Genomic DNA, 57,671 nt, shown 5'->3' with positions numbered 1-57,671 from the left:
CTTAGTAACAGGCGCTTCAGGACACCTAGGCAAACTGGTCTTAGATACTTTATTAAAAGGCCCAAAAAGAAACATTATTGCGACAACCCGCAATCCAGAAAAACTAAATGAATACGCAAAACGCGGAGTCACTATCCGCGCCGCTGATTTCAATGACGCCTCTTCTCTCGCGGAAGCATTTAAGGGAGCTGACCGCCTTTTGCTCATCAGTACCGATGCAATTGGTTCACGCATTGCTCAACATAAAAACGCAGTTGAGGCTGCAAAAAAAGCCGGAGTGAAACACATTATTTACACGTCTTATCCTCATCCGGACAAAGCTCCTGCTGCGGTCGCTCCAGAGCATTTTGAAACAGAAAAAATGATTCAATCAAGCGGACTCAGTTATACATTTTTAAGAAATAATCTTTATGCAGATAATTTACTTCCGGCCCTCGCCACAGCCTTGAGCATGGGAGCTTTTGCAGGGACCGCAGGAAAAGGAAAAACAGCTTACGTGACCAGAGAAGACTGCGCTAATGCGGCGGCTGGTGCGCTCTCTGCTTCTTATACACAAAACACCGTGACTGATGTCACAGGACCTCGCGCCGTCAGTTACGAAGACATTGCAGGTATTGTCAGTGAAATCGCGGGCCGATCCCTTCCTTACATCGACATGCCAGAGTCTGAGTTCAAACAAGCTTTGATGAAGTCAGGACTTCCTGAAACGTGGGCGGATCTTTTCGTATCCTTTGATGTGACAGCCAAACAAGGCTATGCGAATCAAGTCACTAGTGCTGTTCTGGAACTTTCAGGACGTGCTCCTAAAGATATTAAAGACTTCCTACAAGAAAATCGTCAGAACATTTTAAAATAAAAAAAGCCCGGTGCAGACCGGGCTTTTTTGTTTCAATTAAAATTACAGAACTATTTAAACTTCACCGTAACAACTTCACAGATCGAACCTTGCAACAAAGAAGCACCACGGTAGATTGTAGCGTCTAACACGTTTTTGTCTTGAAGAGCTTCATCACGAGCCGCTTCACACTCACTTACGTAATGAGCACAGATGCCAGCGCTGTCTTTTGATTCACAAACCCAGAAAAATTTCTTAACAATTCTTGAGTCAAATTTAACCTCAGGCACTTCAGAATGAAGCTCTACGCTGCATATGATCTTTGCGCGGCCGTCTTCTTGGATGTCCTGAGAGTAACCGTAAGTGAAGTTCTTATACTTCAACTCAACTCGTTGAGATTTGGCGATTTCATTTTTACGAGCTTCGATATTGTTGATGAACTTTTCACAACGTTCGCCCAACTCTTGAACCGTACCTTTTTTACTCCAGTTCAAAACACGGCCAGACGGCTTTCCGAAAGTACAACGCGTACCTTCTTCGTTACAGCCCACTCCCGTATAATAAGGAGCTGCCGAAGCTACACTGCTCAGAGCCAACAAGGAAAAAAGAGCCGCTAGAGTCTTCTTCATAAAATTACCTTCCAATTTAGGAGTTGTTAAATCACTCGCATTCCTAGCTAAAAACGAGCCATCTGGAAAGTTCTTTAGGAGCGCTCTGAGAGCAGGAAGACTGACGAAAGATTAGACAGGCAACGAAAAAGGCTCCAGGAGGAGCCTTTTATTACTATTCAGAAAGTTCAGCGGATTTCGCTTTTTTCTTTTGCGCCGCCAGTTCCAACTGGCACATTTTTACTTTTGTTTCATACTCATCCTGACGCTTTTCCAGGGTATTTCTGTAACCTCTAAAGCGCGCCAATCGATCTTTTAAGAATTCTTCAGAAACCCCGACGATGCGTTTTTTATCCTCGATACCCATCGATGAAAAATCATCGTCCGGCGTGACATATTCACGTGCTTCAGTCCAACGGACTTTGCCATCGCCACTGTTATTGACATCGCCCAGCTGAACGCGACAGTCACGTAACACACCATAAAGGCCGCGGTTGTCTAAATAACGAGGTCCGCCCATCACTTTCGCTTCAAGATCATAGACATCTAATTCTAAACGGCGCAATTCTTCATTCATTGCCACTTTACGTTGATAAACCATGTCGCCGTCTTTAACGCCAACAACAGAATCAGACCGCACTGGTGCTGACATATCCACATTTGTATCGATATCTTTTGCTTTGTGTTTTGAAGCACAAGACACAATAAAAAGCCCCATCAATACAACTAAAACCTTACGCATAAAATGCCTCCACAATGTCATTTAAAAACTCTAGAAGGAGGACTGAGTAAGGTCAAATTGTATGCACCGAGTTTAGCGTCTCTTGTTTCAAATTTGAAAACAGACGTTGGCAAGTCTCGGTTTGACATGCCACATCTTTTTAAGTGGACAAATTTCTTTGCAGTAATGTGCAAACTATTTATCTCAACAAAGCTCCATTCTTTAGGCTCGCAAAAATTTGACCCTCTCTATACAAGGTCGATACTGAAGATGTTAAAAAAGGAGATGGCTATGAAAACACTCATCCTCGTCGCTTTAATCAGTGTTGGGTCCTTAGCTAACGCAAATCAACAAACACCGACGACAAGTGCTCTTGAATTTTCTCGCGAAGAAGCTGAACGTGCTCCAGAAGGCCTTGTTCCGTTCATCGCACTTGGTGGTGGTTACACAGGATATGAAAATGTCAGCGCAGCAGAAGGCACCCCTGCTACCTTAAAACTCTTAGGATCTTACTACTTCCCTGCATCCCATTTTGTTATGGATCTAGGTTACGGTGTGAACAACCAACAATTCACACAAAGTCGGGATACCACACTCGATACCTCGAGAACAGGTGGAGCGTTGGAATTAGCAGCCCGTTATCGCTGGGATAGTAAATGGCAAGCAGGTATAGTTGCGGATCAACTATACGAACAAGGTAAAGCTCTTTCTGCAGATCAGGGAGACGCGCACTTTGTCGGCTTGCAGGTACTTCGTGAATTCAACATGACACCAAGCTGGCTGGCTCGTCTGGGCGTGCGTGCAATGTCACTCACAAACAACACGGACGGATTAGTTCCTATGTATCTCGTTGATTTGCAAATCGGTTGGAATCCAGGAGCTTACAGAACTTCGGTCCGTCAAACAGCAGCGAACGAAAATCCTGTTCAACGTGAACCGCAAAACGTAACGAATTTAGATGAAGAGTCTGCTACATCTGAAGAAATGGCCAATGAAGAAGTTTCAACACCACCTTCTCGTCCTGTCGCTGAGGTTCAGCCACAGTCCGCCCTTCGTAATGTCGCACTTTCCAGCGTTTTAGGTTCAGGCAGTGAAATTCAGTTCAATACAGCAAAAGCTTCTGTTTCCACTGAGGATCAGGAAAAACTATCTAAAGTGGCCAAAGCTTTAGCTGATAATAGAGATCTCTTTGAAAAAGTGGAGATCCACGGGTATGCCGATGCCTCTGGAAGCCCTGCTATCAATCAAAGAATTTCACAACAACGAGCTGATTCCGTTCGCAATATCATGCGCCAAAACGGACTTCGCTCTTCGGATGTTATAGCTAAAGGCATGGGCTCTGAGGATTCTACAGGAGTTCAGGCTTCAGATCGTCGCGCAGAACTTGTGTTCACGGGAGTTAAAGACGAAGCAAAACTTCGTGAAGTACTTTCGCAAATTGAATAACAAGGAAGCGGGCAAACAAAGCGTCGCCTGAAAAACGACGCTTTGTTATTTTTCAAAGACAGAAACAAATTCCTGATCAACGTCCGTATCAACGTCGCTCACCATTTCATTCCATTCTTGATAAAGATACGCTTCCTCTTCCCCCATGACAGGAGCGGGCTTTTCTAAACGCATAACAATAGCTAGCAGACAGCTCGTTGCCATCACCGGAAGTACGATCCACCACATACGCTTGCGTTCGGACTTGTCATTGATCTTACGCCAGATACGCGAAGATTCTCCCAGCGGAGCTGACGGAACTTCTGCTGTATTTTCTTTTAAGAACTTTTTTAAAAGGTCGTCACTCATAACTTCACTCCTTTCTTTGTTAAGACTTCGCTCATTTTATTACGTGCATGATTCAATCTCGACTTCACCGTTCCTTCGGGAAGTTCTAATATCACAGCAATATCTTTGATCGGTTGATCTTCAATATAAAATAAAACAGCAACGGCCCTGTGCTCGATATCAAGACTCTTTAAAGCCAGATTTGCGATTTCTTTGTCAGAAATATTTTTTTCCAATGTGTCCGTAACTAGATCTATCTGTAAATTCTCACGGGCCTTTCCCGACCGGCGCAGGAAATCAACGGCACAGTTATAGGCAATTCGATAAAGCCACGTAGAGGCTTCACTTTCACCACGAAACCGTTCTCGATATTCCCAGGCTTTCATAAAGGTTTCTTGCGTGAGATCGCTCAAAGAAGCTTCACCGACCAAACGGAAAAGAAGGCCCCGCACTTTGGAAGCGTGGGACTCGTAGAACAATTTAAAAGCTTCTTCGGAGTTTAAACTCACTTTGTCTGCCTTATTGTCCTTTGTTGAAAAGCTTCGCGCGTTGCTCATCTGTTAACACGTCTCTTGCCGCCAACAAGTTCTCAAGTCGGGCTTTGCCAAGCTGAATCTTTTTATCCATCATCGCTTGATAAGCTTGTGAAATAGCATCCTTGGAAGCATTGGTTCTTACGGCCTCTTTAAAAGCCATCTTTGCCTGTTTCATTTCCTCACGAAGTTTTTTAACCTCTTCTTTTTTAGCTTCACGCAAAGCTTTGAGTTTAGAAATCTGTTCTGAGCTCAGCCCCAGATCTTTCATCTTCTCAGGACTGAATTGACGCTCCATAGGAGCAAATTCGTCCTTATGATGATCCCGCTCTCCGCGAGCCATAGCGATTCCAGAAAGCATCGTGATTGCTAAAATCGTTATAAGAGACTTAGAGAACTTCATAGTTCCTCCTATTTACAGCTTTAGACGCTGTTCCCAGGGGTCAGGTTCAAAAATATTTTTCTCAATTTAAGGCGATTTGAAGAATTTCTTCCAAGACTTTCTTCATGGTTTCTAAATCCATGGAAGGCATATCTGGCTTATCTAAAACTTGCTCTGGCAAAAAAGGCACATGAATAAAGCAAGCTTGGCTTTTTCTTTTATTTTCCCGAAGCCACAAAAGAGTTTTGTAATAAACGTAGTTGCAGACATATCCGCCCGCACTAAGGGAGACCGCAATAGGGAGCTGCTTTTCTTGCAACTGGTCTTTAAATTTAGATACAAGCAAGGTAGAAAACAAAGCACTTTCTTTTCCAGAGACAATAGGCCCCTGCAAAGGAGTCACACCATCTTCATCTGGCTTTTCGGTTTCGATCCAATTGAGAGCCACACGTTCAAGATTGATTTTTGAACGCCCTCCAGCTTGTCCCAACATGAAAATATAATCATAGGACGTCTGCGCAATGCGAGACTCTAACAAAGACGCAGCAGCCGCAAAAGAAACTGGCAAAAGCAATGTTTCAACTTTGCTTTGAAAGGCAAAATCCTTCTTGAGCCATTCAAGAAGGATTTCACTTGGATTGATTTTCTCCCCAAGAAAAGGAGAAAAACCGGTAACAAGAATTCGAGGCGTCTTCATCATTCGAAGTGACTTCTCCAAATCATATAGAATTCATTACTATTTGTACCATTAAGCGGATGGCCTTTGATACGGAATTCCACTTTCGTGTTAAATTCGCGAGTCAATGCCTGAGCTTCCGCCTCCGTACGAGGAATACGCGCACCCAATGCTGTCAAAGAAGACACTGGCACCCAAATCTCTTTCGTAGTTGTGCACGAACGGTTCGCCAACCATGGACCTTTGTCAGCACACTCTCTGCCGCCATTCCAATTAAAGATGCGGAAAGAAACTTTCACTTGGTCTGACTGAGAAGAAAAGTTCCAGCTTTGACCGATATGCTCATATTGAGGACCCAGTTTTTTGAAACCAAATGTCCAAGGCATTTCTTGTTTCTTATTGTATTCATCTACGAACTCGGGACTGTGAGTTAATACGAAAGTTCTCAACACTGCCGCAGAAGCTTGTGCTCCGTACGCTGATGAAAAGCCGCAGTGATTTCCGTATTTCAGATTAAGCACGCCTACGTTCGCAGACTTTTCATAGAAATCATCATGCTCTACAACTTGGGCGTTGATTTCGTTGTTCACAACCATATCGTCTTTGGAAGCCCACACCATTAAAGGTGTCTTTACTTCCTCTTTCCAGTTCCAGAAGTTATTGGATTTGAAATAAGACTGCGGAGTGCTTGCAATTCCACGTCTTTGTAAAGATGTCGACGCCAGCTCACCGATATAATCAGCCATACCCAAACGACTGGATGGAATTTTTCCGTCTGTGATCAAATCAGGAACATCCGTGATGTATTGACGAGCTTCTCTAAAATGATCTTTCGACATTTTAGCAAAGATACGACCTACAATTTGACCGCCGAACAGATGATCCAACGTCGGACGAAGGCTTACCACCGGACAAATCGCCGTCACTGAATTAAACACTTTTTTCCCATCAGGAAGAAGATATTTATCATTGAAAGCCGCGCCCATCACGGCCGCATTACCGCCAAGACTGATACCCATTAAGTGAACACTGGAAATACGATCTTTGTATTCCCACTTATCACGCATCCACTTACCGACCTCAATCGCTTCATAACCTTCAGACCAACCGCCCAAAGTTACTTTTTTATTGTAGTAGATATAGTCCATGCCGGTTTGATTCGCTAAAAGCAAAACGTTAAACGGGCTTTGATCGAATAAGTGCATCAAGTAACTTTTCATCGACGCTGTCTGCGCCGCTGAGCAGAAAACGCCGCACTTCACAATTACGAGTGGACGAGGACGAGGATCTTGTTTCATTGCCAAAATTCCCGGAATTTTTGTTCCATCCGGAAGTTTCACCATGAATTCTTTCACTTGCGGATGAGTGAGGAACGGATATTGAAACTTCGAAAATTTAAGAAGTCCCAAAATCCCCGTTGTAGAGTTGCTTGTTAGCTCATTCGCACATCTTGCGAAATAATCTTTGGCAACTTTGTAGTATTGCGCGGTGGAAAGTTTTTTACCGACAATGCTATCTTCGAAACGTCGAGGATCACATTGAGGACTCATGTCCTTTGTGCTCAAACCATCTGGAACTTCTTCGAGAAATCCTTTCGCGGTTGGAACATCTTGACCCGACTCTTTTGCTAACTCTTGATAGAATTGTGACTCTAGGTCGAGCTGTGGAACAGACAAAGATTGAGCTTGCGCTGAAACAGACACGACCAAAAGCGACCCAACAAACATGCTGAACATCTGCGATGACATTTTTACCTCACGTACTAATTTGACGTCCTATGTCTGGCATATCGACTGAGGGTTGGGCTGGGTTTAGAGAAAACTCAGTTTGTCAAAAGACTCGACAAAATGTGGGGATTTGTTGTTTCGATTTGAAACACAGATGTCTTCAGATGAAATCCGGAAAAGAAAAAGCGCTGACAGAACACCAGCGCCTTTTGTCTGAAAGAATAAATTTAAGCGATCTTTTTAATCTGAGTGAGCTTGTCTTTTAAGACAGAGTTTTCGTGCTTTAGAGCATTCACTTCAGAGGCAAGTTGATTGAGTTTTCTTTTTAAGAAATCCACTTCTTGCTGCGCGCCCGGATCTGTCGTCTCACCAACGGCAGCCGGTTTCGCCTCTTTCTTCGTGGTATCGTAATCATATGTCAGAGGCACCGTGAAACCACCTGCACTGAGCACCTCTTCGATGTTCTCAGGAACATGCAGATCCGGATCAATCTTTTCTAGCTTCAAGATCCCTTGCGAAATAAACCCGCGCACCTCAGAAAGCATTCTTGAAATACACGTCGACTTCTCTGCGGGGGTCGGATTTGACTCTGCCAAAAGATCTGTGATCTTGCGTTTAGAAATCGGCGGCAGGCAGCCTAGAAGCTGATCCACTTGCTCTTGTGGAGAGCCATGAAGTGCATTCGCCAACGTGAGTGGCTGCACTCGCGAAAAGATTTCTACGAGATATTGCCCATCCCAACTATACACCTTATCGATCGTCAGGATTCGCTTACGAAGCGCATCCTCCCACGCGGGACTTTCCCCTGCGATAAGACCTAAAAACTGCTCTCGCTTCGCCATAGGAGAAGTCTCAAGAAGTTGAAGAAGTTGATTGAAGCCGCCCTTTTTTTTGTATCTGTCTAACATGCCCATGGTTAGATGTATCGGAAACCACTTTCAGGACTAAAGCCTTAGGTTCAGAAAAAGTAACAAACAAGAAAGATTCATGGCGATGATTAGAAGTTCTACATTTTATAAAACATTTTGTCTCAATTTGAATAAATCAAAATCAGATTAAGCACTTTTTAATACAAATGGCGCGGGAGAAATAAAAAAGGCAAGGTGTGGACCTTGCCTTAGTCCAAAGAGCTGCACTTGTATGACAAGCTCACGCTCGTGCCTGGAGCCAAGTATTGATTGAACTTCAACGTCTTGCCTTCCAAGTGATGAGAAACAGGGCTTCCTGAAACCGTCACAACAAGGTCTGTTGGATTTGAACAGTTCAACACGATGTCCTTAATACGCTCTGAAATTTTCGAGCGAATTTGACCCAACTGAGTCGTATAATCATTCGAACAAATATCCGCTGAGCTTCCCCAGCCGGCATTTGTGAATGAAAGGTAAACGTTTCCGTAACTGCCCGTCACCAATCCCACTGTCGGACTGTAGTTGTCCAACGCTTGGCTATTTTGTTGGTTTAAGCAGTTTTGATCTTTCACAACAATCGCATGCACACTCAAAGAATTGAATTTATCTTCACCCAATTTCGCTTTGACGTTGCTGACGAAGTAACCAGGTTGATCCATTTGCTCAAGAGCATAACCTTGATTTTGATAAAGACCGCTTCTTTCATCCTCGTCCGCCAAGAAGATCACAGCCAAGTGAGCATCACTACGGATAAAGCTTGAAGGATTGTTATTCACAACTAAGTTCGCAGCGTAAACGCCACGCTCATCACCTGATGGGCAATTTCTTGCGTACTCTTGAGAATAAGCTGATGAATTGATGGAGTCTCTGTTACCACCGTTGTTACGGATCCAGTTTGCAATGAACTTTTCGCAAGCCAAAGTCTCCGGTCTTTGAATCGTTTGATTAAACAAATTGAATCTGTCTGAATGATTTCCGGTAATATAAGGATTTCCGCCAAAAGAAATTAAACTTCCCGCATCGGACCTTGCGACATCTGTTGTTGTCATTGCGATACGATAGTCGATCTTTTGATTATCTAATTCAGAAATAAAGTTATTAAAGCGAGGAGCCAAGCGCGCTTGTTCAAACGACATCGAAGCTGAGTTGTCGTTCACAATCAGAATGTCGACTTTTCCACGACCCGCCGTCGCCGTATAGTTGAACGAGTATTTCCCGTTTTCAACGATACAACCGCTTTCTTTACATTTGCTGTCGTCCAACGCGAACTTCACAGGGGAACATCCCACGTAAAGTCCTACTAAAAAGGACAATGCTGCCATTCTGGTGAGCGCATTCATAGACACCTCTCTCACCCATTTACTTCCAAGCTCGATGCCAAAATCTTAAGACTTTTCTAAGTTATTGTTTTTAAAGGCATTCTATTGACACACCTGGGCCCCCTTGCAAGGGGCCCTTCTGTCGATCTCTTTGACAAGAGCCCCTCAAAGACACTTTTTTGTGTGAAATTTCAGAGGTTTAGGAGTTTTAGGAGACCTAGGCCGAAGAAGCGATTTTGGGCTCTGAGGGGAAAGACTTTGAGGCTCTTCAAAATCTTTCCAATAATATCAGTGATGGAGGATTCATGCTTTATAAGCTCATCGGTGCGTTGATTATTGTTGTTGCTGGTACAATCGCTTTTCTGGCTTTGCAAGAAGAAGGAAATCCCCTTCATGCTCTTAAGAAGGACAAGAAAGCCGCTGAAGCTTGTGTGCAGCTCACTCCGGCCCAACAGCTTGCGAAGATGATCAATGATGATTTTCAATCATTAGCACAAAACGGAGAACTTCCTGCCCAGTGGGGATCAATCGCAACTGTGGAGTTTCGTATGAACTCAGAATTGGCTCGCGCGATTCTTGGTAAACAGCGACCACATATTCAACGCGTGAAAGATGGAAAAAGTTATTTGGAACTTGAAGTGATGGATCTGCCTGATGAGGAAAATCCTGGCATCATTATTCAAGCAAGTCTTTTTGATATTAAGTCGAAGAATAAAATTTTCGAGATCGGCCGCACTTACACGATGAATGATTTAAATAAGGTAGCTCCGCCAGAGAAAAAAGTTCCAGCAAAAGCAGGAACTCCTACTCAGGGACAACAACCGCAATCACAAACTGCTGGTGCTAGCTCAAATCAACAACAACCGACGGCGGCGAATTCAAACAATCAAAATTCGCAGCAGCAAGCTACACAACAATCTGCTCCAAAAAATAACGTTCCTACTTCTGGAGCGGCTCCATCTGCGACAGCTCAAGGAGCCGTGACAAAATAAGGAGAATCCGATGAAAATTCTTTCTCTGTTATTTATGATGTCTTTGATTGCGGCTTGCGCGACAACGGGTAAGTCTTCTTCTAAAGCGAAAGAATCTGTGGGTACGAAAGAAGCAAAAGGCTTCGATGCCGACCTCACTCAGTATAAATATCCTTTCGAAGTAAAATATTTTTCTTTCAAATCTCAAGAGCAAGATTTGAAGATGGCTTACATGGATATTCCTGCAGGTAAGCCCAGTGATAAGATCATTGTTCTTTTGCACGGAAAAAACTTTCCCGGTGCTTACTTTGAACATGTGATCCTGGGACTGAATCAAGAAGGCTACCGTGTGATTGTTCCGGATCAAATTGGGTTTGGAAAATCCTCAAAGCCTAAGAACTATCAATACAGCTTCCAAACCCTCTCACAGAATACAAAAAATCTTTTACATAGCCTGGGAGTCGAAAAGTTTTATCTTTTAGGTCACTCGATGGGTGGAATGGTCGCGACAAGATTTACACTGATGTATCCTGAGAGTGTGACAAAATTATTTTTGGTGAATCCGATTGGTTTAGAAGATTGGAAAACGATGACAGGCTATCGCAATATCGACGAAGCCTATAAGGCCGAGCTTGCAAGCACTCCTGAAAAGATAAAACAGTACCAGCTAGATAGTTATTACGATGGAAAATGGAAATCTGAATACGATAAATGGCTTGAAGTTCCGACAGGATGGTTAGAAGGTCCCGACTATCCTGTGATTGCCTGGAATGCCGCTTTAACTTCTGACATGATTTTTACTCAGCCGGTTTTTTATGAATTTAAAAATATCAAAGCGCCAACTGTTTTGATTATTGGAGATCGCGATCGCACGGCTATTGGAAAGGCATGGGCTACGGAAGAAATGAAAAAGAAAATGGGAAATTATCCCGTTATCAGCAAACAAGTTTCACACATGATTCCCAAGAGTAAACTTGTGATGCTGAAGGGTTTAGGACACATGCCTTTCATCGAAGATTTCGAAGCATTTTGGAAAGTCTTTAAGAAAAATCTCGATAGAAAATAAGGTCTTCGTTAGTGGAGTGGAATCCATCATTAGTCAAAAAAAAACCCGGATTACGTTAGTAACCCGGGTTCAAGTAAAATAGAGCTGGCGTCGTGCTACTCTCCCACACGGTCGCCCGTGCAATACCATCGCCGCAAGAGGACTTAACTTCTGAGTTCGGAATGGGATCAGGTGTGGCCCCTCTGCTATAAACACCAGCAAAGCGTTTATTAATCAAAGTGGTTAGCTTCTTACACTAACCTTTTCGTTCTTTGCAACTTACTTCCAATCCAAATGGAGAAGTTACTTCTTTTATCATTACAACTGAATGATTGATTTAGCTGATTTTTAGCGACTTACTCTGATCGTGTCAGAGTAAGGTTGGTTAGTCCCAAATTAATCACTCTCTTACTTATTCAGAGAGCTAGTTTCTCGCTCTTAAAAAGAGGTCTTAGAAACGAAATCTTCGTTAACTATGTTAAGAAGAAAAATTTAAAAAAGCCTCACGACCTATTAGTACGGATCAGCTGAACACGTTACCGTGCTTACACCTTCCGCCTATCAACCTCGTAGTCTCCAAGGAGTCTTTAGGGGGCCGAAGCCCCAGTGAGATCTAATCTCGCAGTCTGCTTCCCGCTTAGATGCTTTCAGCGGTTATCAGTTCCGAACATAGCTACCCTGCATTGCCGCTGGCGCGACAACAGGAACACCAGAGGTTCGTCCATCCCGGTCCTCTCGTACTAAGGACAGGTCTGCTCAAATCTCATACGCCCACAGAAGATAAGGACCAAACTGTCTCACGACGTTCTGAACCCAGCTCGCGTACCACTTTAATTAGCGAACAGCTAAACCCTTGGGACCTGCTCCAGCCCCAGGATGTGATGAGCCGACATCGAGGTGCCAAACTCCATCGTCGATATGGACTCTTGGATGGAATAAGCCTGTTATCCCCGGAGTACCTTTTATCCGTTGAGCGATGGCCCTTCCACGCGGGACCACCGGATCACTTTGGCCTGCTTTCGCACCTGCTCGACTTGTAGGTCTCGCAGTCAAGCCCCCTTATGCCAATGCACTCGACGCCTGGTTTCCAATCAGGCTGAGGGGACCATCGCGCGCCTCCGTTACTTTTTGGGAGGCGACCGCCCCAGTCAAACTGCCCACCAGACAGTGTCCCTCTCCTCGTATAGAGGAGCAGGTTAGATTTCAAAGTTGCCAAGGGTGGTATTTCAAGGTTGACTCCACAAGGGCTAGCGCCCCTGCTTCAAAGTCTCCCACCTATCCTACACATGCCAACTCTAAAATCACTGCCAAGCTACAGTAAAGGTTCACGGGGTCTTTCCGTCTTTCTGCGGGTACTCGGCATTTTCACCGAGAATTCAATTTCGCGAGGCATTTGGTCGAGACACCGGAGAAGTCGTTACGCCATTCGTGCAGGTCGGAACTTACCCGACAAGGAATTTCGCTACCTTAGGACCGTTATAGTTACGGCCGCCGTTTACTGGGGCTTCGATTCTCTGCTTCGCTTGCGCTAACAAATCCTCTTAACCTTCCAGCACCGGGCAGGCGTCAGTATGTATACTTCGTCTTGTGACTTTGCACATACCTGTGTTTTTGATAAACAGTCGCTACTCCCATTTCTCTGCGACCTGAAAAAGCTTGGGGAGTAAATCCTTACACTCTCTCAGGCACACCTTTTCCCGAAGTTACGGTGTTAAGTTGCCGAGTTCCTTGACCAAAATTCACCCCATCGCCTTAGGATATTCACCCCACTCACCTGAGTCGGTTTACGGTACGAGCTAACAAATCTAAAATTACGAAACTTTTCTTGGATGCATGGCTTTTCACACTTCCGGGACGAGTCCCTCGCATTCACACCTCAGAGTTACGACCAGCGGATTTGCCTACTGATCCTCCTACATGCTTACACCCAAATCCAATAATGGGCTGTGATATCCTACACCGTCATTCCTTAATCACAATCTGTTAGGTAACGGAATATTAACCGTTTTGCCATCGATTACGCCAATTGGCCTCATCTTAGGTCTCGACTAACCCTGGGAAGATTATCTTTACCCAGGAATCCTTGAGTTTTCGGCGCCCGGGTTTTTCACCCGAGTTCAACGCTACTTATGTCAGCATGATCACTTCTAGTTCGTCCAGCTGTCCTACCGGTCAACCTTCATCCTACACTAGAACGCTCCCCTACCACTAAAATATAAAATACTTTAATCCAAAGCTTCGGTAACACGCTTAGCCCCGTTGTATCTTCCGCGCAGAGTCACTAGACTAGTGAGCTATTACGCTTTCTTTAAAGGATTGCTGCTTCTAAGCCAACCTCCTAGTTGTCAAAGTAACTCCACAACGTTCTCCACTGAGCGTGCATTTAGGGACCTTAGCTGTTGGTCTGGGCTCTTTCCCTCTCGACTCATGACCTTATCACCCTGAGTCTGCCTGCCGAGGAACATATCTGTGGCATTCGGAGTTTATTTGGGTTTGGTAATCCGGTAAAGACCCCTAGCCCATTCAGTGCTCTACCTCCACGATATTTTTTACTCGACGCTATACCTAAATATATTTCGGGGAGAACCAGCTATCACCCAGTTTGATTGGCCTTTCACCCCTAATCACAGATCATCCAAAGAGTTTTCAACCTCAACTAGTTCGGTCCTCCACGGAGTGTTACCTCCGCTTCAACCTGTCCATGATTAGATCACCGGGTTTCGGGTCTATGCCTGCATACTAAATCGCCCTATTCAGACTCGCTTTCGCTACGGCTCCACCTGCAACGGCTTAACCTCGCATGCAAACATAACTCGCTGACTCATTATGCAAAAGGTACGCTATCGCCCATATAAAGGGCTCTAACTGCTTGTAGACTTACGGTTTCAGGTTCTATTTCACTCCCCTCTCGGGGTTCTTTTCACCTTTCCCTCACGGTACTTGTTCTCTATCGGTCACTAAGGAATATTTAGCCTTATGAGGTGGTCCTCACAGATTCCCACAAGATTTCACGTGTCTTGTGGTACTCGGGATGCCGCTAGGGCCTTTGAAGTTTTCGAGTACGGGGCTATCACCCTATCTTGCCAGACTTTCCAGACTGTTACTCTAACTTCTCCGGTCCCACATCGCGGTCCCACGACCCCTCTTTCAAATAAATGAAAAAGGTTTAGGCTGTTACCCGTTCGCTCGCCACTACTGGGGTAATCTCGGAATTGATTTCTCTTCCTGAGGGTACTGAGATGTTTCACTTCCCCTCGTTAGCTTCAGACACCTATGTATTCAGTGAATGATATCATAAAATGATGAGTTTCCTCATTCGGACATCTCCGGATCAAAGTGTGTGTGCCACTCCCCGAAGCTTATCGCAGCTTACCACGTCCTTCATCGCTTCTTAGTGCCAAGGCATCCACCGTAAGCCCTTTGTAGCTTAAAAAAAATGGAACTAACCTCGCTAAAAATCAACTAAATCAATCTATTCAATTGTCAAAGAACGAAAATCGTTCGCGTGTCATCTCTCTTCTATCACTCACACTTAACAGTCCAACTCATTAGTTGGTGGGCCAGGGAAGACTCGAACTTCCGACCCCACGCTTATCAAGCGTGTGCTCTAACCAACTGAGCTACTGGCCCTTGTTAGATGCGAGAAATAAAGAGAAATTCACTCTTTCAAAACTAAACAGCTAGATGAGATTTTTGGGACTCACTTACTCGGGAAGAGTAAGTTGACCTAAGATTGGGTCATTTTAACTTACTAAGAACATGTCTTAGTGAAGATTGACCGGATAATCCTTAGAAAGGAGGTGATCCAGCCGCAGGTTCCCCTACGGCTACCTTGTTACGACTTCACCCCAATCATCGACCATACCTTGGGCGCCTGCCCCCTTGCGGTTAGCGCAGCGACTTCTGGTACAGCCGACTTTCATGGTGTGACGGGCGGTGTGTACAAGGCCCGGGAACGTATTCACCGCGGCATTCTGATCCGCGATTACTAGCGATTCCAACTTCATGATCTCGAGTTGCAGAGATCAATCTGAACTTAGATGGCTTTTCTCCGATTTGCTCCACCTTGCGGCTTCGCTTCAGTTTGTGACCACCATTGTAGCACGTGTGTAGCCCTAGGCATAAGGGCCATGAGGACTTGACGTCATCCCCACCTTCCTCCGGTTTAACACCGGCAGTCCATTTAGAGTGCCCAACTGAATGCTGGCAACTAAATGCAGGGGTTGCGCTCGTTGCGGGACTTAACCCAACATCTCACGACACGAGCTGACGACAGCCATGCAGCACCTGTGTACAGACCCTTGCGGGCGACGGCGTTTCCGCCAATCTTCCTGTACATGTCAAGCCTAGGTAAGGTTCTTCGCGTTGCATCGAATTAAACCACATGCTCCACCGCTTGTGCGGGCCCCCGTCAATTTCTTTGAGTTTTAATCTTGCGACCGTACTCCCCAGGCGGGATACTTAACGCGTTAGCTTCGTCACTGAAGGGGTCAATACCTCCAACAACAAGTATCCATCGTTTACGGCGTGGACTACCAGGGTATCTAATCCTGTTTGATCCCCACGCTTTCGGGTCTGAGTGTCAGTGTCTAGCCAGTTACCCGCCTTCGCCACCGGTATTCCTGTTGATATCTACGTATTTCACCACTACACCAACAATTCTAGTAACCTCTCTAGCACTCAAGCTTCGCAGTATCAAATGCACTTCTAGGGTTGAGCCCTAGGCTTTCACACCTGACTTACAAAGCCACCTACACCCGCTTTACGCCCAATGATTCCGAACAACGCTAGGATCCCTCGTCTTACCGCGGCTGCTGGCACGAAGTTAGCCGATCCTTTCTTACAGGGTACATTCATTGTGTTATTCCCCTGCGACAGAGCTTTACGACCCGAAGGCCTTCATCACTCACGCGGCGTCGCTGCATCAGAGTTTCCTCCATTGTGCAATATTCCCTACTGCTGCCTCCCGTAGGAGTCTGGACCGTGTCTCAGTTCCAGTGTGACTGATCATCCTCTCAGACCAGTTAAAGATCGTTGCCTTGGTGAGCCATTACCTCACCAACTAGCTAATCTTACGCGGACTCATCTTGAAGCGAAAAACCTTTGACCCCTTGAACCTCAGTTCTTGTGGTCTTATGCGGTATTAGCTAATCTTTCGACTAGTTATCCCCCTCTTCAAGGCAGATTATCCACGCGTTACTCACCCGTGCGCCACTAGTACTCACCCGAAAGCTTTCCCCGTTCGACTTGCATGTATTAGGCACGCCGCCAGCGTTTGTTCTGAGCCAGAATCAAACTCTCCAGTTATAATTCTGTTCTCAACCAAACAACTAGCTTACGCTGTGTTTGTTCGAATTTATTTTTTGAAATTGCGAATGATAATTACTCATCATTCAAAGAGCCCAAAAATCTTTTCTATCTAGCTATTCAGTTTTCAAAGAGCGAAATTTTTAAATCGCATTTGCTTCGTTACCGAAGCGCGAGGAACCAATCTTAATGATTTTTTTGTCCCCGTCAATGTTCTTCTTTTATTTTTTTCGTTACGAGACGAACGTCTAAAATAAAAAATTGGTGGAGGCAACAGGGATCGAACCTGCGACCTTCTGAATGCAAATCAGATGCTCTCCCAGCTGAGCTATGCCCCCGAACAAAGTGGAGCTGTTTTCTCGTAACGGCCCAAAAAGGTCAATAGCTTTTTTTCGAAAATTTAATGACCGTACTAAAGTTGCTTAATAAATAATCGAGGCTTGCGCCTCGATTATTAGAAAACTTAGTTTAAGTCGTTGGATTTACAAAAGATTAAGCGCTGGCTTTAAATTTTGACGCAAGAAGTCTGTTCAACCACTTTCTTTCAACGGCTAAGTCGAATCCGACTTTTTCTCCGCCTGAAATAATGGCCAAATACACTTTTTTAAGGATTTCGACCTCGTGATCAAGGCCGTTATCAGCACCTAAAGACTCTTCAATAGCTTCAAACACACTTACTAGGTCCGGAGTTGTCACTACTTTTGGAATACGGCCCATGTCTAAACCTAAAGTTTCAATCGGCTTGAAACCCACAAGAGTTTCCGTCAATAAAACTTTCGTTCCATTCTTGAAATTCACTTGAATGAAAGGTTTTCCTTCAGAATCCGCGCGATGAAGAACTTCATTCACGTCTTGAGTGATAAAGGAGAATACTTTTCCATCTAGATCTTGGCGAATTTGCACTCGGCCTGACTCGTTGATCTTCGCACGAAGACCTTTCGAGGCATCGACAAAATTCAAGATGTGATCTAATTCCGCATGTGTCGACTTCGATTTACTGCTCAAAATACCCTCCCCTAAACATATAGGGTCCTTCCTACACATTAGGTATCGACAATCCACAAAAGGACTTAACACAAAAACAAAAAAAGATGAGAATCCGGCCTCTTATCCTGTCGCAATTTGAATAGATTATCGCGATAATGTTTCAAGGCGAGATTCATGGCGGCGTGACTTGAAGTCACCGTTCCGATTTGAGATAACCATGAATCGAAAGAGGCACTCACTATGATCATCACTCGTTGGCAAGCACCGATCGTTCCAAGCAAACAACAGGTTCACATGATTTTGGAATCTGAAGGTTTGGAACCTTATGACGAAATCTATGAACCGCAAATGAAGGTTCAAGATCACCGTCATCCGTTCGCCGAAGTGCGCGTGATTGTTTCGGGAGAGATGATCTTTAATATTTCTGGTAACCAGTTTGTGTTGCGCCCGGGAGATCGCTTAGAGATTCCTGCGAATACAAAACACTCGCACGTTGCTCAAGGCACGCAGACTTGCGTGTGTGTTTGCGCTCAAAGAGCTATTTAAAGTTCCGGAGCAGCAGCCTAAAGGGCGCGTCCGCGAGGATGTGTTCGAAGGGTTTAGGGTTTGTTTGTTCCCTTCATCCAAGATAAGTATTCGCGGATTGTTTTTTCGAAACCGCGAGTTGTTGGCTCATACAATTGAGCTTCGCTGACTTCAGGTGGAAGATAACTTTGGTCGACCCATCCTGTCGGATAGTTGTGCGGATACTTATAATCTCGGCCGTATCCTAAATCTTTTGCGAGAGCGGTTTTTGCCGAACGCAAATGCAATGGGACTGGCAATGTTCTGGTTTTTTCTACAAGTTCGCGGGCTTTATTCAACGCCATATAGGAGGCGTTTGATTTCGGGCATGAGGCTAAATACGTCGTTACTTGTGAAAGAGTGATGGCTCCTTCGGGAAGACCGATCGCTTCGACAGCTTGAAGACCTGCGATGGCGACAGAGATTGCTCTTGGGTCGGCGTTGCCGATATCTTCAGACGCTAAGACAATCAAACGGCGGGCGATGAAAATAGGATCTTCTCCTCCGTCGATCATGCGTGCGAGATAGTAGACGGCCGCATCGGGATCGCTTCCGCGCACGCTTTTGATGAATGCCGATATAAGATCATAGTGCATCTCGGAGCTTTTGTCGTAACCCAGCGGATTTTGCTGAAGAAGCTCGCGCATGTCGTTCACATCAAGACGCTCGCCATCCTCTTGATCTTTTGTGAAATTGTAGAGAATTTCGAGACTGTTGATGAGTCTGCGCGCATCTCCGTCAGAATATTCAAGTAGATTGTTGATCGCCTCTTTGGTGAGGATCATATCGAGCTGTTTTTTGTAGTGAGTTTCCGCTCGACTGACGATCTTGCTAAGGTCTTCTTCAGAAAGTCGTTCAAAAATAACGACACGGCAGCGACTGAGCAAAGCTCGATTTAATTCATAGCTTGGATTTTCCGTGGTGGCGCCGATGAGAACGAGATCGCCTTTTTCCACGAACGGCAGAAGGACGTCTTGTTGGGCTTTATTAAAACGATGAATTTCGTCGACGAAAAGCACGGTTTTTTGCTGGAGCTGTAGACGGCGGTCTTTGCCCTCTTCACCGATTTCTCTTAAGGCTTTGGCTCCCGAGTCCACGGCGTTGATATTTACGAAATGAGCGTTGAAATGCTGAGATAAAGCCAGCGCAAAGGTGGTTTTTCCCGTTCCTGGAGGCCCCCAGATAATGAGGCTTGGCAAATAACCTTTGCGCAACATCTGGCCGAGCTTTGATTTTGGTCCCAAGGTTTTATCTTGGCCAATGATCTCATCTAAATTCTTCGGGCGAAGAATTTCTGAAAGTGGAGATGAGCTTGAGGCTGCGGCAGAGGCGGAAAATAGGTCCATGGATGGCTTATAAAACGGGTCTTTGCGGAGGTCACTGATTATTCACATCGTTGGTAAAGAGTCATGGCGATAACTCGGGGCGTTTTTCAAAAAACAAAAGGCTCCTTTTAGGAGCCTTTCTTAAATCTTATTTGAACTTAAAACTAGAAACTTTCGACTGTGATCGTTGTCGATGTTTTTACTGGAGTTTCGTTTCCGGCAGCGTCGCGCTCTAGACCGAAGACCTCCATGGTTCCGCTGGCTGTTGTGCCACTATTCATTGTGATGCCGCCGCAATAGAGAGCGCAGTCTGTGGAAAATGTTTTATTCGCATCTCCACTTGGAATCAATGCTTCTTTCGTTCCACTGCTAAACCAAGTCCCCTTCAGGGCCGCGAGACCATCGCCACCGACCTCACAGTTGATCGGTGTTGAACTGCCTGGAACTGGAATATTGATGCGAATAAAAGCGATGATAAGGTTCTTAGTTGTATCTTTGCGAGTAAACGTGATTGTTGGGACACGGAAATAGCTTGGTGAGATATCCGCTGTTGGCGTATCAGTTCCAGCATTTTCACGCGCTAAACAACTAACCGCCGTTGCCGGGATCAAAGGCAAAGAAGAGCCACTGATTGAGACTTCAACGTTGCCTGCTTCTTGGGAACAGGAACCGAGAACTACTGATAAAACTAGTAACGAGACGTACAAAAGTTTTTTCATTGTTCCCTCCCTTTAAAAATCTTGAGTTGTCGGAGCTACTGGACCTGCGTCAACCGGACCGATGATTCTTGGTGTAAGGAAAACTAGCAGCTCCGATTTGTTTCTTGTGACGTTCTTTGTTTTAAACAAGTAACTCACAACTGGAAGCTCACGGAACCAAGGTACACCGTTTTCATTCTCAACAGCGTCGCTTTGGTAGATACCACCGATGACCGCTGTTTGACCGTTTTTCACAAGTACGCGAGTGTTGGCTTCACGGCTGTTGACCGCAAACGCACCTTGACCCGCACTACTCACGTCCGCACCACGGAATTGTCTATTCACAGTGACTTTCATTATAACAGATCCGTCGGCTGTCACCTGTGGAGTCACCTCAAGTTTCAACGTCAATGGCTTAAACTGGAACGTCTCTTGAGTTGCTGTCCCGTTTTGAGTCACCTGACGAACTGGTTCTTCCGTCGTCTGATTGATATCTGCTTTTTCATTCGTCATTGTCATGATTCGTGGAGCAGAGAGGATTTTCACCTGCCCTTCACTTTCAGACAAAGACAACGCCGCTTGCAGAGTTCCGAAGACATCCAGAGTTCCCACGCTCACGTTGAAATTCAAGTTGCCCGGAGTCGCCGCTGTCGGGTTGATGTTAAAGCTTGGATTCATGTTCACAGGACCACGCGCTGTCGAACCCAATTTAATTGGCGCACCAGAAGCACCCCAATTAATACCGATATTACGAGTGAAGCTTTCTTGCGCTTCCACGATTTTCGATTCGATCAAAACTTGCGGAGGTTGCGTATCAAGACTTGCAATTAGTTTCGCTGCACGCTCTAGATTTTCTTCGATATCCGTCACAACAAGGGCGTTGGTACGAACATCGCCAACCACCTTACCGCGATCACCCAAGAAATCTTTGATTTTCTTTTCAAGCTCGTCCACTTTCGCGTAGCTTACTGGGAACATGCGAACTTTCAAAGGCTCCACGTTCTTGCGAGCCTGCGCCAATTTCGTTGCATCATCTTCTTCCGCTTTCAAGTCTTGAAGAGGAGCGATACGAAGCACGTTGCCTTGACGAGTGTAACCGAGTTTTTTCGCTTTCATGATCACAACCAAAGCTTGGTCCCAAGGAACTTGGCGAAGTTTCAAACTCACCGCTCCTTTGACATCTTCAGAGATCACCATGTTCACGCCACTCTCTTCAGTGATGAAGTTCAAAGCGTCGCGGATATCCATGTTATTTGTTTCGATAGAGATCTTTTTACCGTAAAACTTTGTGTTCCCAGAGAGGAATTCCGTCAAGTTCTGGCTTGGCAAAATTTTCGCGTCAGACAACTCCACATTGGTTCCGTCTGCTTGAGCAACCTCGTGTGCCTCCGCAGAAGTTCCAGCGCCGTTAGCTACGATCAAAAGACTGTTGCCTTCGGCTTGAACTGCGGGCTCTGTTACACCTTCACGCAATTGAATAACAAAGCGTGCCGTTGTTGAACCTGGATTTTGATAAGCATCGATCGCACCGATGCTGCCTTTGATGTCCTTTGTATTCAAAGAACGCTTCAAACGGTCCGGCAAGTTCGCATTGTCGACTTCGATAATATACTGGTGCAAATCAGGATTTGTGCGTGTCGTGTAGGTCAACGGCTTGTCCGCTTGAACGACAACAGTTCCACCTGTTTCATTGGCTTTAAACTTCAAATCCGTGATGTTCGCAGGAGATCCAGATGGAATAGACACTGTAGGCGCTGTCTCTTGCACTGGAGTTGGAATCGTCTCTGTCACAGTCGGAGCTGGAGTTTCCGGTGCCGGAGTTTCTGGAGCTGGCGCTGGAACGTCTGCCACTGAGCTGTCAGCAAATGGATCTTCTGTTGGCGAAGCTTCTTCAGCCGGAGCAGGAACTGTCTCTGCAGGTGGTGTTGCCGCCTGCTCTTGAGGTTGTCCTTCCGCTTGATTGACTTCATCTTCAATCGCTAAATCTTGATCGTTTTGCGCAGGAGCCGCTTCGGCTTGTTTAGTTTCGCCGCCGCCGTCTTCAAAGTCTGCAAAATCATCTTGATTGCCTGAAGACTCCGCGGGAGCCACTTCAGATGAGGATTCTCCACCATCTAATGACAAATCGTCCTCAACAGGACGGCTGGCACAAGAGGTGATAGAAGCAATCAACGCACTTAGGATAAATAATCGAATGAGTCCTTTCATTCGTTCCTCCTCTGATAAATAAACTTACTTTTTCAATTCCAAGACGCGAGTTTCTTTAACCGATTTTCCATCGTCGTATTTTGTTTCTACGACAACGACTTCACCCTCGCGGATGGCCGCTACAAATCCTTCGCTTCGGCCGATCTTTGAATTTTTTGTTACAGTAAATACAGCGCCATCCGGATCGCGAATCATCGCGCGCGGTGTACGCACATCCCACAAAATACCGACAACCTGCAAACGCTCGATTTCCCAACGCTGCAATGGCTCTAGGATTTCATTCGGTTTTGCGATGTCGGAACCGCCGTTATCTTTAGGACGAACCGTTCTGAAAACTTTGAACGGATCTCTTTTTCCTGTCGGATCGTAACGGTAACCATCACTCGGCAAAATACTTGCTGGTGGAGGTGTTTGCGCTGTGGCTCCATCACCCACTGGCATTTCGTTTTCCATAGGTGGCGGCGGCACATTGGGTTGCTGCGGAGGTTGTTGAGGTTGAGCTGCGGCTCCCGGCTGCGCATGCTGTTGTTGCGCTGGCGGTGGAGTCGCTTGCTTTCCACCACCAGGAGGAGTTGCGCCCGCCGGAGGAACTTGTGTCGATTCCACTTCTTTTAAGAAGTCCGCAGGCAAATCTCCGTTAGACGGAGTTTCCTGAGAATGCGCAGGAGCCATGAACTTCACACTCACTGCAAAAGCAAGCCAAAGTCCCAGAGAGGCTACTAGAATGTAAGATACAATCCATCTTACAGATTTCACTGCGGAGTCTCCGTTCCTGCCGTTCCATCGGCAGGTTTTTTCTTTTCTTCAGGAGCCAGTTTGTAACCAACCACCTGACCTTCAAATTTCAACTTCTTACTTCCGGGTTCAGACTCTGTGATCACGACGTTTTTCACACGAGCCATACGTTCTGCTGTCGATACCAAGAAAGAAAATTGCGCGAGTTCCGCGTAACTTCCTTCCAACGTCACATCCACAGGAACTTCTTCAACGACTTCTTTTTTAACGTTGTCGCCTGGTTTTTTCGATTTCACACTCACGCCGGCATTGCGAGCGAAGTCGTCGATCGCTTTATTGATATCAATAGAGAAAAGCACTGACGGAAGACGACGAGAGATTTCTTGATATTTTTGACTGAGTTGTCCGACCTTCTCTTGCATCTCTTGCACTTGTTTTAAAGTCGCGTCCGTGTCTTTTTTCTTATTTTCTTCTTCTTGAAGCTGTTGGCTGATTTGCACGATTTGCGCGTCAACAGCAGAGCCGTCGTCGTAAAGTGCATACCAATAAAATGCCGTCAGCCCTAATCCGATGATCAGAACCTTACTGATTTGTTGTGCTGCGAGAGTTTCAAAGAACTTATTCATTCGGGTCTCTCCAACAAACAGCTAATTTCAAACTTTTTTAACATCACGCCATCTTGATTGATCTCGCTTGAACTTACTAAGTTCACGTCCATTAGGAATGCGCTCTTTGTTAACGCTTCCAAAAAAGAGGATACTTCAAAATCACTCAAAGCCAAACCTTGCACATTTACTTTATCCGGATTGATTTGCACGCGTGTGAGCCATGCCTTTTCAGGAATCACAGTTTGCAATAAATCCAAAACGCGGATCTCTCTTTGACGGTCCTTGGCGATTTTTTCAAGCGCAGAAATACGCGCCTCAATCAATGCTTCGTCTTCTTTAAACTTTTTGATCTCCGCAACAGAGGCCGCTTGTTTTGAGTTGTAGTTTTGCAACTCTGTCAAAACTTGCGTTTTTGCATTGAGATCAGCAACCTTGCCCGGCACGTTTTGATTTTGATAAATGTATAAAGCCAAAGGTCCCACAAGAATCAAAACCAAACGCTTCAGGGCTTCTTTTCTCATCTCATCGGGAGCTAAGAAACTGTCTGACGAAATTCCCAGTGAAGCTCCAAGAGGAGACCCTGCACTGATAGAAGCTCCGGATGCCAGATTGATTTTAATCATGATGCATCCCCCACTTCACGCAAAGCGAGACCTGTCACAACGCCAGCAAAAGAGCTGATTTGATCCAAGTATTCGGGAGAGAATTTTTTTGGATTCGCTTTCACGCGCAAGAATGGATTAAATGGCTCCATCAAGATGCCAGTCACACGAGACACTGTCTCTGTCAGGCCTGATGTTGCAGAACTTCCGCCCGTGAAAAAGCAACGGTTCAAGACAAGACCATTTGTTGTCGCACTTAAGAAGTCCAAGCTGCTGCGAATCTCTTCTGTCACCGCTTCGTTGGTTGCGCTGATGATACTGTGAACTTCGTCGGGAACTTCACGGCGAGAGATCGCGCTGAGTTTGAGGGCTTCGGCTTCAGCCACTGTCACGCCCATCGCTTTGTGGATTTCATTCGTGTAGTTCGCACCACCCACAGGAATATCACGGCAGAAAATCACTTCGCCATTTTGCACGACCACGAAATTTGTAATCGATGCGCCGAAGTTGAGAATTCCGACAACTTCTCCAGGGATTTTTCCGTAATTCAATTCGAAGGCATTTGCGAGAGCGAAACCACTCACATCCAAAACGCCGCAAGAAAGTCCGCTCACTTCAATCACCTGCGTGTACTGAGTGACGAGTTCGTTTTGAGCGGCGATCAATAAAATATCCATCGTGTCTGGAGAACTGCTGCCCGCCAAAATATGATGGGCCAAGCTGATATTGTTGATATCAAACGGGATGTATTGCTCGGCCTCGAAACGGATTTGATCTTTGATAAGTTTTTTATCCATTTTGGGAATCGTGATTTTCTTCACGATCACGGCTGTGCCCCACATCGCCGTAGAGATGCTCTTGCGTTTGGATTTTACTTCATTGATCAAAGATTGAATGGCGATACCAACCGAAGCGATATCAACAATCTCACCACCAGAAACAGAATTCGGCGGAGTTGGCGCGAAACCAAAAGAAAGCAACTGGGCTCCTTTGCCACTGAAGTCCATTTCAGCCAGTTTGATGGAACTCGTTCCGATATCGAGTCCGATAACTTTCTTCGATTTAAAAAACATGCTTTCGCTGCTTCCCCAGTTGTATCACTCAGATGTCATTTCAAAGACTTACGTCCTTGGGACACAAGTCCTAAATAATAAAATTATTTCTGCTTGGACAGGGAATGTCAAATATGGCTCTCGCGAACTTCTAAAAAGGTCCAGATATCAAAACGTTATATCTGAGAAAATTAGCCTAAGCCGGGTAAAAATAGGTTCAAGTACCAGAGAGCGATGGTCTCTCCACCGAACAAATACAAAATAGCACCTAAGGCCAGGTAGGGTCCGAAAGGAATTACAGTCTTTAGTCCAGCCTTCTGTTTTCTTGCAGCGATCAAACCAATCACACTTCCTATGATGGCTGAAGACATAATCACAAAAGGAATCGCCTTCCATCCAAGAAGCGCGCCGATCCAAGCAAGGAGTTTGATATCTCCCCCGCCCATGCCTTCTTGTTTTGTTAGAAGATAATACACGTAAGCCATGCCCCACAAAAATCCACCGCCCATTAAAACGCCGAAAAGGGCGTCCAAGAATTCGCGGTGAGGATTTAGAGCGGCGCCAACAAGTCCAATCACGATTCCTGAAAGAGTGAATTCATCAGGCAAAATCATGTGATCAAGATCGATAAAGGTGCAGACAACGAGGCCGAAAATGAAAATCAGATATTCTAACAAAGACCAAGAAAATCCAACGTAGTGAAAGCTTAAAGTGAAAAGTCCCGCCATGATCAATTCCACGAGTGGATAGCGGAAAGAGAATTTTGCGCCACAGTGACGGCATTTTCCGCGCAGGATGAACCAGCTAAAAATAGGAATATTGTCGTACCATTTGATCGGCGTTTTGCAGTTGTAACAATAACTGCGAGGCTTTACGACGCTTTCTTCTTTTGGCAGACGATAAATCACGACGTTGGCGAAACTTCCAAAGATCGCTCCTAAAATAAAGAAGAAAATATAGAAAGTAAGATCCAAATTAGACAATGTCTTTTCTCCTGAAGAAGAAATTTGTGGCAAGGATGAGTAAAATTCCCCATCCTGTCATGTGTGCGATCATCCACCCCACATTTTGCGCGGGAATTCCGTTTTCCAAGAAGTAAGCGGACTTCCAGTTCATGCGATAAAGATTGGGCGTGATCCAATGGAAAACTTTAACGGCTTGAATGAAAAGTTCTTCTTTGCTTTTTTCGGCGAAGAACGTCAGATCACCCAGCCAATGCCCCAGAAGGAAAACCATAAATCCTGCGCCCAATGCAAGCACAGGTCTGACGATCAAACTAAAGCAGATGACCAGACACAAGATCACAGCGCTTTCAAACCAGAGGCTCAGACATATTTCTACAAATGATAGCCAAAGATTTGGTTCCTTCCAAAGACCTAAAAGCGCCCAAAGAAGAACTCCCAAAGCGGCTAATAGAAGAGTATTCAATGCAAGGACACCAAAGATTTTTCCGAGGATGAATTGCTCACGACTAACGGGTCTTGAAAGAATCAAAAGACATGTTTGTTTTTCGATTTCTTTAGCTAGTAAATAGGAGCCTGAAAAAAGAGACACACCTAAGGCCGCCACTTGAATCGCCAGGAATCCGAAGTCTGTGAGAATTTTTCTTTGTTCCGCGAAAGACAAAGCTCCAAGTAAGAAACTCAGTGCTAAAAGTGCGACTGCGATCAAAACCACAACGAGGAACACTTTTTCGCGCAACATTTCACGCAAAGTAGTTTTTGCTAAAGCCCAAACTTTACCCATGAGCTTCCTCCCGGCCTTTAAGAACCGCGAAGGCTCTTTCAAGGCTTTGGAATTCCGCCATAAAGGAATTTAAAACTCCGTCGTAAAGGATTTGCCCGCGATTGATGACAACTAAATGACTGCAAAGCTCTTCCATATCTTGCAGAAGATGGCTGCTAAAAAATAGACTCACGCCGCGTTTTTGCTCTTCGCGCAAAATGTCTTTCACCATCGCGCGCCCATCGGGATCAAGACCTGACATTGGTTCATCAAGAATCAACAAATCAGGTCTTGTGAGAATAGCTTGGGCGATTCCCACTCTTTGCAACATACCTTTGGAGTACGTACGAAGACGGCGGTCTTTGGCCTCCATCAGATCTACTTTTTTAAGAGCTTCATGGGCTCTTTCATGGAAGTCCTTCATTGTGGAGCCGTAACAAAGATTCCAGTGCAGACGCAAAAACTCCATACCCGTGAGGAATTCATAAAGATAAGGACGCTCTGGCAAATAGCCGATGCGGGTTTTGCTTTCACTGCTTAACGGTTTTCCGAAAAAAAGAATTTCGCCACTGTTGGGACGAATAAAATCGAAAAGACATTTGATCGTTGTGGTTTTGCCTGAGCCGTTGCTGCCAACGAAGCCGGAAGTTTGTCCTTCAGGAAGCGAAAAGGTCACATCACGCAAAACATGGCGATCTTTTTCAAAAAGACCACCTTTAAATGTTTTATTGAGCTTTTCAACTTTGAGTACTGCTGCCATCAAACTCTATGGTTTGAGCTCAAGATTCAGAGCTTTCACCATCTCCCTAACAGGATCATACTGTTTAGAAGTGGCAGGCATCAAGTCGCGAGAACCTAAAATTTCAGAGTAAGCGTTTTTATCTTGGGATTCGGCCAAGATGTCGATCAAAGCAAACATCAAAGTGTGCGTTGTCTTAGGATAAGTGTCATAAAAATCCTGACGAACACAGAATGGATCATTAGGAATCGGAGCACTCATCCAAATAATGCGATATTTGGCTTTTTTATTTGTTCCGAATTTCACCCATGCGCCCTGTGTTCCCTTTTCGTCGTCACTGAACACCGCGGCCGCATCGACTCTGTTGGCTTCCAAAAACTGAATGGAAGCTTGGTGATTTCCAGAGAAGGCGACTTCTTTAAAGTCTTTATCTGTAAGACCGATCTTTCTGAGTGCCACTTGCGGATACAAATAGCCTGAAGAAGACTTATCATCCACAAAGGCAATGCGCTTTCCTTTAAGATCCTTCAGTTTTTTGATTCCAGATCTTTGCGGAGTGATGATCGCCGAATAATAAAACGGCTGATTCCATACTTTTTTAAGGAGAACTTTGGCCTGCGCTTGTTCTTCAGCAAAAACATACGTCAAAGAAGAAAAGAAAGCGAAATCCACTTTCTTTGTTTTCATGGCCTCAATAAGACCTGCATAGTTTTTTGAAATATAAATGTTAACCGGAATATTGAGCTTTGCTTGAAGCTCTTTGGCCAAATTCAAACCTTGCTCACGCAGGTTTTCGGGATTCCCACCGGGAATCACACCAATGGTGATCGACGGTGGGTTTGTTTCGTTGCTATTTGTTTCAGCCGCCTGAACGCTTGAAAAAACTAGAAGTGCAATCAGTCCTAGAATGAGTCTTTTCAAAATTCCTCCATGGCTCCCAGAGCCTCGACTGATGATGACTCATTTCTTTGATTTTTCAAAGCAAGAACGAAAGCCTCAGCAGCGTCACTCTCTGTTAGACATGGAATATTGTAGTCCGTACAAGCTCGACGAATGTCGAAGCTCGCTTCGATGGCCCGGCGCCCCGAAGTGGTGTTGATAACAAAGGCCACTTCACCCGAGCGGATTTTATCCACACAGTGCGGACGACCTTCATCGACTTTTCTGAGCGACAGACAATTCACACCGCGTTCGTTAAAGAAATTCGCCGTTCCCGTTGTTGCAGAAACGCCATATCCCATACGTTGCAGTTCTTTTGCCATGTCGAGCATCAACTCTTTGTCTTTATCACGAAGAGAGAAAAAGACCTGACCCATCTTTGGAAGTCTTATGTTACTTGAAAGGAAGGCTTTGGAAAGAGCTTCGGAATAATCTTTTCCACGGCCCATGCTTTCCCCTGTTGATTTCATCTCAGGTCCAAGAATGGAGTCTGACTCGGAGAATTTTTTAAACGGAAATACAACACCTTTTACAGAAACTTGCTGTGTGTTTCTCCAGTTTAATTTGTCCAGATGAAGATCTTTTTTCTTTTTACCCAACGTCGCTGCGACACCTAGATCGATGAGCGGAATGTTCGTCGCTTTTGCCACGAATGGAACTGAGCGCGAGCTGCGAGGATTCGCTTCGAGCATGTAGACGACGTCATTCTTCACAGCGAGTTGCAAATTCAAATGACCGATCACACCGATACGATCAGCAAGACGCTGACTCAGTTCTTCAATGCGTTCACAGGTTTCAGATTTCAAACGCTGTGGAGGAAGAACACCCATGGAGTCCCCAGAGTGAACACCGGCAGCTTCAATATGCTCAACAACTCCACCAACAACGGTCCAATCATCACCGCGCACGAGATCCACATCGACTTCAAGAGCGCCTGCTAAGAATTGATCCATCAAGCATGGTTTATCAGAGGAAATAAAGTCTTTATGTCTTTGGAAGTAGGAGACCAATTCGTCTTGGCTTTCGATCACTTCCATACGGCGTCCACCCAAAACATAACTTGGACGGCAGATCATGGGATAACCGACGGACTTTTCGTGCTGAAGGGCTTCAGCTAGTGATCCTGCCATGGCTGAATTTGGAATGGCAAAATTAAGTTCTTGGCAAATCTTTGTGAAAAGACCGCGGTCCTCGGCAAGATCAATTGTTTCTAATGAAGAACCTAGAAGTTTAAATCCGGCTTTCACTAAATCATGCGCTACACTGATCGGAGTTTGACCGCCAAGTTGAGCGACAAATCCTTTTGGTTTCATAAAGCGCATGATTTCAGTCAAACTTTCAACTGTGAGTGGCTCAAAGAAAAGGACATCTGACGTATCGTAGTCAGTTGAAACTGTCTCTGGATTTGAGTTCACCATCACGACTTTGCTGCCGCTTTTTTGAAAACCCTTTACACCGCGAACACAGCTATAATCAAACTCAATCCCTTGACCGATTCGATTTGGTCCACTTCCGATAATTACTACGGCATTAGGGGCATTCACCGTAGCAGACGCCGTCGGCCAATAGGAAGAATAGAAGTAAGGAGTGGAAGATTCAAACTCCCCGGCGCATGTATCCACTTGCTGATAGCGCGGGAACATATTGTTTTTTTCGCGCAACTGGCAGATTTCTTTTTCTGTTTTACCTACAAGCTTGGCAAGACGTGCATCAGTGAATCCTTTGCGTTTTGCCGCTAGCAATAATTCCGTATTGGAATCAGAGAATTCTTTTTTAAATTTATTTTCAAACTTAATCAGAGCTTCGATGTGCTCTAAGAAGTACGGATTGATTCTTGTCAGCTCTTCGATTTCCGCCACTGTTTTTCCATCGCGAAACGCTTGGAAAAGATGATAAATACGCTGACTGTTCGGATAAGAAACTTTACCTGTTTCTAAAACCACTTCCGGAATCGCTTGCGGATCTTTTTCAAGACTCGCCATGGCTTTCATCAAAGACTCTTGCAAAGTGCGACCGATTCCCATCACCTCACCGACGCTCTTCATTTGTGTTGTGAGAAGATCTTTAGAACCTTGGAATTTTTCAAACGCAAAACGCGGGATTTTTGTAACGACATAATCAAGCGCCGGTTCATAACAAGACGGCGTCACTTTTGTGATGTCGTTTTGAAGTTCATCAAGACTGTAACCAATTGCCAACAACGCCGCGATTTTTGCAATCGGGAATCCTGTCGCTTTACTTGCTAGTGCAGATGAACGACTCACACGCGGATTCATTTCAATCACCACGCGCTCACGAGTCGTGGGATGAACGGCGAATTGAATATTCGCGCCCCCTGTTTGAATACCGACTTCGTTGATGATCTTGCAAGCTTCATCACGCATCTCTTGATATTCGCGATCGCTCAAAGTTTGCTGAGGAGCGACCGTGATACTGTCACCCGTATGAACTCCGCAAGGATCCAAGTTTTCGATACTGCAAACCACAACGAAAGTTCCTTTGTGGTCGCGCATCACTTCAAGTTCAAACTCTTTCCAACCCAGAATGCTTTCTTCAACAAGAACTTCCGATGTCGGACTTTCATGTAAAGCTGTGATGAGCATGTTTTGATATTCTTCTGGAGAATACGCAATACCACCGCCTCCGCCGCCCAGAGTGTAATTAGGACGAAGGATCATCGGGTAACCTAAGTCTTCGGCGATTTGCAGACCATGCTCATAGGTTCTGACCAAATGACTTTTGGGATAACGAGCACCGATTTTATCTAAGATACCGCGGAAAATTTCACGATCTTCACCGGCTTTAATAACCGTCGGTGTAGCACCGAGAAGTTGAACCTTGTATTTTTGAAGAATGCCTTTGGCGTGAAGATCCAAAGCGAGATTCAACGCTGTTTGCCCTCCTAGAGTCGGGATCACAGCATCAGGTTTTTCTTTCGCAATGATTTTTTCAAGATAATCGACTTTCAGAGGCTCCACGTAAACTCGTGTCGCCACCTCAGGATCTGTCATGATCGTTGCCGGATTGGAGTTCACAAGAATAACTTCCAATCCTTCTTTCATCAGGGCTTTACAGGCTTGAGTGCCGGAGTAGTCAAACTCACACGCTTGTCCAATTACGATAGGTCCAGAGCCAATAATCAAAACTCTTTTAATACTGGACGTTCTCGGCACTTTTTCCTCCTGCGATTCAGATGCCCAATTTCCCCTCGTTGGAGTAAATCATTTCGGGCCTTACATGTTTATACTGCTCAAACTTGTAACGCATTTTAATCAGACGAAGCATCAAAAGATCTGGATCCAAATCCGGATCTTTACGATGGCGTTTTACTTCGCCCAAGATGAATTTTTTTGCGCTCTCGGGATGAAAACAAAATCCACGAGTGAAAACATAAGAATCCCCTTGAGGGATCAAGCGCACTTCAAAAAGCTCATCAGGATCAAATCCAAAAACGTAAGAAGACTGTTTAACGACCAATTTTTTGTTAGCCAAAAGATCTTTGATGTAAACGTCGCCGTTTTTGATTTTGATAAATTCAAAAATAGAATGACGGTGCTGTTTTAAAACTTCGAGCGTCTTTAACTCTTCGTCAGAAAAACGCAATTCGCGAACAAGCAAGCACGCATCCAGTGGTGTTTGCCCAAAGCCTTTCAGCTCGCGGGTGAAAAAATACCAATCATAAAACTGCGCCATGCGCGACTCGTAGTGGTCGGAGTTTTCATCCAACGTCCCTGCATTTTCAAAGAACTCCTTTTTGGCCATGGCCAATTCGTCTTTGAAGGCGTCGCTAACAAAGTGATTGAGAATTTTTTCTATAAGCTTTTCGTATTCGTTCATATCATCCGCTCAATAAAGTAACTAAACAGCCCGGTCGCTTCATGCGGGCCTGGGCAACTTTCCGGATGATATTGTATTCCTAAATACTTCCTCTTTTCACTATAAAAACCTGCCACAGTGCCATCATTGAGATTGGTCTGTGTCACTTGGGCGTCAGGAGGCAGACTTTCCGCCTCTACAGCGTATCCATGGTTTTGACTGCTCATATAAATTTGATTAAGCAGAGTGTCGCGAATTGGGTGATTGCTGCCTCGATGACCGAACTTTAATTTATAGGTCTTAGCCCCCAGGGCCAGACCGAGGATTTGATGGCCCATGCAGATCCCAAAAATCGGTTTCACACCTAAAAGTTCGCGGACCGTGCCTGTGGCGATTTTCACATCAGCGGGATCGCCGGGCCCATTTGTGAGCATAATTCCATCGGGATTATACGCCAAAATATCCTGCACAGAAGCCCGGCTATTAAAAACCTTCACTTCGGAGCAACGCTTTTGCAATTCGCGAAGAATGTTTTCTTTAGCGCCAAAATCAAGAACCGCAATACGAGGACCCACCATGTTTTCTCCACGGCGAGTTTCTGTTTCTTTACGAGAAGTGAGATAAACCCAATCTTTATCCATGGTCTTTTTTGCTGCAATCAACGAAACCGCTTTGTTGCGGGCTTCTTGTTCGGATGAAGCCTGAACAAGCGCGCCCCACGGAGTTCCTTTGCGAAGACGCAAAACTAAATTTCTAGTATCAAGCTCTGTAACCAGAGGAATTTTATTTTCTGTGAGACGTTTTTTCCAAGCTTGATCGCGTTCGGTGTCTTGAATTTCTAGACAAATAAATCCCTCAATCCAAAGGCGGCGCGATTCCCAGACGTCGTCTTCGATGCCGTAATTGCCTTGCATGGGAGCTGTCATCACAACGATCTGAGTGAAATAAGAAGGATCTGTGGCAATTTCCTCGTAACCTGAATGAGAAGTGTTAAAGACGACTTCACCAGCGCGATCTTCTCCGCCATTCCAACGTCCCTCGTACACTTCACCTGTTTCAAGAACGAGATAACCCTTCATTATTTCCCCTCCGACAATGTCGTGTAGATAAGACTTTGGCGAATCAAAACGCCGTTAGAAACCTGATTCAAAACTTTGCAGCGCGGATCTTGTAAAACTTCAGAATCCAATTCCGTTCCTTGATTGATCGGCCCCGGATGCATGATCAACGCTTTCGATGACAAATCTTTCAAGTTTTTCACCGTGAATCCGTAGTGTTCACGATAATCGGCCAAGGAATACTGCGAAGAATGACGCTCAAGTTGCACTCGTAAAGTCATGGCCACTGTCGCCCACTGAAGACCTTCTTTTAAAGAAGAGAACACTTTGTAAGTTCCCGTCTCTGGTAAAAATTCTTTCGGCCCGCAGAGTGCGACTTCGTAGTTTAATTTTTTCGCCAACTCAAAATGTGAAGCCGCCACACGACTGTGACGAACATCACCGACGATTAAAACTTTTTGTCCATCACAAGTACCAAGATGTTTGCGAATTGTGTAAGCATCAAGCAACGCCTGTGTCGGATGACCTTTTTTACCCCAACCTGCATTCAGAATAGGACATTGAACTTTTTCCGAAAGGGCTTTGAGATCCAAATCGTCTCCGGAGCGAATCACCAAAAAGCTTGGCTTCATCGCATCGACATTGAGAACAGTGTCTTCCAGAGTTTCGCCTTTTTCGAGGCTGGTTCCGGATTTTCCATCAAAAAGCAGAGGATAAATTCCTAGTCTTGCGCAAGCCGTTTCAAAGCTCATTCGAGTTCTTGTGCTGGCCTCAAAAAACAAAAGGGCTCCGGTTTTGCCGAAGCCCTCAAAGGGAATAGACTCATTCGCAGACAGCTTGTCTGCCACGGAAAATAGGGAGTCGATTTTTGTTTTTTCAAGAGAAAGCAGATCGAGAATGGATTTATTATTTCTAGATGACATCTAGAACCCAAGCCTATGGCGCACCCGGCGAGATGTCAATACACCGGAGAAAAAACTCTTTCCCAACGCACTGAAGGGTAGCGATCGCCTCCCCATTTCTTTTGCCAATCCAGCGAAAGCCAAATTAAAACGACCCGGCCCACCACTTGGGTCATGGGAACCGTACCCCAATAGCGCGAGTCGTCACTTGCATCACGATTATCGCCCAGCAAGAAGACCTCCCCTGGAGGAACCACCAAAGGACCAAAATCTTTGTCTTCTGATTTTTTTTGGAAAATCACACGCCAGTGGGTCTGACCTGAGATCTCTTCGTAAATATCAAATAATTCCGGATTTGGATTGTCGCCGGGAATTTCCCGAGCTTTTTCATATTTCAAAGCCTCTTCATTAATATGAAGACGACCGTTGATAATTTGCACGCGATCGCCGGGCAAACCAATGACACGTTTGACGTAATTCACAGCGGGCTGATTAGGATAGTTGAAAACAACAAGATCCCCACGCTCTGGCAAAGTCGCGCCCCATTTATTAGAGGAAAATGGAATCGAGAATCCATAAGAGATGCGAGAGGAAAAAATAAAATCGCCCGGCTTTAATGTCGGCTGCATAGAACCTGTTGGAACTTTATAAGCCGTCACCAAATAATTGCGCACAAAAAGAGCACACAAGACTGCTAAAACTAAAGTTGTTAAATATTCCCGCCAACGGTTCATCCCCTGATGCTACCGTTAGTTGCGCTCTCTTGAAAGTTTTTTTGTTAGATAACGTTTGCCTCACCATTTTAAGAATTCTAAGATTTAATAAACAAACTATACTATGTCGAGAATATGATCTACAAACCTACAATAATTCCTCTTTTGTTAATAGTGCTCACTGCCGGCTTTGCAGCACCACTAACATCTCTTGCTCAAGCATCCAGTTGCCCACCAGGACAACATTTTGTTCGTTCGCATTTTAGAAATGCTTACACCACAAGCACCGGAAAGTTTGTAAAAGCGACGACCGTTAAAAGCCACTGTAGAAGATCCACTCCGTCATATGAATTTTGGTCCCCACGTCTCTACGATGGCTTGCCTCCAGGCTGGCCTCATCAGTCCGAAGAGTCGAGCACTTGGACTGAAGAACAAAAACAAAGATTCCTAGATATTCTTGAGGATCTTCCTGAAGAATTTCGGCGATCTACAATTAAGGGAATATATCGTCTTAAGAAATCAAAAGATCATCCTAATCCAGCAAGCAATGGGGACGGATATATTGTTCTTTACGATAATGCTTTTGAGAAAGATAGAAATCTCGGACGTATCTTTTCGCATGAGATTTCGCACGATATATACGATCACTTGGACCGTAAAACATCTAAAGACTATAGAGATACAATGGACTGGACTGTGGTCGTGGACGATAGAACTCTTTACTGGCAAGGTCGTAAAAACGGATACGTTGAAGAAGACGGCCGGAACTCCCCGGCGGAAGATTTTTCAAATAATATGGAATATTATCAATTTAACCCAAAGCGCCTTAACGAAGTGTCTCCAAAAGCATATAATTGGATGAAGAAGCATTATGGTGATAAGTTAAAAACAGGGAGCATAAAATGAAATTCATAGCTTTGATATTTCTTAGTTTGTCACTTTTAAGCTGCTCTTCGACGACTAAAACGTCAGAAAACTCATCTACCTTTAAAAAAATATCTCAACTTAAAGTGGGAGCTTCTAAAGAAAGCGACGTTGTATCTATTTTAGGCCAACCGTCGCAACAAACCGTTTTAAAAAATGAGACAGTTTGGGAATTCCATAATGCTGAAAATAGTGGCCAATACATCACTATTAAATTCAAAAACAACTCTAACACAGTTCATTCGATTTTATGGGTCCTCCAACCCAATGATACAATTGAACTTGGTGACTTGAACAAAAAATATTCGAGCCTTGATCTCAAAGCAAGTCCAACTGTTCAACCAAATCCACATTCACTCACGCAGCCTTCAAATTTAGTGGACGACAGACTGGGACTTTCTGTTCTATATCAAAAGACTAATGAAAGAATCGAAGCTATTGCTTGGTTTGACCCAACCACTCGTGAGCCATCAACTCAAAGAGAAAAAGAAACCATCCCCTACAAGATCGACAAATAAATTTCTATGGCGGTCATTTATCGAATTATGGTGGCCAAGAATCTAAGGTAACTTTTTGAAAATTCGATTGAAGCGAATCTGTGAAGGATCACAGACGAATGTCATTGTTGGCAAAGTGCTATTGCAAGAAAGCCAGATCACCCAGGCTTTGCCGACGATATAGTCGTTTTTCACGAAACCCCAGAAGCGCGAATCACTGGATTGATCGCGGTTGTCGCCCATAAAAAAGTACTGACCTTCTGGAACTTTATAAGCTTGGACCTCGTCGCCCACTTCTTCGTAAAGAAAGCGCACGGTGTATTCTTTGCGTCCGTTGCTTTCCTGAAAATAATTAAAACCTTTTTCATTCTCAGGATTGTCGAACGGAGACAGATTAAACTTTTCACCATTCACTGTGATTCGGCCTGCTTTTACCTCGACCGTGTCGCCAGGAACGCCGATCAAGCGTTTGATGTAATAGACTTCAGGATTTTCAGGGTATTTAAAAACGACGATGTCACCACGTTGCGGAGTCGCCCATTGCGCTAGCCACTTATCACTGAATGGAATGTGCAAACCGTAAGAGAATTTTTTAACCAAGATGTGATCGTGAATCAAAAGATTGGGAATCATACTTCCCGAAGGAATCACAAAAGGTTCAATGACCGCCCAACGTAAACTCATCACCAGCAAAATCGGAAAAAGGAACGTTAGAATCGCCTGATTCCACGTTCCTTTTAAATTGCGAGTTTCGTTGGAAGACTCTGTCATCTAGTTGACTTGATGGAAGAAGCGGCCCCAACGGATCGTCAAAGGATTGCACAAGAATGGCAATGCCGGAACTGTCTCTTCACAAGAAAGCCATACGAACATCGCACGTCCCAAGATATTTTGCTTAGGCAGGAATCCCCACACACGGCCATCGGAAGAGTTCATGCGGTTATCACCCATCACGAACAAATGATCATCAGGCACTGTCACAGGACCGAAAGTTTCGTAGATATCACCTTTACGAAGAAGGATCGCGTGGTTTTTTCCACCCGGAAGTTCTTCCGTGAATTCGACGTAGTTTTCTTTGTTGTCGTTGATATTGCCGTCACGTTGGAAGTCGGCATCGCGAAGCCATGCGAAGTCTTCCAAATTGGCAGGAACTTTTTTATCAACGGGTTTGTCGTTGATGAAAAGTGTTCCGTTTTCATAATAAATCTTATCGCCAGGCTCGCCCACGATACGTTTGATAAAGAACGTGCTCATATCTTTTGGATATTTGAACACGATCACTTCACCGCGTTTTGGTTCGTTGAATTTCACCAACCAATTTTCGCTGAACGGAACGCGCAAACCGTAAGTCAATTTATTCACAAAGATATGATCATGAATTAAAAGAGACGGCAGCATGGAGCCCGACGGAATCACATAAGCTTCAATGAAGCCCCAGCGGATGAAGAGGGCGATAAAGACAGCCAGGAAAAGAGATCCCCAACCTTCTGTCCAAAAATGTTTCGTACGCCAGTTCCAGCTATTTTTGTTGTCACTCATGATGCTAGTCCTCCACCTTAAGGATCGCTAAGAAGGCTTCCTGAGGCACTTCGACATGACCGATGGCCTTCATACGTTTTTTACCCTCTTTTTGCTTCTCTAAGAGTTTACGCTTACGAGAAATATCACCACCATAACACTTCGCGGTCACGTCTTTTCTGATCGCTCCCAAAGTTTCACGGGCAATAATCTTGGCACCGATCGCCGCTTGGATCGCGACTTGGTATTGTTGACGAGGGATGAGCTCTTTCATCTTCTCAGCCAACAGGCGTCCGCGGTTTTGCGCCTTGGATCTGTGGACAATCAAAGAAAGGGCGTCAATCGGCTCCCCATTGATCAAGATATCCAACTTCACCAGGTCTGATTCTTCAAAGCCGATGAATTCGTATTCCAAAGAGGCATAACCTTTAGAGATGGACTTCAAACGGTCATAGAAATCCATGACCATTTCATTCATTGGCAATTTGTACTCAATGATGACCTTTTTATCGGTCACGTATTCCATTTTGATTTGAATACCGCGTTTGTCTTCACAAAGTTTTAAAATACCACCGATATAATCCGTCGGAGTATGTAAAGTCACCTTAACGTAAGGCTCTTCAAACTTCACAATTTGAGTTTCTGCCGGCATGCCTGATGGATTTTCAAGCATCATCTCTGTGCCGTCTGTTTTCGTAATTCTATAAACAACCGTTGGAGCTGTTGTGATCAAATCAAGATTGAACTCACGCTCCAAACGCTCTTGAACGATTTCCATGTGCAATAGACCTAAGAAACCGCAACGGTATCCAAAGCCCAAAGCCGCCGACTTTTCGATTTCAAAAGTCAAAGAAGAGTCATTTAAGCAAAGCTTATCCAAAGCGTCTTTCAAGTTTTCATACTCAGACGCCACAACCGGGAAGATTCCGGCAAAAACCATCGGCTTGATTCTTTGGAAACCTGCCAAAGGTTCTGTCGCTGGATGTTTTGCCGCAGTGACCGTGTCACCGACTTGCACGTCGCGGATGTCTTTAATACCGCAGATGATAAAGCCCACCTCACCCGCTTCAAGAGTGTCTTGCATCGCTGGGAATGGTTTGTACTTACCCATGCGCAAAACTTCATAGTCACGGTCTGTAGCCATGAATTTAATCTTGTCACCTTTTTTGATCACTCCATCCATCACGCGCACAAGGACAACGACACCTTGATAAGCGTCGAACCAAGAGTCAAAAATAAGCGCACGAGGAGTTAAAGAGCGATCCGCTTTTGGTGGCGGAACTTTTTCAACGATGGCTTCCAAAATATCTGTGATACCGATTTTCTCTTTTGCTGAAGCATGGATAATGCCTGTGCAATCAAGACCAACAGTGTCTTCGATTTGTTTCGCGACACCTTCTGGGTCAGCCGACGGAAGATCGATTTTATTTAGAACAGGAATGATTTCGAGATTGTTTTCAAGCGCCAAGTAAACGTTTGCCAACGTTTGCGCTTCGACCCCTTGAGCGGCGTCGACTACAAGAATCGCACCTTCACAGGCCGCCAAAGAACGAGAGACTTCGTAAGAGAAATCCACGTGCCCCGGTGTATCGATCAAGTTGATTTGATACATGTTGCCGTCTTTAGATTTGAAATCTAAGCAGACTGTTTGTGCTTTGATCGTGATACCACGCTCGCGCTCAAGCTCCATGTTATCGAGGAATTGATCTTTCTTTTCGCGATCAGAAAGAGCGCCCGTTGCAGACAAAAGCCCGTCAGCCAAAGTTGATTTACCATGGTCGATGTGAGCAATGATTGAAAAGTTTCGAATAAACTTAGGATCCATAGGCCTCTTTCTTTTGCCCGCCCATTATATAAAAGAAGCGCCGAGTTGCTAGTAACAACTCGGCGCAATGACTGTGCTATTTAAAAAACTAAGCCAAAGTTTTAACAGCGTCTTTCAGTTGGTCCACTTTATTGAGCTTTTCCCAAGTGAACGACTCTTCATTGCGGCCGAAGTGACCGTAAGCTGCCGTTGGACTGTAGATAGGTCTCAATAGATCCAAGTCTTTTGTGATTCTGGCAGGTCTCAAGTCGAAAACTTGGCGAACTGCTTTTTCAAGAATCTCAGGACCCACTTTGCTTGTACCGTAATCGTTAACGCTGATGCTTACAGGCTCTGCCACGCCAATCGCGTAAGCCACTTGAACCAAGCATCTTTCAGCTAAACCGGCACCCACGATGTTCTTAGCAATATGACGAGATGCGTAAGCGGCAGAACGATCCACTTTTGAAGGATCTTTACCAGAGAACGCGCCCCCGCCGTGAGCCCCGTGACCACCATAAGTGTCCACGATGATCTTACGACCCGTCAGACCCGCATCACCCATTGGACCACCCGTTACGAAACGGCCCGTTGGGTTGATGAAGAATTTTGTTTTCGCATCAATCCAGTTTGCTGGGATGGATTTTTTGATCAACTCTTCTGTGATGAATTCTTTGATTGTCGCATTAGAGACAGAATCCGCATGCTGAGTTGAAATCACAATCGCATCGATACGTTTTGCGATTCCGTTTTCGTACTGAACAGTGACTTGAGATTTAGCGTCTGGACGGAGCCAGTCGACTTTGTTGGCTTTACGAAGTGCTGCCAAGTCTTTCACAAGTTTGTGAGACATTGCGATGCTTAGAGGCATCAACTCTGGAGTTTCATTCACAGCGTAACCGAACATCAAGCCTTGGTCGCCCGCACCTTGATCATCAGAGAGAGTTTCTTTGACGCCGACAGCGATATCTGGAGACTGCTGACCGACAGCGATCATCACGCCGCAAGTTTTGTAGTCAAAACCTTTATCAGAGTGGTCATAACCAATACGCTTTACAACTTCACGAGCAACTTCAGAGAAGTTTACTTTTGCTGATGTTGTGATTTCTCCACCAACAACAATCAAACCTGTCGTCAACAGGGTCTCACAGGCAACACGGCCCTTTGGATCTTGCGCCAAAATAGCGTCCAAGATGCCATCAGAGATTTGATCCGCCATTTTATCCGGATGCCCCTCAGAGACTGATTCACTCGTAAAAAGATAGTTTTTCACTGCTTTTATTCCTCATTAGGAAAGGTGTTAATGAGCTCGGTTTGGGTCTTCGAAATTATACCCGAAACCATCCTAAATGCCCTTCGCATTTAGCGAACGGCCAACCTACCAAAGCAGCAATGAGGGGTCAAGATCCCTTGGGTTTGTGATAATAAAAATAACCCAGTTCCAGGAAAAATAATGTGAACCCGCCAACAAGACTGATCAGTCCCAAACCGATCATAAACTGCGTCAGCGTTTTCCCTAAATCAGACAGCGTCGACTCCGGCACCACCCCGGCCTCGTGAAGATAAAACATCAAAACGTAAGCGAAGGCCGAAAGGAATGTCCAGATCGCCGCGTGAGTTTTATTTGTGAGGAGTCCCACAATCAACGGCAGTACCGCAAACCAAATCAAGGTGGGCGAGTAAAAGCCTCCGGTGAAAAATGAAAAGGAAAACTGAAAGGTCATCCCCGCCGTCACCATGTTGTAGGCCGCCAAGGTCATCGAACGGGAAAGTCGGTACACCAACGGCGACAAAGCGTGAATCACCGAACAGGTGATTCCAATGGCAGCCAACGTTTTCCCTTGGACGAAGAACAGAGAAATAAAACTATATGTCCACATTAAGAGACCGGTGATCACGGTCACGACAATAAGAAGGCGATATTTATAAAGCTGAGTGAGCTGATCTTCTTTCACTGAAGCTGAAAAAAGAAAACTCTCCCAATGGGGTTTTTCATTCATGTTACACGTACGTTCAAAAATAAAGGGTGGTTGTTTCTAAACCACCCTCTTTAGTTTGTCTATCAAATGTCGTTCTCCACAAACGACCTTAGGCCGCCTTTTTGAAGCGGATTGCCTGCTCCAAACGACCTTCTTTTGTAAGCTCTGGTTTTTTATGATTTTTAAGCTGCTTGCTGATTTTTAAAAATTGTTTTTCCAATTTTTCCGAAACAGCGTCGACAGCTGCGTACACATCCATTCCAAAAGCTGTGGCCTTAAAATATTTTTCGCGAGTGTTAACGGAGATCTCAACGCAGAATTCATTTTTCTGCTTACTGAAATACACGCTGCCGTACCCATCTTTAAGCAGGAAGCGTCCAACCTCTGACATTCTCTCTTCCGTATAAGTAACAAGGGAATCAGAGTGGTCCAAGTGCTTAAAGGTATAGTTGAGTTTCATTTGTCTTCTCCTTTTTGGCTGGTCATTTCAGCCCGTACTTCTTTATCGGCCAGACCCGACTAAAGATGAGCCTTATATTGAGACTCATTTGGATTTATTTTTGGTTAATTGGCAGCGCTTAAAAATTTCGAGGTCTTCTCGATTATTTAAATAACGGCTGACCGGCGCCATATTTTCGTACGCTTGGCGGCATCGCCCCTGTTTCGCTTCAATTTTTGCATCGAAATAAGAATCTCTAAGAGCCGCCGGCAAACGGTCCACGTGCCGGGGGCTTAAAGCGCCCTCTTCCAATTGTTTGCGGTATTTTTTTAATGCTTCTTCGGATTGTTTTTGCACGTCACGGATGTCGGCGTAACGCGGAGGAATTTCTTTCGGAAGTTTTCTTGCCGTATCGATAGCCCCTTCAAAATTTCCCGCATGAAAATAGATTTTAGCTTTTTGATAAAGAGCATCGACCTCTTGCGGATCGATTTTCTTTTCTTTCGCCCCAAATGGATTGCCAAGAAAGCCCAAGGACAAGCCCACTACCGCCACAAAAAACGTCGCAATTTGATATGACCTTTTCATAGATGTCTTATCGGAATTTCCAGACCAAAGCTGAGCTTTTTCAGCGTTTCATTACAGAACGTTTAACTCATTTTTTTCGTCAAAATGCCGATAAATTAGCTATGAAAACACTGGGAACACTTGCACGTCTATTTGCTTTCCTCAGCCTTTTGATTTTTCAAAAATCGTTTGCGATTAATACGGCGTCCGAGGGATTCCACTTAACTCATGGAACTTCGATGAGTATTCCTGTTCACAACCAGTGCAAAATTCTCACGAACACACATGCGACAAAAGATTATTTTGTTCCGACATTAAATCTCACCGGATGGACGACATTTCTTGCAAACAAACCTGCTGCGGTTCTTACTAAAGACTGCCGCTCGTGCAAAGAGATTAAAGACAACGGAGGCGCGTGGATCGGCAGTGGCATGTACTACATTGATCCCGATGGAGCCGGAGCCAATGCTTCTTACGTCACTTACTGTGACATGACCACGGACGGTGGTGGATGGACTCTAGTGTGGAGTAACTTGCGTGGCGGAACAAACAAGCCGACGACGAATCTGAGCTTTTACAACACCACATCTGGAAGCAATACCCCCCGCTGTTCATTGGCGAATGGAAGCACTTCGGCGACTGGTGCAAATTGTTCTCTCGTGACAGGCAATAAAGAACAATACAATTACTTTGTCGGATTAGATCAGTGGAATGAGATCGGTAAAAAACAAAAGTACATGGACTTCATGTACGAGTGGAGAACCGATTACGGCAAGGCCGCAGCTCAAGTAGCAAAGATGGCTTTGGAAAAATTCGATCCGTTTCGCCAGTACACTTTGAATCTCTTGAATCTGACCAATCTCACCGGCTCCGTCGCTCCAGGCCTCACCGCTTATCATACGGGAAAAGCTCTCACGACCAGCGACACCGATATCACCATCGCAGGCCAATCGTGCTCCGCTGGTTATAGCAACACTCCTTTTTGGTATTACACTTGTTGGAGTGGTTCCATGACCGGTGGTGGTGAAACCATGGGCGGCGGTTATTATAACGGCGCTTATTGGGTGAATTCTACGAAAGCTTATGCGACTGATGCGGATGCGGCGACAGGACAAGCTGCGGGAAATGGTTGGTATTATGTTCGTGAGTATTCGACGTATGCAAATTGTTACGAACACAAAAAATTGGGCGGCGCTACCACAGATGGTCTTTACACAATTGACCCCGACGGTCCGGGAGGAAATGCGCCTTTTCAAGCTTACTGCGATATGACGACTGATGGCGGGGGATGGACTCGCGTCTTTAGACATAATATTGCTGGAGGATATTTTGCGAGCCTTGGAGCAGCGGCCTCTGCAAATCCTGGTGATCCTACCAACAATTTGTATTCAATCATCAATAAGCTTGAGAGTTTTCGCAGTCACGGCCGTTTTCTTTTCCGCATCAGTTGGCCGGGCCGAGCCGCAAAAAATATTTGGTATCAAACCAGCAACCCGACAACAGACGTGAACGTGACAGGATATTATCCTGTCAGCATTGGCGCGACAATGCCAGAGTGGATTGGTCTTGAGTTAGGAAACGGAACACATGGGGCAGGCAATAGTAACAACTCTTATATTGATGGATGTAACGGGAGTTGTTGGTGGTATTCCATTGGCGCAACAACGGCCTATAACGGAGGCATTCCAGATGCCAGCACCTTTGATGGATCTACATCCCATTCTTCAGAAGTTAATTTATGGGTGAAAGAAATTGATCCTCCGCAAATTTATTCTTCATGCAAAGCTATTTACGATGCAGGATACGCTTATGGAAATGGAATTTACTACATCGATCCTGATGGGGCGGGAAACAACAATCCGCCGATTCCCGTTTACTGTGATATGACTTCGGATGGCGGTGGATGGACTCGCATTCTTTATCACGATATTGCCGGTGGATATTTTGCGAATGGAGCTGAAGCAAATTCTTATAACGTGTACAATCCCACAGCCACTCGTTATTCGATTTTAGGTAAACTTGAAAGTTTCCGTCGCAGTGGAAAACTTGAGTTAAAAATAGATTGGCCGGGATATGCGCCCAGAAACTGGTGGACTCAGACGAGTAATTTCACATCGCAAGCTGCGGCAGGATACACAGGGATTTCAATCGGCTGCTCAAGTAATTTCTGGGGTGGCTTGGAATTTAACAGTGCAACGACGTCATCACTTGCCGATGGCTCTGTGAGCTCCGGAAACTGGTTTTATGCTATTGGCTCTTATGCTGCATGGGGAACTCCGGCAGGCATTCCAGCCTGCGAAGATATGGCGGGTTCGGGCGTCGGCGTTCCTAAAGTAGAACTCTGGATTAAGTAGTCACCATTTTTCTGTAGTACTCGAATAACTTTTTTGAACCGTGCACAAGGTTGGCTTCCCAATCGTTGTGCGCGTTGTGATCGGCACCGTCGGTGATGTACTTTAAGGAGATCAATTGCACACCCATCTTGCGACAGACTTTGGCTAAAGCGTATCCTTCCATGTCGACTAGTTCACACGGAACTTTCGGCGCACCCGTTTCAAAACTGTCACCCGTTCCGCAAATTCCTTTTGGAAGTTCCGGAAAGTAAGGAATCAATTCAATACCACTTGGCAATGGATCAAATGGAGTTTCACCCACTTTAAAACCCAGAGGAGAAATATCCATATCTCTTTGTACGAAAGTAGACACTTCCACTAAGTCATGAGTTTTAAACTTGGAACTTCCCGCCGTGCCAAGATTGATCATCACTTTGCACTTCGTTTTGTGAATAACATCCATAGCAGTTAAAGAGGCATTCACTTTACCAATACCAGTGTAAATAACAGGAATATTTTCTTTTTCAAAAAGTCCTTGTGATTCTCCAGGCAGAGCCATCACAAGCGCGACATCATTAATATTGAACAAGGGAGAAAACCTCTTCGTTATTAAATTTCATTTTATTCAAGAAAGTGAGATTCACAAGAACCGCCACTGACTCCACTTTGTAGCCCGCAATCTGACTTAAATCAATAGCCGCTTGCAGTGTTCCACCCGTCGCCAAAACGTCATCGACAATCATGATCTTACCCTTGCCTAAAGGAAGTTCAATTTCAGCGGTGCCGTACTCAAGAGCATAAGAAATTCTTTTTGTCGGTGGAGGCAATTTCCCCGCTTTACGAATCGGAAGAAAACCTTTTTTATGAGTTGCCGCCATATGCGACGCCAAAATAAATCCGCGCGATTCAATTCCCGCGAAATAGTCTATTTCGGAGAGATTCACTTTTTTCACAAGCTGCTTTGAAACGAAATCCATCGCTTCGGGATTCTGCAAAAGAGGTGACATGTCTCGAAACAAAATACCTTCTTTAGGAAAATTAGGTACATCGCGAATCAGGCTTTTTAAATCCATCAGGCTCTCCAGAAGTGGGTTTGCGGCTGTTCGAACACAGAATATAGTGCTGAAATAAAAAACGACAGTCCTTTTCTTACAAAGATTTTAGGACCGAGACATTGCGGCCAGCTAAGCCCGATGTATTCCGACATCCACACGGGTTCTTTTTTGATTGATCGCGATTTTCAAAACTATTCTCGCCTCATAGTGAACAAAAAAACAATCCGGAGGAGGATTTATGAAAAAACTCGTTTTATCACTGACAAGTGCTCTTTTACTTGCAGGATCTTTGGCATTTGCTTCTGAAGATCTTTCTGCCACTCAAGAACAAGCCTTTGTCTTGGCACCAATCACGGCTGTGAGCTGTGACTCTGCACAAGCGACAGATGCTAATTACTGCATTATGGAACACCACAACTGCCCACCTTCCTATGAACGCGTGATTAAATATTGTTGGGGTGGCGTGCACAAGCGTTTCGTACGCTGTGGCTACACTTGCCGTAAAGTCGGCGATAACAACGGTGGCGTTGAGCCGAAATAGACCTGAGACCGCAGAAGCAGCGCTCTTCTTTTGAGGAGCGCTTTTAATTTAGAAATATTTTTTACGTTGAGATGAAGGCAAGATCTTCAGCATGTCACGATATTTAGCAACCGTACGGCGTGCGATCTGAATCCCTTCCACTTTAAGCATATCCACGATCTTTTGATCTGAAAGCGGATTTTTCGGATCTTCTTTTGCAACCAAATCTTTGATTTTGATTTTTACAGATTCACTTGCAAGCGAGTCCCCGTCTGAAGAACTGATACCCGAGTTGAAGAAATATTTAAGCTCGTAAATACCTTGTGGAGTATGCACGTATTTTGCTGTCGTCACACGGCTCACAGTAGATTCGTGCATGCCGATGTCGTTTGCGATATCTCTTAAGACCATTGGTTTTAAATACTCAGAACCTTTTTCAAAGAAATCGCGCTGATGTTTTACAATCGACTCTGTCACTTTGTAAATCGTGCGCTGTCTTTGGTGAATTGACTTAATCAACCACACCGCAGAACGAAGTTTTTCCTGGATGTAGTCTTGAGTTTTATCACCCGTGGTTTTGCCACCTTTAAGCATGTTCTTATAGAAATTAGAAATCTTAAGGCGCGGAAGACCGTCTTCATTCAAAGAGACCACATAATCGTCGCCCACTTTGTAAACGTAAACGTCCGGAGTCACATAATGCGTATCAGAACTAACAAAAGCGCGACCTGGTTTTGGGTCCATGGCATAGATGATCTTACACATCTCGATCACGTCTTCCACGTCACGACTCAAAGCTTTGGCAATGGCTTCGTAGTTCTTTTTCTCAAGATCTTTCAAATGATTGTTGATCAAGTTCACAAGATCGTGAGTGTCTTCTTCCAAGTGTTTGGCTTGAATCAAAAGGCACTCTTTAAGATCACGCGCGCCCACACCCGGCGGATCGAATTCGTGAATCAATGTCAGAGTATCTTCCAGAAGTCCTAATTCAATTTTTTCTTCTTCAGCCAATTGCTCAAGAGGAATTTTGATATAACCGTCATCGTCGATCGCACCGATCAACGCGTCAGCAGCTTGCTCTTCCTCTTCAGAAAAGCCGTTCATTTTCACTTGCCAGTAAAGATGGTCATGCAAAGTTTGAGACGCCGTGATGACGTTCTCATAGTTCATGATCTCTTCAGAACCTGCCATTCCTGATTGCGGAGGCTTTTGATTGGCTTCGATATAGGATTCCCACTCAAACTCATCTTGTTTTTGTGGGTCTTGCATGTTTTGTTGATCCGGAGCCTCTGTATGCTGAACTTCGTCAGCGGCTTCCTTCGTTCTTTGCAGATCCTCTTCTTTCAAGGTTTCTGCTTCTTCAAGGATCGGATTTTCTTCAAGCTCAGAGCGAACAGCCGATTCCAACTCCATGCGTGACATTTGCAAAAGCTTGATCGCCTGTTGCAACTGTGGAGTGATCACCAGAGACTGGCTCAGGTTCATCGTCTGTCTGAGAGCCATGAAAGTCCTTCCTTAAAGTTTAAAGTTTTCGCCCAAGTAGAATTTGCGGGCGATTTCAGAATTAGCAATTTCATCAGAGCTTCCGCTCACCTGAATCTTCCCGTCCTTCAGTATATAAGCATAATCGCAAATGCCCAAAGTCTCACGCACGTTGTGATCCGTTATGAGAACTCCTATACCTTTGGCCTTAAGGTCGCGGATGATATTTTGAATATCAGCGACCGCAATCGGATCAATCCCCGCAAAGGGTTCATCCAGCAAAAGGAATTTGGGAGATCCCGCCAGTGCACGAGCGATCTCCACACGACGGCGCTCACCGCCTGACAACGCGTAACCGTAGCTGTCACGAATATGGTCGACGTGGAAATCACCAATCAGTTGTTCAAGTTTTTCCGAGCGTTGTGCGCCAGAGTAACCGTGAGCTTCCAACGCCACGGTGATGTTTTCGGCCACCGTGAGTTTTCTGAAAATACTCGGTTCTTGCGCAAGGTAGCTTAAACCGACGCGAGCCCGTTTATACATGGGCTCCTGAGAAATGTTCACTTCATCGATATTGATAGTTCCAGAGTCCGATTGAACCAAACCCACGACCATATAAAACGACGTGGTTTTTCCGGCACCGTTCGGACCCAAAAGTCCGACAACCTGGCCTGATTCAACGGAAAAAGAAACGCCATCAACGACTTTACGTTTTTTGAAAGATTTAGAAATGTCTTTGATGGTGAGCATGCTCATTGTTCTTTATTCTCCACCTTCGCGCGAACTCTTTCAACCTTAACTCTTTTTCCGCCGTCGAGGAAGATGATTTCTTCGCCACTCAATTCATCATTGTTTTGAATGACTCGCGGACGTCCTTTGAATGTGTACTTATTCGACAAAAGGTCCAGGTTCACACTCTCAGAGGTGGCATACTTACTCGCATCGCTCACGCGCACACCACCTTTGACCGCAACCGAACTTAAAATATCTTCGCCGGCTTTATACAAGAATGAAGCTTCCGGTCCTTCCAGTTTCATATTGTCGTAGTTCATGCGAACCGTGCCCAAAAATTTTGCTTCGCGGTTTTTCCCACTAAATTCTGCACCGTCGGCGACAATCTCAAACTTCTTTCCGTTTTTTTCCGGCTTCTGCGCTGTGACCTTATCCAAAATGGTCATTTTGGATTGATCCACATAGGCTTTCATTCGATTGCCTTTTAAGTACATGCCAGCCCCCGAAGTGTCTTTCGGTCCTTGCATCAAAACTTGCTCGGGGCTTTCAATAATGCGCGTTCTTGAAGAATAAAAAATCGACGGCGTTTGAAACACGTACCCATTTTCTGAGCGTGTAACGACGTTGCCGACAACACTCAGGTCTTTGGTTTTTGCATCCATCGTTCCGGTGTCGCCGGTCACTGTGAATTCAATTTTTTCTTTGTTGTAGAAAAGAACTTTCACTTTTTTGAGTTTGACGTTGCCAAGCCCTTGATTGCCCTCGGCTGTTGCCGCGAACAATTCCCAATCGCGATTTCCCTGCTGGCTTTCCACCAAGTGAACGCCTTGCATTTTTTGTTCAGCAAGACTGGAAGGCTCTTCCACTTTTTCACCGCGTTTAATGCGTTCTTCTTTTTCTAAAGCTCGTTTATCTTGTTCTTCAACGCGGGCGCGAACAGCGGCTTCGTCTTCGTGCTCAAGGCGAGACGGAAATACGATAAGAACCTCTACAAACAAAAGGATCAGCAGAGCTACAAAAATAAGGTTCTTAAATTTAGCCATAGTTTGAGTGGTGCGCAGGCACGGTTAAGGTTAACGTCCTGCGCAGCATAACTGACTTTTAATTTGATGTCGATTCTTGAGGAAGTTTAGTCACTGCGAAATTAATTTCACCAGCGCCTGCCTCAGTGACCGTGTACAAAACTTTTTTGACAGTCAGGAAGTCCACGCCTTTATCGGCTTGGATCGTCACTTTGCTCCATGCATTAGGATCTTCTTCAACTTCACCACGAGTGGATTCAACCACGTCGCGGATCTTGTTCTGCAGTTTGCTTTCTTGCTCGGCTTTTGATTTTGCCAAAGCTTCTTGCAATTGCGTTTTCAAATTGGCGATATTCCAATCTTCCGCGGCTTTCACTTCATCAAATGTCGCTACGGTGTCTTTATCCAAAAGAATTTCTTTATTGGAAATCGTCACGACGTGAGCGGGTTTTAATTCGCGCACACTGGAAGCCTTCGGAAGAACGACTTCCTTCGGGATGTAAAGAATCTCTCCTGTTGCGTTGTAGTTTTGCAGAAGGAAGATCACCAGAACCGTGAACATATCCACCATCGCCGTCAATGACAGCAACGCCGTAACGTCACGTTTCCCTTTACGCTTACTCAAGATGTTGTGATAACGGTGTCTTTCACCGGGTCTAAAGATGGCCATTAATTAGGCCCTCCTGTTGCAACGGAAATGGCTGAGAAACCTGCGGTTAAACAGTTGTCCATTGCTTTGATAAGCTGTTCATAAGGAATTGCGTCGGCAACGCTGACAACCGCATCCACTTTTTCAGGATAAAGCTGTTTCACACGTTGCAACTGAGCGACCAGGCCGGCTTCGTCAAACTGTTCGTTCACCATGGGAAGACTGATGATTTGTCTCCCAACAGTTAATACGTAACCCGCTTCCTTCACATCCACTTTCAAAACAACATCTGCGTTCGGTGGAGGCGTTGGAGCCGGTTGAGTGTCCGACTTCTTCCCATAAAGAGAACTACCAATCTGAATCATAGACACTTGGGTCCATACGGCAGTGATCAACAAGAACGTGATGAGAACGCTCATCAAGTCGATGAAAGGCACGAGATTGAGCTCGATATTCTTTTTTCTACCGCTGGAATCGCCACTATCTATGTGAGCCATAGAAAACCTCTAGTCTAAGCCTGTTAGTCTTTAATCTTTTCTCTGTTCGCAACAACAAGGTTCAAAAGACTCATGCTTGTTTCAATCACTTCATTCTCTGTTTTTTGAATGCGGTGTTGGAACAAACCGTAAGCGACGATTGATACGATCGCGACCAAAAGACCAAACGCCGTACAGTTCAAGGCGTGTGAGATACCTTTTGAAAGCTCAAGAGCTTTTGTTGCTGGGTCAGCTGCTGCCACCGCGCGGAATGAACCGATCATACCGATGATCGTTCCAAGAAGTCCGGCAAGAACCGCCACGTTACCAAACACAGCAAGGAAGGAAACCCAACCTTCTACTTTTGGCATTTCTCTCATAACGGCAGCGTCCATCGCCACTTGCACTTCTTCGTCAGGGCGTTTGTTCATAGCTTGAACAAGACCTGCTTTTACCGTGTTTGTCAGAGGAGCTGGGCGCGCATCACAATAGCTGATGGCCTGGCGCAAATCACCAGATACGACCATTCTGAAAATTTGATCAGTGAATTCTTTTTTATCCACTGCAAGGTTTTTTAGCTTCATCAATCTTTCTACGATCACAAACACTGCCAAAATAGCAATGACTGCGATTACGTACATGACGAAACCACCTTCAGCGAAAGCGCGCTGGATGAAATTCATGTTGTCTGCTGTTACTGTTGGGTTCACGGAACTCCTCCTTAAAAAAACTTTTCTACTCCGACAAGAGTCGGAGTGTATAAAACAACTTAGTTATTAGCCGGGTTCAAGACAAACGGATACGCCTGCACTTCGGCCACAAGACCTGGTGGAGGTTCCGGGAAAGTCCAACTTGCTAAACGATCACGAATGCAGTTTTCAACTTTAGGATTACCCAAGGTTGAACTCTTCACTTTCACGTTACGCGCTTGTCCTTTTTCAACGATTTCCCATGCTAAAATTATTTTACCTTCAAGCTTCGCACCTTTTTCCAAAGTGTTGAGCACACGCTCATAACAACTTTGCAGTTCGTGCTTCTTCGCACGGATCACACGACGAATCGCTTCCTTATCAATTGTTCCGTCGAAGGATTCTTCAAAACCACCGCCTTCGATCGCCACTGTGGTCTTGCTACCAAAACCATCCGCAGCGCCGTAAGCAGCTTGACCCGATCCACGGCCTTTAGTTCCGATCCCTGCGATCCCTTGAGTCGCAGTTCCTTTACCACCAGCGCCTGAATCTTTAAATTTAGATCCAAGATCATCACCAGCACGGTCTTCATTGAAGCCCGCAGTTCCGGTCGCTTTATCGGCCATACCTAGAACTTCACCGGCTCCTGAATAAGCCTTGTCGATATTCGCGCGACTTCCGCCGCCACCGAAGGCGCTGAAAAGTCCCACCTTCGAAAGATCTTTATTCGAAGACTGAGCATTGGCTCCTGCAGTCTGCCCTGTCTTGATCGCTCCGCCTTGACGAGTGGATGTGAATTTCTTCGTACGATCTTTTGCATTTGGTTTCGGTGCCACTTCACTAGCACGCGCTGCCACTTGGGCTTTTTGCGATTGCTGACCTTTTTCGCCCTTTTTCTGTGCTTCCTTCGTCTGATCCGCCACAACCACTTTTTGTGGAGGTGTTGGAGTCGGCGTCGGTGTCGCCACAGGAGGCGGTGTTGGCGGCGGAGGAGTCGGCACCGGCGTCGCTGCTGGAGGTGGTTTATTGAAAATCACCTGCGCGATACGCTGAACTTCCTCTTGCTTATTTTCCTGCCAATCTTTCGGAAGAGTCGCAGAAATATAAAGAGCCAACAAACCAACAAGCACCAACGACATCACAAGGCCCGTCATTTCAGAACCCGTGAGCATGATTGGAAGCATTGGCACCATTGGAGCTTGCGGTACAAAGCGGATATAAACTGTGATGTTACCGCCCGGCAAAGTCACGCAAAGCATTTCATTTTGATCAACACGAACGTTGTAACCTTGGCCGCCTTTTTGCGCTTTTCCGTTGCGAGCCAGATCTTCCACAGGTTGAATACCCGCAGAGGAAACAAGTTCCACGTTCATTTCTGCTGTCGTGTTGACCTTTAATCCCGCTGACATGTCCAGTAATGGATAACCACGCGGCACCAGTCCGTCAGGCAAAGCAATGTGCCCGTCACCTGCGTTCACGCGAACAGCTTTATTTCCCTTGAAGTGGTACGTGTTCAGAATTCTTTCTTTCCACGCGACGATCACTTCAACGGTCGCACCTTTGCCAGGTTTCAGATACGTTCTTAAATCCTGAACCTCACTTGGAGGAGCAAAGGTTTTTGCTTTCTTCACTTTCTTATAAGCACTGCGATCTTTACGAATCTCAGGACGAACCGGAGCCGCCGTGATCACAGGTTTTTCTTCCACCTTTGGTAGTTCAACAGGGATCACAGGCGTTGGAGCGACTTTGATCTCTTCTGTTTTGACCACTGCCGCAGGAGGCATCGGTGCAGGCTCTGGTTTTTTCACTTCAACCGGAGCTGGCATCACAGCCGGTGTTGCAACAACAGTCGCACCCGGAGCTGCTTTTGGTTTTGGAACGCCAATGAAGAATGCAATCTTAAAAGGACCGATTTCGATTTCGTCTCCGGAAGAGACCATCTCATCAAGAACGGCTTGTCCGTTTTTGAAAGTTCCTGAAGAGGAACCCAAATCACAGACGTAATATCCCATATCACGCAGCTCAATAAGACAGTGGATCGGAGACACTTGATCAGAGTCTAAATCCAAATGCACTTCGGCGTTATGTCCGATCACGATCTGATCTTGATCGAACTGTTTAACACCAACGAGCTGATTGTTTTTGAAAATTCTAAATATTAAAGGCGCTCTCAATTACCACCCCGAACCCGCTGTATATCTTCTGATGTTCGTCTCATCTCGGGTAAAAAATTTTGTCTAAGCTTAATCAAACGACTGTAATTAAAATTCTTCTTTTGGAAGAGATAAAAAAGATCCGGCTTTTGCGTTGAACCTTCGATCAATTCATCTTCAAAGTTCAACGTCGCCTTTCTTTTTGTCGTCGTTGTTGTCGTAGTGGTGGTTGTCGTCGAAGTACGATTCGATGTCTGCGCAAATGCCACTTCGAAAGCACAGATCATTGCAAACACGACTGTAAATTGTTTAACGAATCGCAACATAGTTTCCACCTTCACTCTATTTTAAACCAGCTTTCGCCTTATTTTCCAAAGCAATAATTCGATTGCGAGTATCTGCAGGCCCACCTACAAACTTTAGTCTGTTAATTACTTCCAAACCCTCTTGGTACTTACCCATATTATCGACCAACAGTGTTGCATAATTATAAAGAGCGTCTTTGTTGCTCGCAGAATCTTTCAAAATCGTCTTATATAAATCTTCCGCTTTTTCATATTTGCGGTTAGCTGTAAGAGCGATGGCGTAGTTGTTGAGAACTCTCGGATCTCTCACTCCGCGTCTGTAAGCGGTTTCAAGAACGACTTGTGCTTTCGAATAATCTTTTTCTTGAACGTAAATGGCACCAAGGTTCGCTGCCGCTACAGCTTCGTCGTTATTGATATCCAAAGCTTTACGGAAAGATTTGATCGCATCGCGCTTTTCATTCTGCGCAAGCTGAACAATACCCATGTTTGAGTAAAGCTCTGCCATTCTTGGATTACCAGCGATCGCCTTGCTTAAAAGGTAACGACAAAGATCATAACGTCCACGCTTATAGTGGTACATCGCTAAAGCATTCAATGCTTTAGCGTCGTTAGATGATTGCGCCAAGATCTGCGTTGAAGCTTGATAGATCTTTTCATCGCTCTGGGACTTGATCGCTTCATTTAAAGCCGCGTATTGCGACGGTGTTGTCGGAATTTGCGGGCGCACCGGTTCCTCGACAACAACGGGCTTCGGCTCTTCCTTACGCACAACAGGAGCCTCGGTCACCGTTGGCGCCGCAGGGGCCGGAGCTTCGGTTTCATTCACAGACTGAGTCGCACAAGCTGCCAATGTTAAAACAGGAAGTAAAACAATGATCTTCTTCATTATTGACCTATCCAATTCACTAAGCGGATATCCGAACCAATCTCACCACCGTTGTAGTAAGTTTTCGGATCAAGCTTATTCATATACTCGTAAGCCGTTTTAAATCCGTCGTTGTAGACTTCCAATTCCAACCCACGGTCGACCGCAAGTTTGAAACTTTCTCGGACTTTGGTATTGAATGGTTCGGCGAACTTTTCAACACCCGCTTTATATTGTTTTGTTTCTTCCGCGTTCAAGCCTGGAGGAAGTGGCGCATTTAAAATTGCCTGAGCCATGTTCTGATTTGCTTCACCCAAGACACTCAATGAACTGACAATTTCTTCAGCACTGTCGTACTTGATAACATCCGCAAGTTCGCTTGTAAGTTTTGTCAACAAGGCGACTTTTTTATCAGCAGCCGCTTTTTGTTTGTTCGGGTCTTTAGGGAACGAAATCGCTTTCATTTCTTTGAAAGTCCCCATGGCCTCGGCTAATTTCAATTTCGCTGCGTAAGAAGCACCTACACCTTTTTTATTTGGTGCAAAACGCCTTTGGATCGCCAAAGTTTTTTGCGCCCATTCATTGGATTTTGTGAGCGCTCTTTGACGGCCGTAAAGCTCACTCACCCAGTAAGCACTTTCCACCACTTTTTCCTGATCACGACCGCCACCTTCCACATATTCTGTGTAACGCGCAATCGCGGCACCGTTTTGACCGGCTTTGCGATGGATTTGGGCCATGCTGTAAACGGCTTCAATATTGTCGGAGTGTTTTTTATTGAGCTTTGTAAATTCCGTGTACGAACGAATCGCCTCGTCAGACTTTCCAAGCGCTTCATATAAAACAGCCGCGTTGTAAATCAAGTTCGGAGCCAATGGGTCCGTCGGATTTTCTTGAGCAGATTGTTTGTAAAGCTTCGCCGCTTCTTCAAACTGAGCCGAGTCTTGATATTGTTTTGCAAGCAGACGGCGCACTTTTGGTTTTAGCTTATCCGCAGATGGATCTTTAGACGCAAGCACACCTTGATATGCTTGAATCGAAGGTCCATTCATACCCGCTCGCTCATAGTTCACACCTGCATTAAACAAAGCTGTGATCGCGAGACTTGATTTCGGATTCTGTTTTGCAAAGGCATCGTAAACCTGAGCCGAGTCTGCGTATTTTTTCTCCAGCTCCAAATCCTGACCGCGTTTGAAGGACGCTTTTTCCATCACACCGCGAATATCAGATCCGGCTTTTGAAGAGGCGATGGACGGGACAGCCAAGAGCTCGGCTCCCGTTTTTTCCAATCCCACATAGTCTTTTCTTAAGTTGTAGATATCCAAAAGCAGATTCGCAGAATATTCCGCATATTTTGTATTTGGATACTGTTGCACGATTTCGCGAAAATGTTTTGTCGCTTCGTCAAAGTGATTGCTTTGGTAGTACAAACGACCCATGCGGAATTTGATTTCCACCGCTTTTTCAGACGTTGGGAACTTTTCCACATACCATTGGCCCGCTTTAATAAAGCGATCCACTTTTGGCTCCAAAGGCACAGGATCCAAAGAGTTTCCTACGCGCTTTTGCATTTCTTGATCAGACGGAATGCTTCTTTCCACCGCCAAGATCAAGTTCTGCGCGGACTTGCCATAGAATTTCGATTGAGGAGCATTATCCACAACCCATTTGTACTGCATCGCCGCTTCATCGTATTTACCCATATCATAGAGCAACTCGCCGTAATAGAAGTGCATATCAGAAGCCGTTGCTGAATCTGGAAATTCTTTGAGATAAAGTTGATATCCGTCATTAGCCTGCGCTTGAGAATAAGGCGCGCGAGAGTTTTGTGCCGTCTGATGCTGCTGCAAAACGTAATTGCGCAACGTCGTTTCACGAAGTTTGTACGAATTCTCAATCAGGTCTTTGTTATTTTTATTGGCAGCATACCAAGCACTGCTCGAATCGTAGTCTTTCACCCAGCTATAGAGTTCGTTTTTAAAACGAGACGTGTTCTTAGCATAGTAATAGTTTTGAACGATCTGGTATTGGTACTCAAACGCCTTCGGAGAATTTGGATTTTGCGAAATCAAAAGCTTAAAGACTTCTCTGGAAGCGTCTTTGTTTCCGCGGTCTGAATACTGATAAGCCAAACGCTCTAAGTAAGAACCCGTGTTATCGCCCACAAGGTTTTTAAAGTAAGA

The 57,671-nt window shown here is 45.1% G+C and carries 54 protein-coding genes, 2 tRNA genes and 3 rRNA genes (2 of these 59 running past the window's edge); 9 read left to right on the top strand and 50 right to left on the bottom strand.

Features of this window, described 5'->3' with window-relative positions:
- Window positions 1-856, top strand: the 3' portion of a protein-coding gene (locus AAAA78_RS04245; RefSeq protein WP_340590498.1) for an SDR family oxidoreductase. Its footprint begins 17 nt before the window's first position; the window shows 856 of its 873 coding nt (coding positions 18-873); its start codon lies off the left edge, out of view; it ends in the stop codon at window positions 854-856.
- A gap of 50 nt (window positions 857-906) precedes the next feature.
- On the opposite strand, the gene AAAA78_RS04240 is transcribed toward AAAA78_RS04245, so the two are convergent.
- A complete protein-coding gene (locus AAAA78_RS04240) occupies window positions 907-1,464 on the bottom strand; it encodes a hypothetical protein (RefSeq protein WP_340590497.1) in 558 nt (185 codons plus the stop codon).
- A gap of 154 nt (window positions 1,465-1,618) precedes the next feature.
- A complete protein-coding gene (locus tag AAAA78_RS04235; protein WP_340590496.1) occupies window positions 1,619-2,185 on the bottom strand; it encodes a hypothetical protein in 567 nt (188 codons plus the stop codon).
- A gap of 270 nt (window positions 2,186-2,455) precedes the next feature.
- On the opposite strand from AAAA78_RS04235, the gene AAAA78_RS04230 reads away from it, so the two are divergent.
- The gene (locus AAAA78_RS04230; RefSeq protein WP_340590495.1) at window positions 2,456-3,610 is read left to right on the top strand and encodes an OmpA family protein; all 1,155 of its coding nucleotides are present in this window, start codon (window positions 2,456-2,458) and stop codon (window positions 3,608-3,610) included.
- 45 nt (window positions 3,611-3,655) lie between these two features.
- On the opposite strand, the gene AAAA78_RS04225 is transcribed toward AAAA78_RS04230, so the two are convergent.
- From AAAA78_RS04225 to AAAA78_RS04195, 7 genes are all read right to left on the bottom strand, one after another.
- On the bottom strand, window positions 3,656-3,958 hold the full coding sequence (locus tag AAAA78_RS04225; protein WP_340590494.1) for a hypothetical protein: 303 nt from the start codon (window positions 3,956-3,958) through the stop codon (window positions 3,656-3,658).
- Window positions 3,955-4,446: a sigma-70 family RNA polymerase sigma factor gene (locus AAAA78_RS04220; RefSeq protein ID WP_340590493.1), complete on the bottom strand. Its 492-nt coding sequence runs from the start codon at window positions 4,444-4,446 to the stop codon at window positions 3,955-3,957. Before AAAA78_RS04220 ends, AAAA78_RS04225 begins: the two co-directional genes overlap by 4 nt.
- A gap of 10 nt (window positions 4,447-4,456) precedes the next feature.
- Window positions 4,457-4,873, bottom strand: a complete 417-nt coding sequence (locus tag AAAA78_RS04215) for a Spy/CpxP family protein refolding chaperone (RefSeq protein ID WP_340590492.1) — start codon at window positions 4,871-4,873, stop codon at window positions 4,457-4,459.
- Between the two features lie 61 nt (window positions 4,874-4,934).
- Complete coding sequence (locus tag AAAA78_RS04210) at window positions 4,935-5,552, bottom strand: pyroglutamyl-peptidase I (RefSeq protein WP_340590491.1); 618 nt, start codon at window positions 5,550-5,552, stop codon at window positions 4,935-4,937.
- Entirely contained in the window at window positions 5,549-7,276 is a 1,728-nt protein-coding gene (locus tag AAAA78_RS04205) for a hypothetical protein (protein ID WP_340590489.1), read from the bottom strand. The genes AAAA78_RS04210 and AAAA78_RS04205 overlap by 4 nt, the downstream gene beginning before the upstream one ends.
- A 206-nt stretch (window positions 7,277-7,482) precedes the next feature.
- On the bottom strand, window positions 7,483-8,169 hold the full coding sequence (locus AAAA78_RS04200; protein ID WP_340590488.1) for a FliG C-terminal domain-containing protein: 687 nt from the start codon (window positions 8,167-8,169) through the stop codon (window positions 7,483-7,485).
- Window positions 8,170-8,372: 203 nt separating this feature from the next.
- Entirely contained in the window at window positions 8,373-9,503 is a 1,131-nt protein-coding gene (locus AAAA78_RS04195; RefSeq protein WP_340590486.1) for an MIDAS family adhesin, read from the bottom strand.
- Window positions 9,504-9,787: 284 nt separating this feature from the next.
- On the opposite strand from AAAA78_RS04195, the gene AAAA78_RS04190 reads away from it, so the two are divergent.
- Both AAAA78_RS04190 and AAAA78_RS04185 read left to right on the top strand, forming a co-directional pair.
- Window positions 9,788-10,474, top strand: coding sequence for a hypothetical protein (locus AAAA78_RS04190; RefSeq protein WP_340590485.1), 687 nt, complete (start codon window positions 9,788-9,790; stop codon window positions 10,472-10,474).
- Between the two features lie 10 nt (window positions 10,475-10,484).
- Window positions 10,485-11,519 carry an alpha/beta fold hydrolase gene (locus AAAA78_RS04185; protein WP_340590484.1) on the top strand — a complete coding sequence of 345 codons (1,035 nt, stop codon included), beginning with the start codon at window positions 10,485-10,487 and terminating at the stop codon, window positions 11,517-11,519.
- An 82-nt stretch (window positions 11,520-11,601) separates the two neighbouring features.
- Here the strand turns inward: AAAA78_RS04185 and rrf are convergent.
- From rrf to AAAA78_RS04155, 6 genes are all read right to left on the bottom strand, one after another.
- Window positions 11,602-11,718, bottom strand: a 5S ribosomal RNA gene (gene rrf / locus AAAA78_RS04180).
- 272 nt (window positions 11,719-11,990) lie between these two features.
- A 23S ribosomal RNA gene (locus tag AAAA78_RS04175) occupies window positions 11,991-14,931 on the bottom strand.
- A 120-nt stretch (window positions 14,932-15,051) separates the two neighbouring features.
- Window positions 15,052-15,128, bottom strand: a tRNA-Ile gene (locus tag AAAA78_RS04170).
- A 163-nt stretch (window positions 15,129-15,291) separates the two neighbouring features.
- A 16S ribosomal RNA gene (locus tag AAAA78_RS04165) occupies window positions 15,292-16,805 on the bottom strand.
- The 16S, 23S and 5S rRNA genes sit together here with 2 tRNA genes alongside, the layout of an rRNA operon.
- A gap of 262 nt (window positions 16,806-17,067) precedes the next feature.
- Window positions 17,068-17,143: transfer RNA gene (locus tag AAAA78_RS04160), tRNA-Ala, on the bottom strand.
- Window positions 17,144-17,297: 154 nt separating this feature from the next.
- Window positions 17,298-17,810, bottom strand: a complete 513-nt coding sequence (locus AAAA78_RS04155) for a hypothetical protein (protein ID WP_295905109.1) — start codon at window positions 17,808-17,810, stop codon at window positions 17,298-17,300.
- A 222-nt stretch (window positions 17,811-18,032) separates the two neighbouring features.
- On the opposite strand from AAAA78_RS04155, the gene AAAA78_RS04150 reads away from it, so the two are divergent.
- Window positions 18,033-18,338, top strand: a complete 306-nt coding sequence (locus AAAA78_RS04150) for a cupin domain-containing protein (RefSeq protein ID WP_295905111.1) — start codon at window positions 18,033-18,035, stop codon at window positions 18,336-18,338.
- Between the two features lie 53 nt (window positions 18,339-18,391).
- Here AAAA78_RS04150 and AAAA78_RS04145 read toward each other — a convergent pair whose 3' ends face one another.
- The 16 genes from AAAA78_RS04145 to lepB (AAAA78_RS04070) all read right to left on the bottom strand — a co-directional run bounded on the left by AAAA78_RS04145 (window position 18,392) and on the right by lepB (AAAA78_RS04070) (window position 35,497).
- On the bottom strand, window positions 18,392-19,702 hold the full coding sequence (locus AAAA78_RS04145) for a replication-associated recombination protein A (RefSeq protein WP_340590482.1): 1,311 nt from the start codon (window positions 19,700-19,702) through the stop codon (window positions 18,392-18,394).
- A 143-nt stretch (window positions 19,703-19,845) separates the two neighbouring features.
- Entirely contained in the window at window positions 19,846-20,400 is a 555-nt protein-coding gene (locus AAAA78_RS04140; protein WP_340590481.1) for a hypothetical protein, read from the bottom strand.
- 12 nt (window positions 20,401-20,412) lie between these two features.
- Window positions 20,413-22,587: a type IV pilus secretin PilQ gene (locus AAAA78_RS04135; protein ID WP_340590480.1), complete on the bottom strand. Its 2,175-nt coding sequence runs from the start codon at window positions 22,585-22,587 to the stop codon at window positions 20,413-20,415.
- 24 nt (window positions 22,588-22,611) lie between these two features.
- Window positions 22,612-23,343 carry a pilus assembly protein PilP gene (locus tag AAAA78_RS04130; RefSeq protein WP_340590479.1) on the bottom strand — a complete coding sequence of 244 codons (732 nt, stop codon included), beginning with the start codon at window positions 23,341-23,343 and terminating at the stop codon, window positions 22,612-22,614.
- On the bottom strand, window positions 23,340-23,948 hold the full coding sequence (locus AAAA78_RS04125; RefSeq protein ID WP_340590477.1) for a type 4a pilus biogenesis protein PilO: 609 nt from the start codon (window positions 23,946-23,948) through the stop codon (window positions 23,340-23,342). Before AAAA78_RS04125 ends, AAAA78_RS04130 begins: the two co-directional genes overlap by 4 nt.
- Entirely contained in the window at window positions 23,945-24,553 is a 609-nt protein-coding gene (locus AAAA78_RS04120; protein ID WP_340590476.1) for a PilN domain-containing protein, read from the bottom strand. Before AAAA78_RS04120 ends, AAAA78_RS04125 begins: the two co-directional genes overlap by 4 nt.
- Window positions 24,550-25,605, bottom strand: a complete 1,056-nt coding sequence (gene pilM / locus AAAA78_RS04115; protein ID WP_340590475.1) for a type IV pilus assembly protein PilM — start codon at window positions 25,603-25,605, stop codon at window positions 24,550-24,552. The genes AAAA78_RS04120 and pilM overlap by 4 nt, the downstream gene beginning before the upstream one ends.
- A 170-nt stretch (window positions 25,606-25,775) precedes the next feature.
- A complete protein-coding gene (locus AAAA78_RS04110; RefSeq protein ID WP_445291994.1) occupies window positions 25,776-26,558 on the bottom strand; it encodes a prepilin peptidase in 783 nt (260 codons plus the stop codon).
- A gap of 1 nt (window position 26,559) precedes the next feature.
- Window positions 26,560-27,330 (bottom strand): ABC transporter permease, encoded by a 771-nt coding sequence (locus AAAA78_RS04105; RefSeq protein WP_340590473.1) that lies wholly within the window; start codon window positions 27,328-27,330, stop codon window positions 26,560-26,562.
- Window positions 27,323-28,069, bottom strand: a complete 747-nt coding sequence (locus AAAA78_RS04100) for an ABC transporter ATP-binding protein (RefSeq protein ID WP_340590472.1) — start codon at window positions 28,067-28,069, stop codon at window positions 27,323-27,325. Before AAAA78_RS04100 ends, AAAA78_RS04105 begins: the two co-directional genes overlap by 8 nt.
- 6 nt (window positions 28,070-28,075) lie before the next feature.
- Complete coding sequence (locus tag AAAA78_RS04095; protein ID WP_340590471.1) at window positions 28,076-28,969, bottom strand: substrate-binding domain-containing protein; 894 nt, start codon at window positions 28,967-28,969, stop codon at window positions 28,076-28,078.
- A complete protein-coding gene (gene carB / locus AAAA78_RS04090) occupies window positions 28,966-32,160 on the bottom strand; it encodes a carbamoyl-phosphate synthase large subunit (protein WP_340590470.1) in 3,195 nt (1,064 codons plus the stop codon). Before carB ends, AAAA78_RS04095 begins: the two co-directional genes overlap by 4 nt.
- A gap of 16 nt (window positions 32,161-32,176) precedes the next feature.
- Window positions 32,177-32,824 carry a hypothetical protein gene (locus AAAA78_RS04085; RefSeq protein ID WP_340590469.1) on the bottom strand — a complete coding sequence of 216 codons (648 nt, stop codon included), beginning with the start codon at window positions 32,822-32,824 and terminating at the stop codon, window positions 32,177-32,179.
- Window positions 32,821-33,882, bottom strand: a complete 1,062-nt coding sequence (gene carA / locus AAAA78_RS04080) for a glutamine-hydrolyzing carbamoyl-phosphate synthase small subunit (protein ID WP_340590467.1) — start codon at window positions 33,880-33,882, stop codon at window positions 32,821-32,823. The genes AAAA78_RS04085 and carA overlap by 4 nt, the downstream gene beginning before the upstream one ends.
- The gene (locus AAAA78_RS04075; protein WP_340590466.1) at window positions 33,882-34,784 is read right to left on the bottom strand and encodes an aspartate carbamoyltransferase catalytic subunit; all 903 of its coding nucleotides are present in this window, start codon (window positions 34,782-34,784) and stop codon (window positions 33,882-33,884) included. The genes carA and AAAA78_RS04075 overlap by 1 nt, the downstream gene beginning before the upstream one ends.
- 35 nt (window positions 34,785-34,819) lie before the next feature.
- Window positions 34,820-35,497: a signal peptidase I gene (lepB, locus tag AAAA78_RS04070; protein WP_340590465.1), complete on the bottom strand. Its 678-nt coding sequence runs from the start codon at window positions 35,495-35,497 to the stop codon at window positions 34,820-34,822.
- A 114-nt stretch (window positions 35,498-35,611) separates the two neighbouring features.
- Between lepB (AAAA78_RS04070) and AAAA78_RS04065 the strand changes: the two genes are divergently transcribed.
- Together AAAA78_RS04065 and AAAA78_RS04060 are read left to right on the top strand one after the other, a co-directional pair.
- Window positions 35,612-36,382 (top strand): hypothetical protein, encoded by a 771-nt coding sequence (locus AAAA78_RS04065; protein ID WP_340590463.1) that lies wholly within the window; start codon window positions 35,612-35,614, stop codon window positions 36,380-36,382.
- Window positions 36,379-36,918 (top strand): hypothetical protein, encoded by a 540-nt coding sequence (locus AAAA78_RS04060; RefSeq protein ID WP_340590462.1) that lies wholly within the window; start codon window positions 36,379-36,381, stop codon window positions 36,916-36,918. The genes AAAA78_RS04065 and AAAA78_RS04060 overlap by 4 nt, the downstream gene beginning before the upstream one ends.
- Window positions 36,919-36,960: 42 nt before the next feature.
- Here AAAA78_RS04060 and lepB (AAAA78_RS04055) read toward each other — a convergent pair whose 3' ends face one another.
- The 7 genes from lepB (AAAA78_RS04055) to AAAA78_RS04025 all read right to left on the bottom strand — a co-directional run bounded on the left by lepB (AAAA78_RS04055) (window position 36,961) and on the right by AAAA78_RS04025 (window position 43,225).
- Window positions 36,961-37,668 carry a signal peptidase I gene (gene lepB, locus AAAA78_RS04055; protein WP_340590461.1) on the bottom strand — a complete coding sequence of 236 codons (708 nt, stop codon included), beginning with the start codon at window positions 37,666-37,668 and terminating at the stop codon, window positions 36,961-36,963.
- Complete coding sequence (lepB, locus tag AAAA78_RS04050) at window positions 37,669-38,436, bottom strand: signal peptidase I (protein ID WP_340590460.1); 768 nt, start codon at window positions 38,434-38,436, stop codon at window positions 37,669-37,671. It lies immediately after the preceding gene.
- A gap of 4 nt (window positions 38,437-38,440) precedes the next feature.
- Window positions 38,441-40,240 carry a translation elongation factor 4 gene (gene lepA / locus AAAA78_RS04045; protein ID WP_340590459.1) on the bottom strand — a complete coding sequence of 600 codons (1,800 nt, stop codon included), beginning with the start codon at window positions 40,238-40,240 and terminating at the stop codon, window positions 38,441-38,443.
- Window positions 40,241-40,328: 88 nt separating this feature from the next.
- Window positions 40,329-41,492: a methionine adenosyltransferase gene (metK, locus tag AAAA78_RS04040; RefSeq protein ID WP_340590458.1), complete on the bottom strand. Its 1,164-nt coding sequence runs from the start codon at window positions 41,490-41,492 to the stop codon at window positions 40,329-40,331.
- A 127-nt stretch (window positions 41,493-41,619) separates the two neighbouring features.
- A complete protein-coding gene (locus AAAA78_RS04035) occupies window positions 41,620-42,174 on the bottom strand; it encodes a hypothetical protein (RefSeq protein WP_340590457.1) in 555 nt (184 codons plus the stop codon).
- A 133-nt stretch (window positions 42,175-42,307) separates the two neighbouring features.
- Window positions 42,308-42,658 (bottom strand): ribosome hibernation-promoting factor, HPF/YfiA family, encoded by a 351-nt coding sequence (hpf, locus tag AAAA78_RS04030; protein ID WP_295903605.1) that lies wholly within the window; start codon window positions 42,656-42,658, stop codon window positions 42,308-42,310.
- A gap of 84 nt (window positions 42,659-42,742) precedes the next feature.
- Complete coding sequence (locus AAAA78_RS04025; RefSeq protein WP_340590456.1) at window positions 42,743-43,225, bottom strand: tetratricopeptide repeat protein; 483 nt, start codon at window positions 43,223-43,225, stop codon at window positions 42,743-42,745.
- 101 nt (window positions 43,226-43,326) lie between these two features.
- Here AAAA78_RS04025 and AAAA78_RS04020 point away from each other — a divergent pair, with 101 nt between their 5' ends.
- Complete coding sequence (locus AAAA78_RS04020; protein WP_340590455.1) at window positions 43,327-45,558, top strand: fibrinogen-like YCDxxxxGGGW domain-containing protein; 2,232 nt, start codon at window positions 43,327-43,329, stop codon at window positions 45,556-45,558.
- On the opposite strand, the gene AAAA78_RS04015 is transcribed toward AAAA78_RS04020, so the two are convergent.
- Window positions 45,551-46,096, bottom strand: coding sequence for a 5'-methylthioadenosine/S-adenosylhomocysteine nucleosidase family protein (locus AAAA78_RS04015; RefSeq protein ID WP_445291993.1), 546 nt, complete (start codon window positions 46,094-46,096; stop codon window positions 45,551-45,553). The genes AAAA78_RS04020 and AAAA78_RS04015 overlap by 8 nt on opposite strands.
- Window positions 46,097-46,112: 16 nt before the next feature.
- Window positions 46,113-46,610: an adenine phosphoribosyltransferase gene (locus AAAA78_RS04010; RefSeq protein ID WP_340590453.1), complete on the bottom strand. Its 498-nt coding sequence runs from the start codon at window positions 46,608-46,610 to the stop codon at window positions 46,113-46,115.
- Window positions 46,611-46,830: 220 nt separating this feature from the next.
- Here AAAA78_RS04010 and AAAA78_RS04005 point away from each other — a divergent pair, with 220 nt between their 5' ends.
- Window positions 46,831-47,133 carry a hypothetical protein gene (locus AAAA78_RS04005; protein WP_340590452.1) on the top strand — a complete coding sequence of 101 codons (303 nt, stop codon included), beginning with the start codon at window positions 46,831-46,833 and terminating at the stop codon, window positions 47,131-47,133.
- A gap of 48 nt (window positions 47,134-47,181) precedes the next feature.
- On the opposite strand, the gene rpoN is transcribed toward AAAA78_RS04005, so the two are convergent.
- The 10 genes in view from rpoN to AAAA78_RS03955 are tightly spaced (at most 59 nt apart) and all read right to left on the bottom strand, a layout consistent with a single transcriptional unit that may run on beyond the window.
- The gene (gene rpoN, locus AAAA78_RS04000; protein ID WP_340590450.1) at window positions 47,182-48,615 is read right to left on the bottom strand and encodes an RNA polymerase factor sigma-54; all 1,434 of its coding nucleotides are present in this window, start codon (window positions 48,613-48,615) and stop codon (window positions 47,182-47,184) included.
- A 12-nt stretch (window positions 48,616-48,627) separates the two neighbouring features.
- Window positions 48,628-49,350, bottom strand: a complete 723-nt coding sequence (gene lptB / locus AAAA78_RS03995) for an LPS export ABC transporter ATP-binding protein (RefSeq protein WP_340590448.1) — start codon at window positions 49,348-49,350, stop codon at window positions 48,628-48,630.
- Entirely contained in the window at window positions 49,347-50,369 is a 1,023-nt protein-coding gene (gene lptC, locus AAAA78_RS03990) for an LPS export ABC transporter periplasmic protein LptC (RefSeq protein ID WP_340590446.1), read from the bottom strand. The genes lptB and lptC overlap by 4 nt, the downstream gene beginning before the upstream one ends.
- Window positions 50,370-50,427: 58 nt before the next feature.
- On the bottom strand, window positions 50,428-51,018 hold the full coding sequence (locus tag AAAA78_RS03985) for an ExbD/TolR family protein (RefSeq protein WP_340590445.1): 591 nt from the start codon (window positions 51,016-51,018) through the stop codon (window positions 50,428-50,430).
- Window positions 51,018-51,494 carry an ExbD/TolR family protein gene (locus tag AAAA78_RS03980; protein WP_295903628.1) on the bottom strand — a complete coding sequence of 159 codons (477 nt, stop codon included), beginning with the start codon at window positions 51,492-51,494 and terminating at the stop codon, window positions 51,018-51,020. Before AAAA78_RS03980 ends, AAAA78_RS03985 begins: the two co-directional genes overlap by 1 nt.
- Before the next feature lie 23 nt (window positions 51,495-51,517).
- Window positions 51,518-52,183, bottom strand: a complete 666-nt coding sequence (locus tag AAAA78_RS03975; protein ID WP_340590443.1) for a MotA/TolQ/ExbB proton channel family protein — start codon at window positions 52,181-52,183, stop codon at window positions 51,518-51,520.
- Window positions 52,184-52,242: 59 nt separating this feature from the next.
- On the bottom strand, window positions 52,243-54,336 hold the full coding sequence (locus tag AAAA78_RS03970; RefSeq protein WP_340590442.1) for an AgmX/PglI C-terminal domain-containing protein: 2,094 nt from the start codon (window positions 54,334-54,336) through the stop codon (window positions 52,243-52,245).
- Entirely contained in the window at window positions 54,333-54,641 is a 309-nt protein-coding gene (locus AAAA78_RS03965) for a hypothetical protein (protein ID WP_295903637.1), read from the bottom strand. Before AAAA78_RS03965 ends, AAAA78_RS03970 begins: the two co-directional genes overlap by 4 nt.
- A 16-nt stretch (window positions 54,642-54,657) precedes the next feature.
- The gene (locus AAAA78_RS03960) at window positions 54,658-55,509 is read right to left on the bottom strand and encodes a tetratricopeptide repeat protein (protein ID WP_340590441.1); all 852 of its coding nucleotides are present in this window, start codon (window positions 55,507-55,509) and stop codon (window positions 54,658-54,660) included.
- Window positions 55,509-57,671: the 3' portion of a tetratricopeptide repeat protein gene (locus AAAA78_RS03955; protein WP_340590439.1), read on the bottom strand. 1,041 nt of this gene lie beyond the right edge of the window; the window shows 2,163 of its 3,204 coding nt (coding positions 1,042-3,204); its start codon lies beyond the right edge, outside the window; its stop codon occupies window positions 55,509-55,511. The genes AAAA78_RS03960 and AAAA78_RS03955 overlap by 1 nt, the downstream gene beginning before the upstream one ends.

The organism is Bdellovibrio sp. BCCA (assembly GCF_037996825.1).
Lineage (GTDB): Bacteria > Bdellovibrionota > Bdellovibrionia > Bdellovibrionales > Bdellovibrionaceae > Bdellovibrio.
This window is presented reverse-complemented; position numbering and strand designations above follow the sequence as displayed.

Excerpts from the sequence above, each read along its gene's own strand:
- AAAA78_RS04240 (WP_340590497.1), bottom strand. The coding sequence starts at position 1,464 with ATGAAGAAGACTCTAGCGGCTCTTTTTTCCTTGTTGGCTCTGAGCAGT.
- AAAA78_RS04235 (WP_340590496.1), bottom strand. The coding sequence starts at position 2,185 with ATGCGTAAGGTTTTAGTTGTATTGATGGGGCTTTTTATTGTGTCTTGT.
- AAAA78_RS04230 (WP_340590495.1), top strand. The coding sequence starts at position 2,456 with ATGAAAACACTCATCCTCGTCGCTTTAATCAGTGTTGGGTCCTTAGCT.
- AAAA78_RS04225 (WP_340590494.1), bottom strand. The coding sequence starts at position 3,958 with ATGAGTGACGACCTTTTAAAAAAGTTCTTAAAAGAAAATACAGCAGAA.
- AAAA78_RS04215 (WP_340590492.1), bottom strand. The coding sequence starts at position 4,873 with ATGAAGTTCTCTAAGTCTCTTATAACGATTTTAGCAATCACGATGCTT.
- AAAA78_RS04210 (WP_340590491.1), bottom strand. The coding sequence starts at position 5,552 with ATGATGAAGACGCCTCGAATTCTTGTTACCGGTTTTTCTCCTTTTCTT.
- AAAA78_RS04205 (WP_340590489.1), bottom strand. The coding sequence starts at position 7,276 with ATGTCATCGCAGATGTTCAGCATGTTTGTTGGGTCGCTTTTGGTCGTG.
- AAAA78_RS04200 (WP_340590488.1), bottom strand. The coding sequence starts at position 8,169 with ATGGGCATGTTAGACAGATACAAAAAAAAGGGCGGCTTCAATCAACTT.
- AAAA78_RS04195 (WP_340590486.1), bottom strand. The coding sequence starts at position 9,503 with ATGAATGCGCTCACCAGAATGGCAGCATTGTCCTTTTTAGTAGGACTT.
- AAAA78_RS04190 (WP_340590485.1), top strand. The coding sequence starts at position 9,788 with ATGCTTTATAAGCTCATCGGTGCGTTGATTATTGTTGTTGCTGGTACA.
- AAAA78_RS04185 (WP_340590484.1), top strand. The coding sequence starts at position 10,485 with ATGAAAATTCTTTCTCTGTTATTTATGATGTCTTTGATTGCGGCTTGC.
- AAAA78_RS04150 (WP_295905111.1), top strand. The coding sequence starts at position 18,033 with ATGATCATCACTCGTTGGCAAGCACCGATCGTTCCAAGCAAACAACAG.
- AAAA78_RS04145 (WP_340590482.1), bottom strand. The coding sequence starts at position 19,702 with ATGGACCTATTTTCCGCCTCTGCCGCAGCCTCAAGCTCATCTCCACTT.
- AAAA78_RS04140 (WP_340590481.1), bottom strand. The coding sequence starts at position 20,400 with ATGAAAAAACTTTTGTACGTCTCGTTACTAGTTTTATCAGTAGTTCTC.
- AAAA78_RS04135 (WP_340590480.1), bottom strand. The coding sequence starts at position 22,587 with ATGAAAGGACTCATTCGATTATTTATCCTAAGTGCGTTGATTGCTTCT.
- AAAA78_RS04125 (WP_340590477.1), bottom strand. The coding sequence starts at position 23,948 with ATGAATAAGTTCTTTGAAACTCTCGCAGCACAACAAATCAGTAAGGTT.
- AAAA78_RS04120 (WP_340590476.1), bottom strand. The coding sequence starts at position 24,553 with ATGATTAAAATCAATCTGGCATCCGGAGCTTCTATCAGTGCAGGGTCT.
- pilM (WP_340590475.1), bottom strand. The coding sequence starts at position 25,605 with ATGTTTTTTAAATCGAAGAAAGTTATCGGACTCGATATCGGAACGAGT.
- AAAA78_RS04105 (WP_340590473.1), bottom strand. The coding sequence starts at position 27,330 with ATGGGTAAAGTTTGGGCTTTAGCAAAAACTACTTTGCGTGAAATGTTG.
- AAAA78_RS04100 (WP_340590472.1), bottom strand. The coding sequence starts at position 28,069 with ATGGCAGCAGTACTCAAAGTTGAAAAGCTCAATAAAACATTTAAAGGT.
- AAAA78_RS04085 (WP_340590469.1), bottom strand. The coding sequence starts at position 32,824 with ATGAACGAATACGAAAAGCTTATAGAAAAAATTCTCAATCACTTTGTT.
- carA (WP_340590467.1), bottom strand. The coding sequence starts at position 33,882 with ATGAAGGGTTATCTCGTTCTTGAAACAGGTGAAGTGTACGAGGGACGT.
- AAAA78_RS04075 (WP_340590466.1), bottom strand. The coding sequence starts at position 34,784 with ATGTCATCTAGAAATAATAAATCCATTCTCGATCTGCTTTCTCTTGAA.
- lepB (WP_340590465.1), bottom strand. The coding sequence starts at position 35,497 with ATGAACCGTTGGCGGGAATATTTAACAACTTTAGTTTTAGCAGTCTTG.
- AAAA78_RS04065 (WP_340590463.1), top strand. The coding sequence starts at position 35,612 with ATGATCTACAAACCTACAATAATTCCTCTTTTGTTAATAGTGCTCACT.
- AAAA78_RS04060 (WP_340590462.1), top strand. The coding sequence starts at position 36,379 with ATGAAATTCATAGCTTTGATATTTCTTAGTTTGTCACTTTTAAGCTGC.
- lepB (WP_340590461.1), bottom strand. The coding sequence starts at position 37,668 with ATGACAGAGTCTTCCAACGAAACTCGCAATTTAAAAGGAACGTGGAAT.
- lepB (WP_340590460.1), bottom strand. The coding sequence starts at position 38,436 with ATGAGTGACAACAAAAATAGCTGGAACTGGCGTACGAAACATTTTTGG.
- lepA (WP_340590459.1), bottom strand. The coding sequence starts at position 40,240 with ATGGATCCTAAGTTTATTCGAAACTTTTCAATCATTGCTCACATCGAC.
- hpf (WP_295903605.1), bottom strand. The coding sequence starts at position 42,658 with ATGAAACTCAACTATACCTTTAAGCACTTGGACCACTCTGATTCCCTT.
- AAAA78_RS04025 (WP_340590456.1), bottom strand. The coding sequence starts at position 43,225 with ATGAAAAGGTCATATCAAATTGCGACGTTTTTTGTGGCGGTAGTGGGC.
- AAAA78_RS04020 (WP_340590455.1), top strand. The coding sequence starts at position 43,327 with ATGAAAACACTGGGAACACTTGCACGTCTATTTGCTTTCCTCAGCCTT.
- AAAA78_RS04015 (WP_445291993.1), bottom strand. The coding sequence starts at position 46,096 with ATGGCTCTGCCTGGAGAATCACAAGGACTTTTTGAAAAAGAAAATATT.
- AAAA78_RS04010 (WP_340590453.1), bottom strand. The coding sequence starts at position 46,610 with ATGGATTTAAAAAGCCTGATTCGCGATGTACCTAATTTTCCTAAAGAA.
- AAAA78_RS04005 (WP_340590452.1), top strand. The coding sequence starts at position 46,831 with ATGAAAAAACTCGTTTTATCACTGACAAGTGCTCTTTTACTTGCAGGA.
- rpoN (WP_340590450.1), bottom strand. The coding sequence starts at position 48,615 with ATGGCTCTCAGACAGACGATGAACCTGAGCCAGTCTCTGGTGATCACT.
- lptB (WP_340590448.1), bottom strand. The coding sequence starts at position 49,350 with ATGAGCATGCTCACCATCAAAGACATTTCTAAATCTTTCAAAAAACGT.
- lptC (WP_340590446.1), bottom strand. The coding sequence starts at position 50,369 with ATGGCTAAATTTAAGAACCTTATTTTTGTAGCTCTGCTGATCCTTTTG.
- AAAA78_RS03985 (WP_340590445.1), bottom strand. The coding sequence starts at position 51,018 with ATGGCCATCTTTAGACCCGGTGAAAGACACCGTTATCACAACATCTTG.
- AAAA78_RS03980 (WP_295903628.1), bottom strand. The coding sequence starts at position 51,494 with ATGGCTCACATAGATAGTGGCGATTCCAGCGGTAGAAAAAAGAATATC.
- AAAA78_RS03965 (WP_295903637.1), bottom strand. The coding sequence starts at position 54,641 with ATGTTGCGATTCGTTAAACAATTTACAGTCGTGTTTGCAATGATCTGT.
- AAAA78_RS03960 (WP_340590441.1), bottom strand. The coding sequence starts at position 55,509 with ATGAAGAAGATCATTGTTTTACTTCCTGTTTTAACATTGGCAGCTTGT.